The sequence below is a fragment of the Bacillus sp. NPDC060175 genome (assembly GCF_042728695.1).
In the GTDB taxonomy this organism is placed as follows: domain Bacteria; phylum Bacillota; class Bacilli; order Bacillales; family Bacillaceae_G; genus Bacillus_A.
In genome coordinates, this window is the sequence record NZ_JBHWYR010000027.1 from 1 (window position 1) to 57,671 (window position 57,671).

Consider the following 57,671-nt stretch of genomic DNA (forward strand, 5'->3'; position numbering starts at 1 on the left):
GATATAAAACGTGTAATATCCAATAAGTTCCTATATAATCAATAGAGAAAATCTTACAAATGGAGGTATGAAAATGGCTATTTTGAGTAATATTGGTGTAGCTTTATTTTTGATTGCTATCATTCTTTTAATCTTATGTATCATTTCATTCTTTAAGAAAAATGGAAAAGCAAAACAATATGGTCGTCCAACTGTTATTCTTTTTATGATTTCAATTGTCTTAATGGTGACCGGCACAACAGAATCTGAACACCCAGTCGTCGAATTTTTTTCTACTTTAAGTTTCATTCTATTTATATTTTTCCTTGTTCTTGCAATATTATCTGTTATTAAGAAAACAGGTGTAGCAAAAAAACAATTTATAATTACAGCTGTTTTATTTGTCATTTTTGTTGCGCTATCAGGTATTTCAAGTCCTTCTTCTGAAAAAACGACAGCAACGAATAAACAAGTCGCTTCTAATAGTGAAGAGAAAAAAGATGACGAAAAGAAAAAGGAATTAGAAAAGAAAGAAGATGACGAAAAAACTCGTAAACAAGAAGATGAGAAACGTCAAGCTGAGGAACTAGCTCGTAAGCAAGAAGATGAGAAACGCCAAGCTGAAGAACTAGCTCGTAAACAACAAGAAGAGCAACAGCGTCAAGCTGAAGAACAGGCCCGTAAACAACAAGAAGAGCAACAACGTCAAGCCGCTGAACAAGCTCGCAAACAACAAGAAGAGCAACAACGTCAAGCTGCTGAGCAAGCTCGCAAACAACAAGAAGAGCAACAACGTCAAGCTGCTGAACAAGCTCACAAACAACAAGAAGAACAACAACGTCAAGCTGCTGAGCAAGCTCGCGTACAACAGGAACAACAAAAAGCACAGCAAACTCAAACACAACCGGCTGCTGGAAGCAATAGTAATACATATTTCAAAAATTGTACTGAAGTTAAAAATGCTGGGAAAGCTCCATTATATAGAGACCAACCAGGATATAGCTCTAAACTTGATCGTGATGGCGATGGAGTTGCGTGTGAAAGATAGTAATAAAAAAAGAAGCTTCTACTAAGCTTCTTTTTTTATTATCGTAAAGTATTGCGACGAATTACGCTTCCTCTTACTTAAATAAAACTCCTTTTATTATTCTCAAAAATGACACATAATAAGTGATTTAAATCACCACATTGATTTTAATTTATCGCTATTCTTGATCTAGATATTAAATTTAAACTCTATGGAGGCATTCATATGGAACATACATTTACTGAAACTTCTATTGTTGGTGAAATTGTTACACAATTTCCGAAAGCTAGTGATCTTTTTAAATCATATAGAATAGATTTTTGTTGTGGTGGAAATAGACCACTTATTGATGCAATTAATGAAAGAAATTTATCAGCAACAGAGGTAATCACAAAATTAAACACGCTTTATCATAAAACGAAACTATTAAACGAATCGGAAATTGATTGGAAAAATGCTTCTTATCGCGAATTGATTGATTATGTTATAAATAAGCATCATCGCTATTTAAATGAAGAGTTGCCACAGTTAAGTCCATATGTGACGAAAGTATTACGCGTTCATGGGGTAGGTCAGCCTCATTTAGCCCAAATTCATAAGCTATTTCATGAACTTAAGATTGAATTAGAACAGCATCTAATTAAAGAAGAAACGGAAGATTTCCCATTAATTTTAGAATTCGAACAAAATCCAACTGATGAAAACTATGTAAAATTACGTAAAGTAGTAGATGAGCTGGAAAATGAGCATAACCATGCTGGCAATATTATTAAAGAACTTCGTAAAGTGACCAATGACTTTACTCCTCCAGAAGGAGCTTGCGGCACCTATCGCCTTGTTTACCAGCGCCTTGAAGCTCTTGAATCTGATTTATTTGAGCATATTCATTTGGAAAATAACATTTTATTTCCGCGTGCAATTACAAAAGCATAATTACGGCGCAGGACATGAGCATTTTTACTCATGTCCTGCTTTTCATTTTGTAAAAACTATTCACACGTTCCCCCACCGTTTCACTGGACAGCTTGATATAATTTAATTTATCGAAGGAATATATCAGGTAGCATTAAGGAGTTGTATTTATGAAAGAAAAAATGATTAAAAAACATTTACGAGAGGTCTTCCTCTTTAAAGAACTTTCAGAAGAATAACTACAGCCTATTATGGAGAATTCTTCATTCCAAACTGATTATTCCTCCTTCCTCTCTTCTTTAATTCCACTAAAAAACATATTCTCTCATTAAGTAAAACTTCTAATCAATGGGAGTTTATTCATTCCCCTACAGACTATTAAGCATCCGTCTATCCTTTCGCTTCCCCCTTCACATACATCCGAATTTTAACAATTTGTGAATCATTATAAAAATGTGATAAATATCACATCTCCCCTTTTTTTGATTTTCTATAATAGAAATATAATTCTTTGTTCAACATTTCACATAAAAGGGGAAATGAATATGAAAAAACGTTTAGTTATGATCGGAAATGGTATGGCTGGAATACGCTGTATGGAAGAAATATTAAAACATGATAGTGATTTATATAATATTACTATTTTTGGAGATGAACCGCATCCAAACTACAATCGCATTATGCTCTCTCATGTTCTACAAGGCAAAACAAATATGAAAGATATCATTATGAACGAATATAGTTGGTACGAAGAAAATGGGATAACTTTATATACAAACGAGAGAGTTCAAAGTATTGACCGAGAAGAAAAGGTTATTGTCACAGAAAAAAGTCGTACTCTTACATACGACAAACTCATTATCGCAACAGGTTCTAGTGCTTTTATATTGCCTATTGAAGGTTCCGCCCTTTCCGGTGTGACAGGGTTTCGAACAATTGAAGATACACAATTTATGATTAATACCGCTAAAGATAAGAAAAAGGCCGTTGTCATTGGTGGTGGATTACTTGGTTTAGAAGCAGCAAGGGGCCTCATTGACTTAGGAATGGACGTACATGTTGTTCATTTAATGCCGAACTTAATGGAGCAACAACTAGATTCCAAAGCTGCTTCCCTACTGCGTGAGGATTTAGAGGCGCAAGGCATGAAGTTTCTTATGGAAAAGAAAACTGTGAAGATTCTTGGTACAGACCATGTTGAGGCTATTCAATTTGAAGATGGTGAAATTGTAAATTGTGATTTAATCGTCATGGCTGTCGGAATACGTCCGAATACTCAAATAGCAAAAGATGCTGGCTTAATTGTAAATCGCGGCATTGTAGTCAATGACTACATGCAAACAAATGAAGAATCAATTTATGCGGTTGGAGAGTGTGCAGAACATGACGGTATTGCATATGGACTTGTTGCTCCCCTTTATGAACAAGGCGCAATATTAGCAAAGCATATAACGAATTTACAAACTGATGGATATGTGGGTAGTATCGTTGGTACACAATTGAAAGTTGCAGGTTGTGATTTATTCTCTGCTGGCCAAATTTATGAAGATGATCAAACGAAAGCAATATCAATCTTTGATGAATGTAAACGTTCCTATAAAAAAGTATTGATTCGTGACAATAAAGTCGTTGGTATTGTTTTATATGGTGATACTGCTGATGGTACACGCCTCTTTAGCATGTTAAAGAAAGAAGAAGATATACAAGAATATACATCCGCTTCCCTTCTTCACAAAGCTGGTGAAGAAAGTGAACTTAACGTTGCTACTATGAGTGCTGATGACACTGTTTGCGGTTGTAACGGTGTTACAAAAGGTGCAATTGTTCATGCAATTTTAGAACAGGACTTAACAACTTTTGAAGAAGTTAAAGGATGCACGAAAGCTGCAGGGTCTTGTGGGAAATGTCGCCCACTTGTTGAACAAATTTTATCTCATACACTTGGAGATGCTTTTGATGCCTCAACGCAATCTACCGGTATGTGTGGATGTACAACTTTATCACGTGATGAAGTCGTAGCGGCGATTCATGAGAAAGGTTTAAAATCACCAAAAGAAGTACGAAATGTACTTGGTTTTGTACATGAAGACGGATGTTCGAAATGTCGTCCTGCATTAAACTACTATTTACGTATGGCGATTCCGAAAGAATATGCAGATGATAAATCATCCCGTTTCGTTAATGAAAGAATGAACGGTAACATCCAGCATGATGGTACATTTTCTGTTATTCCACGTATGTACGGCGGAGTTACAACAGCAGATGATTTAATGAAAATTGCTGAAGTCGCAAAAAAATATAATGTTCCTCTTGTGAAAATTACAGGTGCGAGCCGAATCGGTTTATATGGTGTTAAGAAACAAGATTTACCTAACGTATGGGCTGACTTAAATATGACTTCTGGATATGCGTATTCAAAATCCCTTCGTAATGTAAAATCATGTGTTGGTTCTCGTTTCTGTCGTTTCGGTACGAAAGATTCATTAGGGCTTGGTATGCTACTTGAACAATCATTAGAAATGGTAGATACACCTCATAAAATGAAAATGGGTGTAACGGGTTGTCCACGTAACTGTGCGGAAGTACTTACGAAAGATTTTGGCGTTGTTTGTGTCGAAAATGGATATCAACTGTATATCGGCGGAAATGGTGGTACAGAAGTACGTGAAGCTGATTTTGTAATGATTGTTCCTACTGAAGATGATGTTCTTCGCATCGCTACAGCTTACATGCAATATTATCGTGAAACTGGTATTTACGGTGAACGTACTGCCTATTGGACAGAACGATTAAGCTTCGATCACATAAAAGAAATACTACAAGATACAAGTATGATCACTATGTTAAATGAGCGTTTCCAAACAGCTCGTAGCACATATACAGAAGCATGGGGACAAGCACTTGAAACGAAGTCACTAAAAGCGATGTATGAAGTAGAAACTGTAAAATAAGGAGCGTGCACTATATGTTACAAACGAAAGAAAAAATAAAAATTATGCGTGCGGAAGACCTTCCTATTCAAATTGGTAAAGAGGTGCAAATGAAAGGTATGTCTATCGCCCTATTTCGTCTCTCAAATGGCGATGTTCGAGCTGTAGAAAATCGTTGTCCTCATAAAAACGGTCCATTAGCCGAAGGAATTGTATCTGGGGAATTCGTCTTTTGCCCACTACATGATTGGAAAATTTCATTACTAACAGGTGAAGTTCAAAAACCTGATGACGGTTGTATTCAAACGTACGAAGTAGAAGTTATTGACGGGGATATTTATCTATACATGTAATCGACAAAAGGAGGCCTCCCCTGGCTTCCTTTTAAATAAAAATAGATGAGGTGCGAATATGAACGGATATGTATATTTAGTTGGTGCAGGACCAGGTGATGAAGGGCTTATTACAAAAAAAGCGATAGACTGCTTAAAGCGTGCAGATATTGTCTTATATGACCGCTTATTAAATCCTACCTTTCTTAATTATACGAAAGAAACATGCGAACTTATTTATTGCGGAAAAATGCCGAAAAATCATACTATGCGACAAGAAATGATTAACGCCCACCTCCTTCAATTTGCGGAAGAAGGAAAAACCGTTGTACGCTTAAAAGGCGGGGATCCATCTATTTTTGGCCGTGTTGGTGAAGAAGCAGAAACTTTAGCAGCAGCGGACATTCCGTATGAAATTGTACCAGGTATTACATCTAGCATCGCCGCTAGTAGCTATGCAGGTATCCCCCTCACCCACCGTAACTACAGTAATAGCGTCACTTTACTAACTGGACATGCAAAAGGTCCTTTAACCGATCATGGAAAATATAATTCATCCCACAACAGCGACACAATCGCCTACTATATGGGTATAAAAAACTTACCTACAATCTGTGAAAACTTACTACAAGCAGGAAAAAAAGAAGATACGCCAGTAGCAGTCATTGAATGGGGTACAACAGGAAAGCAGCGCGTTGTCATAGGGACACTAGCAACCATTGTTCATAACGTCAAAACCGAAAATATTTCTAACCCTTCCATGACGATTGTTGGTGATGTCGTTTCCTTACGTAACCAAATCGCTTGGAAAGAACGTAAACCATTACACAGCAAGAAAGTTTTGTTTGCATCCGCAGCAAATAAAGAAAGTGCAATAAAACAAATGTTACAAGAATACGGTGCAGAAATATATCAAATTCCAACTTTCAAAAAGGAAAAATACACATTAACCTCTGAACAAGTCAATGAAGTTTTTAGCGTTAATCGCCTTGTATTTTGTTCAGCTGAGAGTGTAGAAATCTTGATGCAATCATGTAGTAAACATCATAAAGATATTCGTTCCTTACAGGCAGAACCGCAATATATGAACGGTGCCACTCAAGAAAAGCTGATGCAATATGGACTATTAAGTAAACAAGCACAGTTTTCTTCCGATACAACTGTTTATTTAGGCCGGAATATTAATCGAATTGCTTTCATTCAAGAAAAAATTGGTGCTGGATCTTATATGATGACTCATGAGTATACAATTGATCATCGCTTCGATGAAATTCATTCCCGTATGCTTTCTGAATTCTCATGGGATAGCATTGTATTTGAAGGACGTGCTTCAATTGATACGTTTCTATCAGAAGTAAAACGCCTTGGCTTTATAGATATTCTTACTCTTCCCTTCTCATATACCGATGTTCCAACTTTACACTATGCGAATAAAGTCGGGTTTCATAACGTAGATCATCAATTACAAGAAATCGTTATGAAGAAAGACATGGTGGCACGATGAAAGGAATTGTATATGTTGGACACGGTAGCCGACTACAAGAAGGTAACGAACAATTCATTCACTTTATTCACTCTGTTATGAAAGAACGTAACGAAAGAATTCAAAAAATAGCTTTTCTTGAACTAACAACTCCTACCATTCATGATGCAGTTACAGAAGCGATACTAGAGGGAGCAACTGAAATAATGATTGTACCTGTTTTATTATTTGCGGCAGCTCATTATAAACGTGATATTCCTTTTGAAATAGAGCAAGTGCAAAAGAAATATCCACATATAACATTTTCAGTTGCGCCACCTTTTAGTACGCATCCGCATATGGTTGAACTTGTAGTGAAAAGAATACGTGAAACTATACCAATGCAAAGTAGTAGCGTTTTACTCGTAGGACGAGGTAGTAGTGATCCTCAGCCTATTTATGAATTACAACAAATTGGAGCAGCTGCCGGACGAAAACTCGGTATGCCAGTATGTTGTTCCTTTTTAACGAAAGGAACTCCCTCGTTTACTGCTGAGCTCAGGACTATAACATCGACTGCGTCCCATGTATATGTCATGCCGTACCTTCTCTTTACCGGTTTGCTGCTTCAAAAAATTAAGTTGCATACCAAAAAGTATGATCACGTTACGACTTGCAACTGTCTTCAATTTGATGCATATATGAAGGCAGCTTTATTAGAACGAATGGAGGAATGTGCGTATGTATAGCATGTACCCTCTTATGTTTAATCTACATAAGAAAGTGGTCGTTATAATTGGCGGAGGTAAAATTGCATATCGAAAAGCGTCTGGATTAAAGGATACAGGCGCTTTTGTCACCGTTGTCAGCCCAGAGATTTGCGAGAAAATGAAGGAACTTCCTTATATTACATGGAAGCAAAAAACTTTTACGAATGATGATATTAAAGATGCTCATCTTATTTATGCAGCTACAAATCATTATGCTGTCAATATGATGGTCAAACAAGCTGCTCATGATTTCCAGTGGGTTAACGTTGTAAGTGATGGTACAGAATCATCCTTTCACACACCTGGTGTCATCCGAAATGATGAATATGTTGTCACTATTTCAACTTCAGGTAAGGATCCATCGTTTACAAAACGTATGAAGCAAGAGTTAACTTCTGTCCTTCCTAATCTTATAAAAAGACTTTCTCGTACTCGCAAATTGTAATCTATTTCTTAGCTATAAAATATTAATTAACTTTGGACAAACGTTCTTTGAGAGACGTTTGTTGAATTAGCTTTGATTTTATACATTTATCCCTTAATTTCTTTATCTGTAGGCAAAACAATTGCAGCTATTATATAAATTAACACTGTTATTCCGCTAGTAAAAAAGGCTGACAATGCAGTTACTATTCGAAGGATACTAACATCAATTCCATACTTATCACTTAAGCCACCTAATACACCTGATACTTGTTTATCTTGAGTAGACTTATATAATTTTTTCATCTAAACACCCCGATCAAATTAAATATTTGTATTCTAAAAATTAGTTCTACCTTTGGAAGAGATTTAACATTTCTTCAACTAACCTGCCCTTTAATTGAATAACACCTGTTATCTATATTTTAACATAAAATTCCATAACTCTTCTGTTTTTCATTTTAAAACCACACTATTTTAGAAAACAAGCTTTTGTTAAGATAGTGATAGTAAATGTAATTATATCGACTTAACGATAAAACATGACGAAGCCTATTCCTAAAAGAACCGTCCCAGAATACTTTGGGACGGTTCTTTTTTCCCCTATTAATTATTCTTTAACATCACTAACAGCTTCTCTTGACTATACATCCACACTGTAATGATTAAACAAGCAAGTGCTACTTCTGACAACGCCATAAACCCAATTGCATAATGGCCTGTCAGTTGGAATAGTAATGTTAAAATTAATGGTGGGAAGAACCCTCCTAGTCCGCCTAAAGCTGATACAACTCCATTTACAATCCCTGCTTGCTCAGAGAAGTACATTGGAACAAGCTTAAAGATTGTACCATTTCCAATACCTGCACAGAATGCAACTAGTAGGCAACCAAATGTATACACGTTCATACTAGGCATTAATGATAAAATAATACCTGAAAGTGTTAAACCGATAAATACGAAGATTAATATTTTAAATGGATTAAATTTATCACCAAGCCAACCACCAATTGGGCGCATGATTGTTGCTAATACGATGAATCCAGCTGTCCGCATACCTGCATCTACTTTCTCTAATCCGAAGTGAGATACTAAAAAGTTTGGTAAATATACTGTAAATGCAACAAATGATCCAAATGTTAAAAAGTAAAAGATACATAGAAACCAAAGTTTTTCATTTTTATATACACCTTTTATTTGTTCCATTAATGGTGTATTCACCTTTTTTTCCTTACGATCGCCTAATAAAAAGTTCATAAGTGCAAATGCTGCAAGTAAAACTAAATAACACTGTACTGTCGTTCTCCAGCCAAATGAAGTTGCAATGACAGGTGCTAAAAATGAAGTAATTGCTGTTCCGGCGTTACCTACACCATAAATACCATTTACAAAACCGTGACTCTCTTTCGGGAAGTATTTCGGTAAAGAAGTTACCCCTACAGAGAATACAGCCCCACCAATCCCTACAAATAAGCCACCAATAATTAAATCCATCATAGAATTGGCAACACTAATATAAAAGACAGGGAATAATAATAGAATAAAACTAATAAAGAATAACTTTCTTGCTCCGAAACGATTTGTCCAATAACCAATTGGAATGCGAAGAATAGAACCTAAAATAACCGGTACTGCTGTGACCATAGAAATTTCTCCCGCAGTTAATGGAATATCCGCTTTAATATATGGCATTAATGATGATAAAATGACCCATACCATAAAACCGATAACTAGATTAGAAGTTTGTAAACTTAATTGAAAATTAGGACTTTTCATCCTGTTCCCTCCTATGTATGCATAGTTATATTAATTCCCTCCAGTCTAATCACGTACTCACATGATTAGACTGAAAAGAATCAACCACCACTTACTGGCGGAATCATTGCTACTACATCACCAGTTTGAATGATGTCGTCCTCATTTGCGTATTCTTCATTTATAGCGACCATAATCTCGTTTGAAATTGCTACGTTGTATTTCTTTATAAGAACATCCTTTAGCTCAGCAACCGTAATATTTTCACAATCTATTTGCAAGGCCGGCTTACTTACTTCTTCTTGCAAATGTGCAAATAATAGTACTTCAATCATGTTCTCATCTCCTGTTCAGGTTCACCATTTACATATGCTGTTTTCTCTAACTGATCACCTATCCATGACTCACCATCTTCCCAAAACTCTTTCTTCCAAATCGGAACAATTTGTTTTATACGCTCCATAATATACTCATTCGCTTCATAGGCCGCTTTCCGATGTGGTGTAGCAACAGCTACAACAACAGCAAGATCAGAAATTTGCAATGTACCAATGCGATGTGTAATTGCCACATATGTCCCCGGCCATTTCTCTTCTACTTCGGTACCAATTTTCGCAAGCTGTTTTTCCGCCATTGTCTTATAAGCTACATACTCTAAATATAGTGTACGACGTCCTTTCGTAAATTCTCTGACAGTACCAATAAAAGTAGTAACTGCACCACACTCACGTCGAATTACTTTACTTGTAACATCTTCAATTGAAATAGGCGTATCAATTACTTCATAATACGTATGTGTCATCTTGCACCTCTTATCTTTGTATAAATCATAATCCGCGAAGAAGCCATCAATCTATTTTTCTATTACTTGTACGATCGAGGTGGTTCTTCCCATGGCCACTCGCTTCCTACGTTTGATTCTAATAACAGTACCGAAACAGCTATTCCTGCTTCAAATCCTCGTGTTCCGCCCGGTAAAACGATAAATGCATTCGCTTCTGCAAGTGAAGAAATTGCACTTGATTTATCTAAGCCAACTGGTGTAACTTGCAATTGGCCATCTACAATTTCAACTCTCCCTCTTACAAAACGAGTAAATGGGTTTGCTTTCGGAAAATCTTTCTGTAAAATCGCTTCTGCACGATATACATGCGAATCTTTCCTATGCAAGTATGTTCGAATTACTGGTCGAACATATAGTTCACATCCGACATAACAAGCAGAAGGATTACCAGATAGACCAAATAATAGTTTTCCTTCTAGCTCAGCTACAGTTGTCACGCTTCCTGGTCGCATCGCTATTTTATTGAAAAGTACATTAGCTTGTAATCTCTCATAAATAGCAGGTAAATAATCATAGTCCCCTACTGAAACACCACCAGTTGTAATTAAAATATCGACTTCTTTCATTGCTCTTTTTACAGTGTTATAACACGTCTCTAAATCGTCAACGAATTGTCCATAATACCGTACGACTCCACCTGCTCGTTCAACTTGAGCAGCAATCATATAGGAGTTACTATTTCGAATCTTGCCTTGTTTCAGTTGTTCATGTACTTCGAGCAGTTCACTTCCTGTCGTTACAATTCCAATAATCGGCTGTCTTACAACATGTACTGAACTATAACCAAACGTAGCAAGAAGCGCCGCTACTCCAGGGTTAATAGGAGTTCCTTTTTTCACAAGGATGGCATTTTGTTTTACATCTTCCCCTTTAAAAGAAATGTTATCACCAGACGCAAAAGAGCGTTTTAATTTCATATAAGTCTTTTCGTTTTCTTCAAACGATTCCGTTAGTTCTAACATAACAACAGCATTACACCCCACTGGAATCGCGGCTCCTGTCATAATACGTACAGCTTGAAATGGTTTCACTTCTTCTGTAAAAACAAAACCTGCTCCAATTTCACCAATCACCTCGAACTGAATGGGGGTACTGCTACTTGCTTCTTTTGTATCTTCCGCTCGAATCGCAAATCCGTCGTATGGAGAGCGATCAAAATGCGGAACATCATGATCTGCAACAACATCTTCTCCAAGGATTCGTCCATAACTTTCTATAAGTGCAACCTTTTCAGTTTCACCTCGATGAGCGTACTCCATTACACGCGCGACTGCTTCTGCCACTGGAATTGGTATACGTTTTTCTAACATTCTTTTTTCACCTCGTTTTGATAGGGAAAAACTTTCTTTATGTTCACCCTATATACTTTGCGTATAACCGTTTTGCCATTTTCAGATCATTAGTCCCATGAATAAACGCCCTACCGTCTGTAAATAAAACAAAACTATAGTCATCAATTAGAAACGATAGTAAATATGGTGTTTTTTTGACATTCACACTTTTTTGTAAGCGCTTTTGAATTTCTTCTAAATTAAGAATCCCCTTTACTCCCGGACGGATTTGAACCGTATTCCTTCCGCATAGCACTTCTGTTTTCATCTGTGATTCAAACGTTAAACTTGGATACGTGCGTAAATTTCCACAAGATGGACATGTACTTTTTTTCTGCCTATTTACTTTTAATGAAAGATATTGATTGTTCCAAATATCAAATGATAACATTGTCCCTCGTAACGACTGAAAATCATCCACCAATATTTTCATAGCTTCTGTTACTTGGTGAGCAACGACCATTTGTACAGCTGGCTGAATGATTCCTGCTGTTTCGCATGTTGCACCGCCCATAGGATGATCCATTAGGCAGCGAAAGCATGGCGTTTCCCCTGGAAGAATCGTATACGTTACACCGTAACCTCCAATGCAACCACCGTATATCCAAGGTATATTTTCTTTTTGTGAAATGTCATTTATAAGTAGGCGCGTATCGAAATTGTCAGTCGCATCTAAAATAAGATCCACTTCTTTTGTTAACTCTTCCATTTCTTGCATTGTGACATCCGTTACAACTGGTACAATTTCCACTTCAGAATTAATCCTTCTTAAATGTTCTGCCGCTGCAATTGCTTTTGGTTTACACTGCTGTGCATCTTCTTCTGTATATAACTGTTGCCGTTGTAAATTACTCCATTCGACGTAATCACGGTCTGCGATTGTCAATTTCCCAATTCCCATCCTAACGAGCACTTCCGCATTTGCGGCTCCAAGTGCACCCGCACCGATTAGGAGCACATGTTTTTCTCTTATTTTTCTTTGTCCCATTTCACCAATTCCAGAAAACAATACTTGCCTTGAATAACGCTCCTGCATATGGAATCCTCCTTTCGTTATCCACCAATGTAAGACATTTCAACTTTTGGACGTTTATTTGTACTTTCAGCCGTTCTTTCATCTGAATACCGATCTTTCCTAAACTCCCATGTATGTTGTAAAATTTTTAATAGTGATGCATCAGAAATATTTTCTCGAAGAAGCGTTCGTAGATCCGTTCCTTTTGTTCCAAATAAGCATGTGAAAAATTTACCGTCTGCCGAAATACGAGCTCTCGTACAAGAAGAACAAAATGACTCAGAGACTGAAGTAATAAATCCAACTTCTGCGTTGCTCCCTACATATCGATATAATTTTGCAACTTCTCCAAAGTAACGAGGTGTAACAGGCTCAATCGGATATACACGATTAATTTTCTCTATTAATTGTTCCTTCGTAATAACTTGTTCAAAGTTCCATCCGTTCGTACTGCCCACATCCATAAACTCGATAAAACGGAGCTGAATTTCTTGTTCTTTAAAATAACGAGCCATAAGAAGAATTTGACTATCATTCATCCCTCTTTTTACAACCATATTTACCTTTACTTCTAATCCAGCTGCCTTTGCTGCTTCAATTCCTTTCAATACAGGTTTTGTACTTACATTTCGTCCATTAATTTTTTGGAAGACATGATCCTCTATCGCATCTAAACTAATATTTACACGTTTTAATCCCGCTTCTTTTAATAGCTTTGCTTGTTTTGCTAAATGAATACCGTTTGTTGTGAGACCAATATCCGTTAAACCTTCTAGCTTTGCAAGCCTTGCAATTAACTTTGGTAAGTCTTTACGTAATAAAGGTTCTCCACCAGTAAGTCTAATTTTATTGACTCCCATACTTATAAATAATCTAGCTAATCTTTCTATTTCATCGAATGTTAATAAAAACTCTTCCTGTAAAAAAGCATAATCAGGTCCGAACACTTCAGCTGGCATACAGTATGTGCACCTAAAATTACAACGGTCAATAACTGAAATACGTAAATCTTGAAGTGGCCGTTCTAAAGAATCTCTCATCTTCTCGTGCATCTATATCCCTTCTTTTCTACTCAAATCCTTAGTAAGTTTTCAATTTTTTTATTTGCCTTTATTATAAAAAAGAAGCTACATATTCAATGTGACTTTTCTCACATTACTTTCCCCATTCAACAAATCTTCACAAATCCGTTCGAATTTTGTTCACATCTCTAGCCTCATTCTCTTTACACATTGAAATTTCCCATTGTGTTTCTTGTTCTCTTTTTCCAACTAAAAAAACGTAGAGTTATATATAATTCCTTACTACAAGTAGCTTTTTAGAAATTTGAGATTGTTTCCCCTTACGGTCATTGAAATTTCACTTTTTTTAAAAATAGCTCTTGCATTTTCATCATACTTACACTCAAAATAGGAAATGTATTGCTTATAAGAAGAAAGGTGATCGCTGTGGCAAACAGTATGACATTATCTCAAGATTTAAAAGAATTACTTGCATCTGTTGAATATAAAATGCAGATAAAAAAAGGAAGTTTTATTTTTCAAGAAGGTATGGAAGCAACAGATCTCTATATCATCCACTCAGGAAAAGTACAAATTAGTAAACTAAGTGCTGACGGGCAAGAATTAACACTCCGTATTTGTTCGCAATATGACATTATTGGAGAACTAACATTGTTCACGGACAATGCGAAGTATTTATTAAATTCAAAATGCCTTGAAGATGTTGAAGTAGGCGTTATAAAGCGTGAAGCCTTAGAAAAAGCATTACTCCAAAAACCCGCACTTGTATTTGAATTTATGAAATGGATTAGTGAACATTTAAGAAGAATGCAAACGAAGTTCCGAGATTTAGTATTACACGGCAAAAAAGGTGCCCTATATTCTACTCTCATTCGTATGACAAATAGTTATGGTATGTTAAAAGAAAATGGGATTCTCATCGATTTACCATTAACGAATCAAGAACTTGCAAATTTCTGTGCAACTTCGCGTGAAAGTGTAAATCGAATGTTAAATGATTTGAAAAAAAAAGGTACGATTTCTATTAATAAAGGAAAGATTACGATCCATGATTTACAATTTTTAAAATGTGAAATTGCTTGTGAAGATTGCTCTGCCTCTGTTTGTAGCATCGAGTAGCATCTTATATAGATGCTACTCTGTTTTCATATTAAGCTACTTATTAATTTTCACGTACACGGCTGTTACCTTATATTAACAAAAACGAGGCCTTCCATATTAGACCTCGTTTCGTTTTACCCGCTAGCTCCTATCCGCTTACAGCAGTATTATTTTTTCAATTCATTAGGAATACGTCTTCTGTAAATTACATAGCTGCGGCTTACATATTTAATTGGGGCACTAAATACATGTACAAGTCTTGTAAATGGCCATACTGCGAAAAGCCCCATCGCTGCAATAATATGAATTTTAAACCATACAGGTACTTCCATCATATATTCAACTTTCGGTTGGAAAATAAAGAGACTTCGGAACCAAGGGCCAATCGTTGTACGATAATCAAATCCTTTTGAGTCGATATTTAAAAATGTTGAAGAAAGTCCTGCTAACATAACGATAAGTAATAAAATAAGCGCAATATAATCTCCCGTTGTACTCGTTGCAATGATGCGTTTTACTGTTACACGGCGGTACGTTAATATAATTAAGCCGATGATAGAAGCAACACCCGCCGGAAGCCCGAAACTAATTGCTACTACATGATACATATGCTCAGAAATACCTATTGAACGGTATACAGCCTCTGGAATTAAAATCCCCATCACATGACCGCCAATTACGAACATGATCCCAAAGTGGAATAATAGACTTCCGATTCGGAGCATTTTCTTCTCTAATAGTTCACTAGATTTTGATGTCCATCCAAATTGATCATAGTTGTATCTGAAAATATGTCCACCGATAAAGATTGCAAAAATGATATAGGGAAACAACACCCATAGAAATTGATCCATCATTTTGACAACTCTCCTTTCTAATTTGTCTGTACACCCCATGTATCGATAGCGAGGAGAATAGCTGCAAGAATTGGTTCATACATACTGTCTGCTTCTTTCAACTGAACGTGTAACGCTTGTATATTTTCCTTGTATTTACTCATAATTGGCTCACTATCTTGCTCATTTGCATTTGCAAAAAACTCAAGCAAAAGCGGTAAATAATCAGGTAGTTCTTTATCTGTTACTTCAAAACCAGATTTTTTATAATGCTGTTTTAACTCTAATAATTCAATACCTCTTTCTCTTTGTTCACCTGTGTTCATATAAGTTAAATACATATTTGTCTTTTTACCAAAATCAAATGTATATACGTAACAATCAATTAATTGATCGTTCGTTTTATCTAGTGCTTGTTTTATAAATGCTGTAAGTGCTGCTTTAACGTCTTCCTGTTCAATTGCTTCAATCTCTTCTTGTAATTCAGTTAAAGCTTCTCCCCACCCAAGTTCCGGATAGGAGAGAAGAAAAGAAGAACAAGAAAAAGCAGTTTGTAAACTTTGTTTCATCATTTTCTGCCCCCTTTATTTAAGAAATTGTCATGCAAGACCCTGGCCCACCTGTGAAGGATAAACCACAGCTTCCTTGTTCACTATATAGATCAGCAACTTGTTCACGGTGAGATGTCGGGATGACAAAGCGATCTTTATATTTCGCGATAGCAAGAAGACGATACATATCTTCTACATCCTGTTTCGTTAAACCAATTTCTTTTAATACTGCTTCATTTGGTTCTTTATTAATTTGCAATGCTCTCATATGCGTTCGCATGACAGCCATTTTTTTCAATGTAAGACGAATGTGGGATTCATCTCCTGCAGTGAGTAGATTCGCTAAATATTGAATTGGGATACGCATATTATCGATAGCAGGGAAAATCTCTTCTGCTTGCCAGTTACTACCTTTCCCTTCCACCATATTCATAATTGGGCTAAGCGGTGGGATATACCAAACCATTGGCATTGTACGGTACTCTGGATGAAGAGGCAGAGCAATTTTCCAATCGATAATCATTTTATAGATTGGTGACTCTTGTGCTGCTTTAATCCATTCTTCAGGAATGCCTTGTTTTTTCGCTTCAGCTGCTACTTCTGGATCATTGGGATCTAGGAAAACAGTAAGCTGAGATTCATATAAATCTTTTTCATCTTCAACAGAAGCTGCTTCTTTCACTTTGTCAGCGTCATATAGCATTACCCCAATATACCGAATACGTCCTACACATGTTTCCGAACAAATCGTTGGCATACCAGCTTCAATACGTGGGAAACACATTGTACATTTTTCTGCTTTATTCGTTTGCCAGTTAAAATACACTTTTTTATATGGACAAGAAGATACGCAGAACCTCCAAGCACGACATGCATTTTGATCCACAAGAACAATCCCATCTTCTTCACGTTTATACATCGCACCAGATGGACAAGAAGATACGCAAGATGGATTCATACAATGTTCGCATATGCGTGGTAAATACATCATAAAGACATTTTCAAAATCTGTTTTAATTTCTTCTTCCATTTGCTTTACGTTCGGATCTTGTAATCCTGTTATATGTCCGCCTGCTAAATCATCTTCCCAGTTTGGACCCCATTCAATTTTGTCGATAAATTCGCCCGTAATTGCTGATTTTGGACGAGCAACTGGTTGATGCTTACGCTGCGGGCTGTTTGTTAATGTTTCATAATCATAATTCCAAGGTTCAAAGTAATCATCGATTGTTGGTTGATCTGGATTATGAAAAATGTTCATAAGACGCTTCATTTTCGAACCCGATTTCAGCTGAATTTCACCATCTTTCAATTCCCATCCGCCTTTGTATTTCTCCTGATCTTCCCATTGTTTCGGATACCCAATGCCTGGTTTCGTTTCTACGTTATTGAAGTACATATATTCAGCACCTGGACGATTCGTCCAGGTGTTTTTGCATGTTACGCTACAAGTGTGGCAGCCGATGCATTTATCTAGGTTCATTACCATTCCGACTTGCGCTTTAATCTTCAAGCCAATCTACCTCCTTCAGTTTACGGATTACGACATTTAAGTCACGCTGGTTCCCAGTCGGACCATAGTAGTTAAATCCATAGCTTAATTGGCCATACCCACCAATCATATGTGTTGGTTTAACATGAATACGGGTTGGACTATTATGCGTTCCCCCGCGGGTGCTTGTTAATTTTGTACCAGGCACGTTAATGTGGCGATCTTGCGCATGGTGCATAAATGCCATTCCTCTCGGTATACGGTGCGTTACAACAGCACGCGCTACGACAACACCGTTACGGTTAAAGCATTCAATCCAATCATTATCTGCAACGCCAGCTTCTTCCGCATCATCTTTATTCATCCAAACAGTTGGACCACCTCTAAACAGCGTTAACATCGGCAACGAATCAAAGTACATACTATGAATCGACCATTTATTATGCGGTGTTAAATAGTTTAGTGTAATCTCTTTTCCTTCTACTTCCGGTCTAGATTTACGGAAAGGTTTATGTTGTAGAATTGGTTTAAATGTTGCCATCGTTTCACCAAACTCTTTCATCATGTCATGATCTAAATAGAAAGATTGTCGACCAGTTATCGTTCTCCAAGGGATAAGACGCTCAACATTTGTTGTAAATGGTGAGTAACGGCGTCCACCTTTTTCAGAACCTGTAAAGGCTGGAGAAGTAATTACTGTTTTAGGCTGTGCTGTAATTTGTTCAAACGTGAAGCATTCTTCTTCACGTTCTTCTGCTAAATCACGTAGTTTTAAATCGGTTTGTTTTTCAAGTGCTTCCCATGCTTTTACAGCCATATGACCGTTTGTTGTAGAAGAAAGTGTTAATACCGCCTCAGCAGCATTGATTGCTTCTTTTATGTCTGGGCAACCTTTCGCAATAGAATCCGTTCGAATAACTCCTAAGCGACTCTTTAATTGCTCATATTCTTTTTCTGCTGACCAAGAAATCCCTTTCGTACCAATCGGTTGTTTTCCAGCATTTGGTCCAAGCGCTGTCATTTTGTCATAAATCGTTTTATAATCTCGTTCGACAACATGAATTTGCGGCATTGTTTTACCTGGGATCGGTTCACACTCACCTTTACTCCAATCTTTAACCTTACCTAGTGGTTGCGCTAATTCTTGCGGTGTATCGTGAAGAAGTGGTGTTGCAACGACTTCTTTCATTGGTTCAAGATCGATTTTCTTCGCTAAATCTGACACAGCTTTAGAAAGAGAGGTGAAAATATCCCAGTCAGAGCGTGCTTCCCACGGTGAACCGATTGCTGGATTAAATGGATGTACAAATGGATGCATATCCGTACTGCTTAAATCATGCTTTTCATACCAAGTTGAAGCAGGTAAGACGATGTCAGAATAGAGCGCTGTTCCAGCCATACGGAAATCTAAATTAATGAGTAGATCAAGCTTCCCTTCTGGTGCGTCCTCATGCCACTTAATTTCTTCTGGTCGTATTGAATCACTATCGTCATTCATTAATCCATTTGTTGTACCTAATAAATGTTTTAAGAAATATTCGTGGCCTTTACCAGAACTTGAAATTAAGTTGGCACGCCATACGAATAAGTTGCGCGGGAAGTTGTTTTTGTTATCTGGATCTTCAATCGCAAATTTTAGTTCTTTTTCTTTTAGTTTTTGTGCAACGTATTTTCCGATTTCTTCTTGCGTTGTTGCACCAGCAGCAACAGCTTCTTTATATAATTCAATTCCATTTTTCTCGAACGTTGGATAGGAAGGTAACCAGCCAAGTCGTGCTGCTAATACATTGTAATCACCGTGATGTTGATAACGAGAGTTGCCCTCAATTGGTGATGCTAAATGTCCAACCGGTGTATCTTCATAACGCCATTGATCTGTTACGAAATAGAAGAAAGATGTACCGTTTTGTAATTTCGGTGGCCCCTGCCAATCTTTTGCCATCGCGATTGTTTGCCATCCTTCTGCTGGTCGTAACTTTTCTTGCCCAACATAATGTGCCCAACCACCGCCGTTTACACCTTGCGCTCCAACGAGAAGAACAAGATTTAAAACTGCGCGATAAATCGTATCAGAATTAAACCAATGGTTAATACCGGCCCCTACAATAATCATCGAGCGACCATCCGTATCAACTGCGTTTTGTGCAAACTCACGAGCGATTTGAATAATAAGCTCTCGTTTCACTCCTGTCATTTTCTCTTGCCATGCAGGTGTAAATGGTACATCATCATTGAAATCTTTCGGCTCTTGTCCGCCGAGCCCTCGGTTCACGCCGTAATTTGCTAACGTTAAGTCGTATACAGTTGTAACGAACACTTCGCCTTCTTCTGTCATAATTTTTTTCACTGGAATTGTACGTTCTAATACTTTGTTTCCATCATCTGAGAAGTACGGAATTTGTACCGTTCCAACAGCGTCTTCCATTCCAAGTAAAGAAAGACGTGGATCTATCTTTTCACCTGTTTGTTCATCTTCTAAACGCAAATTCCATTTCTTTTCGTTATCCCAGCGTGACCCCATTGTGCCATGAGGTGTTGCAAAATCGTTCGTATTTTCGTTCCAAAGAACAGGCTTCCATTCTCCTAACTTTGTTTCACGTCCAATATCAGTAGCATTTAAGAAACGATCAGCGACGAATTGATCTCCTTTTTGTTTCAATGTGACAAAGAAAGGAAAATCAGTATATTGCTTCGCATACTTTGTGAAGTATTCCACTTGATTATCTACGTAAAATTCTTGTAAGATCACATGCCCCATTGCCATCGCAAGTGCACCGTCTGTACCTTGCTTCACACTAATCCAATCATCGGCAAACTTTGTAGACTCAGCAAAGTCAGGACTCACAGAAACAACTTTCGTTCCTTTATATCGAACCTCTGCTAAAAAGTGAGCATCTGGTGTTCTCGTCATCGGTACATTTGAACCCCATGTCATAATGTATCCAGAGTTATACCAGTCACTACTTTCTGGTACATCTGTTTGATCACCCCAAATTTGCGGAGAAGCTGGTGGTAAATCAGCGTACCAATCATAGAAGCTAAGCATCGGCCCACCTATAAGTTGCATAAAGCGGCTACCAGCTGCATGACTTAACATCGACATAGCTGGAATTGGTGAAAAACCAACATTTCGGTCTGGACCGTATTTAATTACTGTGTAAAGTAATGAAGCAGAAATAAGTTGTAATACTTCATCCCAATTCGCACGAATAAATCCGCCTTTACCACGCGCCTCTTTATAAGCACGTGCTTTTTCAGGATTTTCCACAATGCTTTTCCAAGCATCTAGTGGTGACTTATGATTCTGTAATTCCTCTTGCCACATACTCCAAAGAACACCACGTACATATGGATATTTAACACGAAGCGGACTATAAATGTACCAAGAAAAACTCGCTCCACGTGGACAGCCTCGTGGTTCAAAATCAGGCATATCAGGACCTGTTGTTGGATAATTAAGCTCTTGCCCTTCCCAAGTTACAATTCCATCTTTCACATAAATATTCCAACTACAAGAACCAGTACAGTTCACACCATGTGTAGAACGGATTACTTTATCATGCTGCCAGCGTTTTCTGTACACATTTTCCCATTCACGATCTTCATATGTTTCTTGTGTATGATTATCGTTATAACGATCTATTGGTGAAAAATATTTTAAACGTCTCATTAGTGCTGAAGGTTTCTTCTTCATCATGTTCACTCCTTTAATACGTCTCTCTTACATACCCTTACTATAAGAGAGGTTGTAAAATACAGATGTGACATTTCGCACAGTTCAAGAGATTGTCATAAATTCATTTGGAAATCGGTTTAAGGGGAAACATTTGTAAGTAAAGATTACTTTGTTTTGTTGTGAGGATTTCGGTCAGCCGTGAGCTTATTAGGAGAATAGTATTTGGAGGATTCACCTTTTTTTGCATAAGAAAAAACGCAGGAGAAATTCCTACGTTTTTATATAAATATATTAAAAAGAGTTTTGATACTACTTCAATAATGCTATAAGGAATTTACTTTTCTTCAACGATACTATTATCAAGACGTATTTTATATAAAGTGAAACTTTAATCAGCCCGCAAATAGAGGGATAAAACTACAAATCATTATTTACTGTATTGCTCTTAATTACGGAAACAATTATACTAAATGTAATCTGCATATATAATCTGAATATTCATAAAATTATGAGTAGGATTACCTTTAAGGACATAGAAAGTATAAAGTATATCACCATGATTTTTTATCATTTAAGTTTTTCCCTATTTATATAAGTTCTCAATATGAACTTATATAAACCATTACTACTTACCTCTTAGATTACTATCATACTGCATTAAAATGAAGGAACTCATTTTCTTTAACATAAAAATGAATTAGAAAAAGATAATAAAATTAGGAGGATTACGATGCCCCAGCTTGATTCATTACATCCCATTGTAGAAAAAATAATCAACAATATTGAAAAATTAATGGTCGGAAAACGAAAAGAAACGATTTTAACCATGACAGCTCTTTTAGCTGAAGGTCATGTACTATTAGAAGATGTTCCCGGTGTCGGAAAAACAATGCTAGTACGCACTCTTTCTAAATCAATTGACGCCGATTACAAGCGGATTCAATTCACACCTGATTTATTGCCGTCAGATGTAACAGGTGTTTCTATTTATAATCCAAAAGAACTCCAATTTGAGTTCAAGCCTGGACCAATTATGGGGAATTTTGTACTTGCTGATGAAATTAATCGTACATCTCCAAAGACACAATCTGCCTTACTTGAAAGTATGGAAGAAGGCACTATCACAATAGATGGCATTACAAGATCGTTACCAAAACCTTTCTTTGTCATGGCTACACAAAATCCGGTCGAATATGAGGGAACATATCCTTTACCAGAAGCTCAACTCGATCGTTTCTTGTTGAAGCTAAAAATGGGATATCCTACACCCGAAGAAGAATTTGAAATTTTAAACCGGATGGAAAAAACAAACCCACTCTCCCATTTACAAGCTATTACAACAATAAAAGAATTACTTTATTTACAACAAAGCGTACGGGAAATAAGTATGGACAAAGCAATCAAGCATTACATTGTAAAGCTTGTTAATCAGACTCGTTCTTATAGTTCTATACAGCTAGGTGCAAGTCCACGTGGCTCAATTGCTTTAATGAAAGCTTCACAGGCTTATGCATTCATCCATGGCAGAAATTATGTTATTCCAGACGATGTTAAATTTTTAGCTCCTTACGTTTTAGCTCACAGACTCATTCTAAAAATGGAAGCAAGATTTGAAGGAATAACAGGAGAACAAGTTATCGCCAAAATCGTTGCACGAACTACCGTGCCGACTCAAAGGACGAAGAACCTTTGATGAAGCGACTACTACGAGCACTATATCACGTTACGAAGTTATTGCTAATCCCTTTATGCGTAGTCTTAACATTTGTGTACGCTATGCTTCAAGGAGGATTTGTAAGTTGGTTTTTGTTTTACAGTACGATTCCTATTGGCCTTTATTCACTACTACTCCCCTTCTATGCTTTACGGGACGTTGAAGTAAAACGAATAACAAACCAAAATAAATATGCAGCAGGAGAACAATTTGTAAGCACGATTACAATAAAAAGAAAATTCCCTTTCCCCTTACTTTATTTAGTTATAGAAGATGAACTGCCACCACCATTTACAAGTTGTAGACAAGCAAAGATGAATAAGGTCATACTCTTTCCAGGATTGAAACGAAATATTTCGTTTCAATATGTTATTGATACAATCCCTAGAGGAGAGCACACTTTTTTAAGCGTACGTGTCAAAACTGGCGATTTATTCGGTATGATAGAGAAAGAAGTAACTTTTTCAGTTCCAGATACATTTTTAGTCTATCCCCAGTATGTAGATATAACGTATCGACAATTGGAAAATCATTTCGAACAAGGAGCGCTTTCAGCAAATATAAATTCAGCAAAAGACTCTACAGTCTCTGTCGGTGTCAGAGAATATAAACCTGGTGACCGCTTTTCATGGATTGATTGGAAAGCAACTGCACGAACAAACAATATTATGACGAAAGAGTTTGAACAACAGCGCAGCAATAATATCATGATATTTATGGACAGAACCGAGTCCCCTCTATTCGAATCAGTCGTAACGTTTACTGCCTCTATTGTGAGGGCTGTCTTGAAGCAAAATTCACCAGCGTCATTCGTGTCTGTCGGAAAAGAACGAACTATTTTCCCATTAGACAATGGAGATACTCAGTTGCAACAAATCTTTTGTCATTTAGCGAAAGTACAAGCAGACAGTGTATTCCCGCTCTCCCAGAGTGTAGAAATGGAATTAAGAAAAATGTATCAGCCCGTAACGATTATACTCGTGACAAGCGATCTTTCTCCCGATATTCAAAAGGCGGCTGACTGTGCTGCTATAAAAAATAGAAAATTAATGGTGTTTGTCGTGAAAGAAAAAGCGAATCAACTCTCACATCGAGAACTAAGTATACTAGAAACTCTACAAAAACGAAAAATATTTGTAAACGCGGTTTATGAAAATCGGTATACAAACGTGTTTTTTGAGGTGAGCATATGATAACATTACAAACAAAATACCGATGGGATATGAGCAGATTCTTCATGCATGTATGTGCACTTCTTCTTTTACTAGAATGGCTAAGACCCCTTATAGGTATTACAAACGTAGGTAGATTAGATATTTTTGTAATATTTATAGGAATTTGCTTCACTCTCTCTTTTTTTCAAACGAGGTGGAAAATTCCAATAAAGATCGTCACAATCTTATTCATCGTTCATTCCTTGTATTATAAAAATTCTTTTATAAATCCATTTTGGCTAACAACATTTTTTTCTGATCTTTCTCGAAATTTCTCCCTGTTTTTCCAAGGGAATTTGCTAGATATTTCTCCAGTTTTTCCAACAATTTTATTTTTTCTATCATTTTGGTTTTTGAGTTCTTTCATCTCTTTTTGGATGATTCATAAAAAACGTGGGTTGTTATTTCTTGTATTGACTATTATTTATATCACAACTTTTCATAACTTACATTTATACAATGCAAACTACGCTATTATTCGTACTGTTGTCATCGGCTTTTTTATACTTAGTCTTCTTCGAATAGAACGAATAAAAGAGATGGAACACTTACAAAATTATGCTAGAGAAATCTCAAAATTACTTAGACCTCTTACAATATTTATTGTATTGTCAGCAACCATCGCATACTTTGCTCCAAAATTCGGCCCTCAATGGCCAAACCCAATGAATTTTTTAAAATTCAACACATCCGAAGCAAGTAAAAAACAAGAAGTTTCTACAATTGGGTATGGTTTAGATGACTCGCAATTAGGCGGTCCTTTTAAGGCGGATAATACAATTGTTCTTACAGCACAAACGCAAAACAAACAATATTGGAGAGTAGAAACAAAAGATTTTTATACAGGAAAAGGCTGGGAGGTTTCTGAAAAGCCGAAAAAGGTTTCTTTTAAAAATAAAAACGACGTCTTGAGTTGGTACGAACAAAATACAAAAACGGAAACAACCGAAGCAACCATCACCATGCAAAAAAGTGATCCTCACCTTACCTATCCAGCAGGATTAGTATCAGTTGAGACTTCTTCTGATGTATCATACAGTGTTGACCCATTTTCAGAAAAAATCTATACGATGCACGGAGACTCTTCTACTACTTTAAATTCGTATAAAGTAACATACGAGATCCCGGAGTTTCCCATAGAAAGCTTGAAAACTGTAAAAACGAATGAAGGCCATGAAGCGAGTTCTTATTTCATGACAAAGTACACACAACTTCCCGAATCATTACCGCAGCGAGTAAAAGACTTGGCTGTCAATCTTACAAATAATAAAGACAACCGGTATGATAAAGTATTAGCTATTGAAAATTACTTCTCAGACCATTCTTTTGTATATGAAACAACGAATGTCTTATTTCCTGCAAAAAACCAAGATTATGTAGATCAATTCCTTTTCGATACAAAAAGCGGATACTGTAATAATTTTTCGACGTCTATGATTGTGTTACTTCGTTCTGCTGGGATTCCAGCACGCTGGGTAAAAGGCTATACAGAAGGAACTCTTGAGAATACAATTGCTGAAGGTGAAGGTGAGAATGTTTATACAATCGCGAACAATAACGCACACTCTTGGGTCGAAGTATATTTTCCAGGATACGGATGGATTCCATTCGAACCAACAAAAGGATTTACCAATCCCTATAATTTTATAAATAATACGCCTGCTCCTATTTCACAAAATAGCGAAGCAAATAATTCTAATAACGAGCAAATACACAAACGGAATAATGAAGCAAAGCTCAAAAGTTTAATAGAAAATACAGAAGAAGCTCCTACTAAAAAGATCACAAATTCTAAAAATGGATTTTCTTGGTGGTACGTATTCCTCTCTACGATACCGATTAGTATTATAGGATACATTCTCTTCACCACTAGAATGAAATGGATTACATTTTTTATTATTCTTTTCTATAAATATCGAAAAGATGATGCTGTTTATCCAAAAGCTTATGGTGCTCTTTTAAAACAGTTTGCGAGAATTGGCATACCACGGGGTGAAAGTCAAACATTCCGAGAATACGCTCTCCGCATCGATACACTTTACAACTCGGCCGATATGCAACAACTTACTTTCAGTTATGAGAACGCTATGTATCAAAACGGACAGACCGCAGCCGAATGGAAGAAATCCGTACACTTATGGGAAGTGCTTATGAAAAAAGCAGCTTCTCTACCTAAATCAAATGAATTCGATACAGTGATTTAATCTTGATAATATGAGTTTAAAGAAAACACCTCAAAGACTAAGAGCTACTTTGTTCTTTGAGGTGTTTTCTTAATAAACATAATAAAAGATAGCTAACTCCTAATTATTCCCCAAGCACCTTCTCAATCTCCACCTCTAAATCCACCGGCTTCGTCTGCGGTGCAAAACGCCCTACTACTTTCCCGTCTTTTCCGATTAGAAACTTAGTAAAGTTCCATTTTACTGCTTTCATACCGAGTAAACCTGGTGCTTGTTCTGTCATGTATGTATACAGAGGATGAGCCTTGTCACCTTTCACATCAACTTTTGCAAACATCGGGAAGTTTACACCGTAGTTCAATTCACAAAAACTAGTAATATCAGCTTCCGTTCCCGGTTCTTGTCCTCCAAATTGATTACAAGGGAAACCGAGTATTTCTAGTCCTTGGTCTTTATATTTATCATATACTTCTTGTAACCCTTTATACTGCGGTGTAAATCCACATTTACTAGCTACATTTACAATAAGAAGTGCTTTTCCTTCGTAATCTTTTAACGATTTATCTTCTCCTGTTATTGTTTTAGCTGAAAAATCATGAACTGTCATTGTTCCTACCCCTCTCTACACTATCATTCTATGTTTATACTATACTACATTCGTGAATATACAGCTTCTATTACATACTTACACGCCAAAATGATAGCGCTTTATTTACGTTCGAGAATTCGACACAAACTACTAGACTTTTATAATGGAAAGTTTTACAATTGAATTGTGAACAAAATGTGACAGTTTATATTCTATTATAATAGAAAAGGATGGTGTTCATTATGAAAACTGCACAACGTGAAACGATTTCAAATCGCGAGTTTTATTTCGTACTATATATGATGTTATTGTATGTTACTGGATGGGTAATCGATGTAAATGGTTTATTCTTAAGCTCCTACTTTAATTTAGCAGGAGAGATTATGCTTCCGATCGTTGGCGGCATTGTTGGACTTTTCATTATGTCTATTAGTAAAGGACAAACTAAATAACAACATTACAAAAAGGCAAAAGACGAGCTTTCGTTTTCTGTCTTTTTCTATTTTTAGCGTATAATAGATACATACCGTATATAAGGAGTGGTAAGTATGAAAAAAGTAGAACAATTGTCTTCTCACCTATATCTTATTGATGATTACGACTTACAACACAATGAACGAACAGGTACGTATGTTTTATTAGGTGACGATATTACTTTAATTGAAACTTGTGCGGCCCCTTCTCTTCCCTATATTTTAGACGGCTTACAGCAATTACATATTGATTTAAACGATGTAAAAAACATTATCGTTACACATGTCCATTTAGATCACGCTGGGGCAGCTGGTTTAATGATGGAAAAGTGCCCAAATGCTACTTTATATGTGCATTCTCGCGGTGCTCGTCATATGATTGATCCAACAAAACTCATTTTAGGCGCAAAAGCTGTGTACAAAGAAGATTTCGATAAACTTTTTGATCCAATTCTTCCAATTGAAGAAAAACGTGTTCATATTGTCCAAAATGATGATACATTAAAGATTTCAGAAAACCGCATCCTTACATTTTATGATACACCAGGGCATGCGAAGCACCATATTAGCATTCATGATTCATTAACAAACGGCATTTTTACTGGTGATACAATCGGAATTTATTATAGAGAGCTTGCAGACCTTGGTGTAGAGTTATATTTACCATCAACGTCCCCTTCGCAATTTCAGCCCGATGCGATGATTGCTTCTAAAAATCATATTCAAAGCATGAATGTAGATACTATTTATTTCGGTCATTACGGTGCATCATCTCATGTTACAGAAGTATATAACCAACTGGAACATTGGTTACCTATTTTCGTTAATACTGGAAATGAAGTTTTTCAAAAACATACTAATTTTGATGAGGCTACTAAGGCATTACAATCTTTACTAATGGAGAAAGTCTCCACTCATCTTACAGAACTAAACGTTCCATCAAATCATTCTGTTTATAACATTTTACATCTTGATTTAGAGATTAGCGCGATGGGAATTATTGATTACTTAACGAAGCAAACAAAATCCATAATTAACTAATAGAAAACGAAGATATATACAACGCCATTATCGTATATATCTTCGCTCCTTGAATATATTTTTTAATAAAGGATGGTGGAATAAAATGCAAAAAGTGATTCAATATCTCTGCTTTACATTATTTATCGTCTTATTATTATTTGTTGGAGTAAAAATTCAATTTTATTTAGATACAGACGCGCAGGTGAACTTTAACGTTTATCCAAGATTATTCTACTTTACACTCTTCCCTCTTTTGGTCGGCATTTTATTACGATTCCTTCAATCTATTAATCACGCAACGAGTAAACAAAACTGGAGCTTTCAGCCGGATAAATTTATTGCTATTACAGTGCCTACAATATTAATTTCCTTTTCCCCAGCTCTACTCTTTTCACCACTTGGCGAATACTTACCTTATTTAGCTAATATTATTCTTGTGAATACAACTTTCGTTACCATTATTAGTTTAATAGCTGGTTACTCGCTTTTAGATTGTTTTATACAAAAAGACAAGGAGAATAGTAAGGAATATAACTAAGTGATTTCCCACTTTCACTTTATTAAGCAAGTCAAGGTAATTCTGTCCCTGACTTGTATACAAAAGAACCTAATAATCAATTTTTAAGTGTCGTTGGTTATGGTGGTTTATTTATAAGTGCAATACTCCTTGTGAGAGTTGCTATACATGCGGTAAGGAAATTTAAGTAATAACAAAACGAGTATGAAATCGCATAGATTTTATACTCGTTTTTTATTGTTCATATATTTAATTGGTAATAGGAAATTTATGTTAAACTAAAGAAAATCGTGCGCTAAGTCAAAATACATTTCAACCAAGGGAGATTTATTATTTATAAATTAGGGGCTTTCTCGTTTCTAACATTTATCGCAAGTGTATTTTCTTTCTTTATTTTAAGAGGGCCTAATGCGAATTTATCGTTACTTATTATGATTCTCAGTATACTTTCATTCCTCGGAATTATATTTGCGATAGCATCAAAAAATTGGTTATTCGGAATACTTGGTACTGCATTAAATGGAGTAATACTGGTAGTTGTATATTTCCTATTGATAGCAAAAGGAATAGGTGGTTAATATCTTTACGCTTCAATTAAGAAAGCTCAAAGCTAAAGCTATGAGCTTTTCTACTTATCGCACCTTTTCATCTACATACTCCATAAACTGCTCCGCTTTAATAAATCTGTCTTTGTACGCCTCAGGTACTTCGTCTACTGTTATCCCACCACTTGATTTCGTTTTTACTAATACGGTTTGATATGACATTAATGCTTCCATATATTGTTCATACTCTTCTGGAGTTAACACTTCTTTACTAGATTTATGGCCATTCAATTTATCAAAATACGGTTGAAGCTCCATTTCTACCTTTTTCATTTCCTCTTTTTTAGCTGATGATAACTGATCATAATCAATATTACCGTTCGAATCTCCATACTCAAGCTTTGCATTTGTTAATTTCTTTAGTTCTGTTGTAAACTCTTCATATTCCTTCGCACCCATTTCATCTTTCGCTTGTGATAATTTTGCATTAAAACGCATATACGCTTCTAATGTCATCGCTCCGGCATGTTTTTTTAAATTCTCAAAAGATCCGTATATACCATCCGCCATAATAGATTGATAAGCAAAACCAGTCGTCGGGATTAAAAGTGCTGCTGCAAGCACTCCGGCGATAAGACGTTTCTTCCTTTTACTCCCTCCGCGCTTCATTTTTATTTGCACGATTACTTTTTCTTTTAACTCCGGCGGGGCAATAACCCCCTTCGCTTCTTCTTGTATAGATTCTCTAACTCTACAATTTAAACTCATTTCACATTCCCTACCTCTCCTAAAAAGATTTCTTCTACTTGCTCTTTTTGACGTAGTTTCTTTAATGCCGAATGAATTCTAGATTTCACAGTCCCAATTGGAATATGTAATATTTGCGCTACTTCTTCTTGGGAGTAATCGTGTAAGTATCTTAAAATAATAACTTGCTTCAGTTTATATGGTAATTTATGAATGAGTTCGATTAGTTTTTGATTTGATATTTTACTTACAACATCGTTAGAAAAATCAACTTGTACTGGTTTTCTTTGCTCTTCTGCTTTTTTTACAATACGCAGTCGCATCCACCTCTTTCTTCTATAAGAATGAATTTGTTTAATCGCAAGTCCGATTAGCCAAGGACGAAATGGCTTCTCGCTATCGTATTTACGAAGCGCTTCATATAGCTGTATGTATATTTCTTGAACGACATCATCTACATCTGTTTTATCCTCTATTAAAAAATGTGCTGTCTTATATACTTCTTGAATCGTTTTATCATACAATTCGCTATACGCTTCTTTATTGCCCGATAAAGTTAATTGGATTAAATCTATATACACTGTTTCATCCTTCATGTATCATCCCTCCTTTGTTCTACACTATATATTGGCAAGTAAATGATATTTCGTTCGATTTTTTCAAAAATTTTTTTATATACGTTAATATAATGATCTAATAACTTCATAAGATTCACTTATAACCTTGCATAACAATTATATAATTTTCCATTTCCTAATAAAGCTTTAAAATGATTTATATAGTAAAATTTAGGGGGATATATGATGAAAGCTATCGTTGTAACTTCTTTCGGTGGTCCTGAAGTGATGCAATATACAGATGTGGATATTCCAGCCATTTCAGATAATCAAGTTTTAATTCGCATTGTTGCTACTAGTGTTAATTTTGCCGATATTAAATCACGTTATGGAAAAAAAGGAAACAAGGCCTTACCTTTTATTCCAGGGATAGATGCAGCTGGTATTGTAGAACAAGTCGGTTCTCATGTAAAAAACATTTATCCTGGCCAGCGTGTCATTGCTTTTCCTCAAAACGGCTCTTACGCTGAATATGTAGTCGCAAACGAAAATCTTACTTTCATTTTACCTGATGAAGTCGGCTTTCAAACCGCCGCCGCTTGTCCTATCGTATCTTTTACAAGCTATAATTTACTTGTAAATGTTGCAAGACTTCAACAAGGTGAATCTGTTCTAATTCATGCCGCTGCTGGAGGAATTGGTACTACCGCGATTCAACTCGCAAAATTATTAGGGGCTAAAAAAGCAATCGGGACTGTCGGAAGTGAAGCAAAAAGAAAAATTGCTTTAGATGCTGGCGCTGATTATGTTATTTGTCATCAAGATGAAGATTTTGTAGAGAGGGTAACTCAGCTTACACACGGAGAAGGCGTTAATATTGTTTTAGATTCTATTTCTGGTACTGTGTCCGAAAGAAGTTTAGAATGCCTTGCTTATTACGGTCGTCTCGTCCATTTCGGCAATGCTAGCGGAGAAGTTGGTAATTTTCAAACGAAAGATTTACACGCAAGTTGCCGTTCTATACTCGGTTTCAGCTTTGGCACTACACGGAAAAAACGTCCTGAATTGCTTCAAGAAACTGCGAATCAAGTTTTCCGTTATTTACGCGATGGAAGTTTACAAATTAAAGCTACGAAATCTTTTCCTCTTCAAGATGCAGGGAAAGCACATGAATGGGTCGAAAGTAGACAAAGTACAGGGAAAGTAATACTACACGTTCAAACAGCTTCCTAAAATGAATACATGAAATAGAGGTGTTATTCATGGGATCACGAATTATGCATATCATTATCGCTAACGGTATTGCTAAGAAACTTTCTATTCAAGATAAAACTTCTTTCTTACTTGGTGGTGTAGCTCCTGATGCTGTTCATTCAAAAGAAGAAAAAGGAACTTCACATTTTTACGCTGGTACAACGAAAAACTATACAAGAAGAATAGATTACGAATCATTTATTCATAAATATGAAGAGCATATAGACTCCCCTTTTCTTTTAGGCTATTATACGCATCTCATTGCCGATGATAATTGGCTAAGTGGATTTTTTCTACCCTGGCTAAAAAACAGAATTGAGAACGACGAAACCATCGCACCTATGTACTATAACGATTTTAAATTATTGAACGCACAATTGTTGCATCATTACGATAAAGAACAACAGCTCTTTTCTCTTCTTAATCAAGAAGCTCACATTGTGGACATCGAAGAGGTTTCTAAAGAGAACGTTTTGGCTTTTCGAAAATATCTTTTTGAAGATATGCTGTACCCCGAGCAACATTTGTATGAAGACCTACAGGTTTTTACGTTTGATCAAATCGTTGGTTATATTGAGACAGCTATTGAAAAAGGGACATTTTTTATCAAACAACTCTCTAATGAAAAATCCACTTCAAACATTTAATCCCCCTCATTATATATAAGGGGGATTTTGACATAACAATATCATTATTTGTTCTTTTCCATAACCGCAAAATAATTCCCTTCACTATCAGCAAAGTTAAACACTTTACCTGAAGGCATTGTTACCATTTCGCCAACTGTAACATTTTTATTTGTTAAATCTGTATATAGTTGTTCCAGATTTTCTGAGAAGAACATTAAAGACGGTGTACCAAGATTCAATTCTGGACTCATTTTAGAAATAACTTCTTTATTATGTAGTATAATGCTCGTTTCTGCATCGTTAGTTGGAGCGATTTCAATCCATCTCATTCCTTGTTTGTTATCTTCCTCTGCAATTACATGAAACCCTACTTTTTCTGTCCAAAAATCTACTGCCTCATCTTGATTATTTACATATAACATAATTTTTCCGACTTTATGAATCATTGGTTTTCCTCCTAATGGTTTTTATATTCTATGTAGCTTTCTACAATTACTATTGTTATTCCTTTTTAATTTATATGTACTTCTTTACGAAATTGATCGACTGGCTCATTCCGTCAAGTTGGTCAAAATAATCATTTCTTTCAATCATGTTATACCCGTCGAATCCAATTTCGTCTAATGCCTTGAAGAATGTATCAAAATCCACTTCACCATTTCCTGCTGCGACTTCTATATACTTACTTGAACCATTGCTTTTTACTTCTTTACAATCTTTAATGTGTGTTTGTACTACATACTCTTTTAAGAGAAATAGACTCTCTATCAGATTTTCATTTACATCACTTATTATATTTGCTGGGTCAAAGTTAACAGCTAATCCTTTTGCGTTTATATTTTCTAAAAATCTTTTTAACACTATCGCTTTTTCAGATCCCGTCTCAATTGCGAAGACTCCCCCAAATTTAAATACTAAATCTCCTATCTCATCACAAACCCGTTCCATTTTATTATAGTACTCACTTTTTTCATCATCTGGAATTTTCCCAATATGAGCTGTTATTATCCTTGCTCCGAGTTCTAACCCCTTGTCAGTAGTATATTTAAACTGATCTATTGCACTGTCAATTTCCGTTCCTACAATTCCATTTTCTCCAAAATTAATTGCTAATGATGGAACTTTCATTCCATTAAGAGATAAACTTTCCTTTAAAGTAATCCATTCTACCTTTGAAATATTAGCTAAGTTGAAGTTCCTATTCATAGCATATAATTGAATATATTTTAAATCCCATTCCCTCGCCTTTTGTATCCCTTCGTTTACTTCAATATGTTTCGTATTTAAAAACATTCCTAATTTCCTATCCATACATGTACCTTCTTTTTATTATTTCATATCAGTTTTATATTCGGCTTTTTTATATTATTTCCTTGTACAGACTAAATGAGAAATACTTCACCTTTATCGATATTTCTTATAGTAGCGTTAATAAAACTCCCTTTATTATTCAATTACAAACAAAAAAGACGTAACTACGTATAGTTACGTCTTTCCATTTATTTATCTAGGCTTTTTCTTCCCAGTAAATGCTGGTTTCTTTTTCTTTGGTGCTGGTGGTTTCGATTCTACAAATGTTCCTTTGAACATTTCTTGTTTCGTAAACACAATACCTAATTTTTTCGCGAATTGTAGTAATTTGCGCTCTTCTTGTTCTGTTACAAGAGAAACGACTGTTCCTTCTTTGCCCATACGTCCCGTACGTCCTGAGCGGTGAATATATTGGTCTACTGTGTCTGGTAACTCTAAGTGGATTACGTGTGTTAAATCATCGATATCTAATCCACGTGCTGCAATATCAGTAGCAAGTAAAATTTCTAATTTCCCGCTGCGGAATGCACGCATCGTTGCTTCACGTTCTTGTTTGTTCGCTTCTGCGTGAAGAGCTGCTGCTTTCATTTTGCGGAATTGCAATTTCCGAGTAATTTCATCTAAGCGGAAAGGATCATTTAAAAAGGCAACTGCTCTTACATTTCCCATATGCATAACTCTTCTAATATAATCATTTTTTTCACGACGTTCACAAACGATATACGTATGTTCAACTAGGCTCTTTGCCTCTGCACGTGTTACACGAACTAATTGTGGCTCAGTTGCCAAATCACGTGCCGCCTCTTCTGCAGCTTTTGTTATTGTCGCCGAGAAGAATACTAATTGACGATCGCGCATCGTTGATTTAATTACATCAAGTACAGCACCCATCATCTTTTGTTTTACAATTTGATCGAACTCATCAAATACAATTGTTTTCACTTCATGCATCTTTAATTTTTTCATGCGAATCAATTCTAAAATACGTCCTGGTGAACCAACAATTACTCTCGGATGTTTCTTTAATTTTTCTACTTGGCGCTTAATGTCTGCACCACCAATTAAAGATGCACCTGAAATATCAGTTCCCGCTGTAAATTTTTGAACTTCTTCATGAATTTGCATAACAAGTTCACGAGTTGGCGCTACAATTACAACTTGAGCTTGTTTTACTTCAGGATTAATTTTATGTAAAAGGGGTAATAAGTACGCTAGTGTTTTTCCTGTTCCAGTTGGAGATTCAGCTATAACGTCTTGTCCTTCTAAAATAGTTGGAATCGCCTGTTTTTGAATTTCAGTAAACTCTTTAAAACCAGCCTTTTCCCAAGCTTGTTGTAAAAATGGTTGCATATCTTTTATCATTTGTTTTTCTCCTTTATCTCTATTTTTGAAGAAAATGTTGTATTGTTCGCACCGTTTCTATCATGTGTGAAATAACAGCTATTAAATCATCAACATGGTCTTCTGTAATCGCTTTTTGAAATAGAACCTCTACCTTATTATGATATGAAATCGCTTGCTTATTATATTCGTATGAAATTTTCTGCGAAATCATTCGCTCTTTTCCCCATATAGATTGCAATACAGCTTCAATTTCGCGGCATCCTACCTCTGGTTGTTCCATCGGGAACGAAAATTCCAACTTCATTTCACAACCTGGTATAAACTGAGGTACCTCTAATATTTCACCTGATAAATTCTTTGCATCAACAGATAGCGAAAATGTTGCTTCTACCAACGTTTTAAATGTTTCTGTTAGTTGAAATGAAATACTATACATACGACTTAATGAAGCAAGGTCCATCACATCTTTTCGATCTGTTACAAGAATATCACCATGTAGATCGAAATCATAGACAGCTCCTTCCACGATTACCTTTAAATTTTCAAAAGCAGTTGGATCAAACATAATTTCCTCCAAAAAACAGGCGCCTTTCGATGGAAAGGCGCCACTTGATGTATATACAGTTTACAGATAAACGGGATAAATTACAACCTTTTAGAATAAACCTACTGCTTTTCCATCTTCATTTACGTCCATTTGTAGTGCAGCTGGTTGTTTTGGAAGACCTGGCATTGTTAACATTGTTCCTGTTAACGCAACGATAAATCCTGCACCAATTGATGGTTTCAATTCGCGAATTGTAACAATAAAGTCAGATGGACGACCTAGTTTTGTTGCATCATCAGAAAGAGAATATTGTGTCTTCGCCATACATATTGGTAGGTTACTCCAGCCTTCTCCTTCAAATTGAGCTAATTGCTTACGTGCTTTCGGAGCAAATTCAATATCTTTAGCGCCGTACACTTTTTGAGCAATTGTACGAATTTTTTCTTCTAATGGTAATTCTAATTCATAAAGTGGCGCGTAGTTATTTTCACCTTTGTCAATTTCTTTTAACACTTTCTCAGCAAGGTCAACTCCGCCTTGGCCACCTTTCTCCCAAACTTCTGTTAAGGATACTGCATAGCCACGCTCATTGCACCATTCTTGTAGGTAAGCAACTTCTACATCTGTATCTGTAATAAACTTGTTAATTGCAATTACGAATGGAACACCGAAGCTTTGAATTGTTTCAACATGCTTCTGTAAGTTCTCCATACCTTTTGCTAACGCATCTACATTTTCTACTTTTAATTGATCTTTCGCCACACCACCGTGCATTTTAAGCGCACGAATAGTTGCAACAATAACTACCGCTTCTGGCTTAATACCAGCTGCACGTGCTTTAATGTCTAAAAACTTCTCAGCACCTAAATCAGCACCAAATCCAGCTTCTGTAATAACATAATCGCCTAATTTTGCTGCCATTGTTGTAGCGATAACACTATTACAACCGTGAGCGATATTCGCAAATGGTCCGCCATGAATGATAGCTGGTGTATTTTCTAACGTTTGTACTAAGTTCGGTTTTAATGCGTCTTTTAATAGTAATGTTAACGCACCTTCTACGCCTAAATCTTTAACCGTTACAGGTTGATTTGCAAAGTTATAAGCGACAACAATGCGAGATAAACGTGCTTTTAAATCTTGAATATCTGTTGCAAGGCAGAATACGGCCATAATTTCAGATGCTACTGTAATATCAAAACCGTCTTCACGTGGTACACCTTGAACTGGTCCACCAAGACCAATTACTACGTTACGAAGGGCACGATCATTTAAGTCAACACAGCGTTTCCAAACGATTTTACGCGTATCAATTCCAAGTGTGTTTCCCTGTTGGATATGATTATCAATAAACGCCGCTAATGCGTTATTGGCAGTTGTAATCGCATGAATATCTCCAGTAAAGTGAAGGTTAATGTCTTCCATTGGTACTACTTGAGAATAACCGCCACCTGCTGCTCCGCCTTTTAATCCCATTGTTGGTCCAAGAGATGGTTCGCGAAGTGCAATTACTGTTTTCTTACCAATTTTATTAAAAGCTTGACCTAAACCAACTGTTACTGTTGATTTACCTTCTCCTGCTGGAGTTGGGTTAATCGCTGTTACTAAAACAACTTTACCGTCTTTCTCATCTTGTAAACGCTTAAAAATATCAAGAGATAACTTGCCTTTATAATGTCCGTATGGCTCTAGTTCTTCTTCTAAAATATTTAAATTAGCTGCAATTTCTTGAATCTTCTTCATACTTGCTTCTTGTGCGATTTCAATATCAGATTTAACTGTTGTAGTAGTTGTCATATACCCTAGTCCCCCTTTAATTGGTTCTGATGATATTGTATCAGTTTTTTGTATTTTCTGCACTTATTTACCTCCTAAAAGTTCTTTGATTTCGTTATACGTTTTTTAACATAAATACCCATAAGAACGTTAACGATTGTTGTAACTCTGTAGGTAGTTGACCTAACATCTTCTCATTTACTCCACGCTTATATACGCCGGTACCATCTACAACTTCAAATCCTTGTTCTTTTGCTAACTGTTCAAATTCCCAAGGCATCATCGTATTGCAAACAACGTCTTTTCCGTATAGGCGAGGATAACTGTTCTCTCTCGGTTTTGCTGTCGGTCCTAAAATTGCAATACATGCGTATCCATCTTTCTTTAAAACACGCTTTATTTCATTTAATGCTTGCAATGGCTCCTCGGTCCATTCTAAAGAATTAATTGCCATAATTGCTTCAAATTTCTCATTTTCAAATGGTAATGAAGAAAGATCACCTTTTATAAAAGATAAGTTTGGACCTTCTCCGCGTTCCTTACCCTTTTGAATCATAACTTCCGATAAGTCCACCCCAACCGCTTTGTACCCAGTAAGACTTAATTTATATGTACCATACCCATCACCACAGCCAACATCTAACACTTGTACTTCTTTTTCCACGTACTGCTCAAAAAATGGAATGATTGTACTCCTGCTCCCACTATCCCACATTTCTTGACTATTTTGATTCCAAAACTCTGCATTGTTATCCCATTTTTTCTCTGCCGATTCATGCCAATTAAACTTCGTCATACATTCCCCTACCTTCACGTATTATCCTTCATTTCATTCTACATCATGTTCCAAAATTCCTGTTTATCTTCATAAGGAGATAAAGTGAAACCTTTAATCAGTGGGGGGTTTTTGTTCGTCCCCCATTGATTATTAGCCGGCACCAATCGTGCTTTTACGGGCAGCCTGACTCCCACCTAACTTCTTTGCTCCAGCCGAATTTTGAGGTGGGAGTCTTACTACCCGCAAATAGCGGGATGAACAAGATAACAACGGAATCTATTTTCTCCAATTTTTGCTTTACTTGGGTTTAACTCATACTCATGTTCTGTTCCTTATGAAAGATACTATAGATACACCCAATTGAAAGAGAGGGATGTACATGCGAAGAAAGAGAAATCATCATTTTAAAAGTGGTGAAAAAAAAGAAGAGTATGCAGCTGAAATATCTCCAGCTGGTATTCCGATTAGACATGAGCGCAAAGAAATTGCAAATGAAATAGAAGGTACAAATACCGGTGCAATGATAGGCTATGTCGCATTATTTCTTTCGTTATTCTCCATTGCTTTTTATCCTGTTACACTCGGCTCCCTTGCTATTTTAGTTGGCTTATTAGCTGTCAATTTTGGAGCGAGAACACTTGGATATACCGCAATTGGTTTTGGCAGTTTTTCTGTTTTATTCACTTTACTCTATCCGCTTGCTTTATCAGCGTTTTAAAAAAAACACACCAAGTTATACTTGGTGTGTTCATTCATGATACAACATGATATGACCGCATCCACAACAATGCTTCGCTGTAATTTCTTGAAAAACTGGATAATTTTCTTCATCTCTATGCTCAATAAACACCTTTTCAAATCGGTACATGTTTGGCGCATATGCCCAATCTTGTTTCGTACGCGCATATAATGTTGAAGAAAAAAACTCCTCACCACCACAAACGATACATCCCTTTTTCATCAATACCCCTCCTATGCTTGTCTTACTTCATCTATATGAACATAAGCATAAAAAAAAGACCTTCTATTACTAGAAAGTCTTCTCTGAAACAAAAAGAAATGTACCGAATATACCTACTCCGCTATATTCTTTCGTAACACCAGCTTCTGTTTTATACGTTTGCTTTACAGTCATAAAGAAAACACCATTTCGTGCATCAATACTTTCAAACTGTAATTTCTCTTTTTTTCCATCTACATTTTGCGTGCATTCAAAGCTACTCTCGTCACATTTCAATGCATACTTATCCTCTAAATACAATTTAAAATCTGATTCTTTCGGACAAGTTATAAGTAATATCGCCACGAGAATAATACTTACAATACCCACAATTGTATAATATTTCTTCATTTGTTCTCCTTTCAAAAGACAAGAAAACTTGACTTCATGCGCCAAGTTTTCTTAGTCTACAACCCATTGCCACTCTTGTTCTTTCTTATCAAAAATGAGCCAACCCGTTTCTGTTGCTTCCGCTTTCAATTCATCAATATTATCTAGTACCTCATCCGTACTTTCGAATGATCCTACTACATATACCGGAATTTCAAGACCTCTTCTCGACTCAATTTTCCCCGCTAAATCAATGTATAACCCATCTTCCATTAACGGCATAAGCCCAAGGATAACTTCCTTTGAAATTGCTGGGAAAATTTTTGATTTTTGGAAGAAAGTAAAACGTTTCTTACCGAAAGCACCGAGTTTATAAGGAATGACTTTACTTAGCATTCCTATAAAATCACCGATTCTACGGTAATACACTTTGTTGTACCAACCGTCATCATGTGAAAAATAAACAAATCTATTTTTCAACAACGGAAAGAATGTTCTTGCAAGTGGTTCTTTTTTATGAGCCAAATATAAAAGCTCTGCAATTTCTTTTGGCTCTAGTTCATCTAAATCGCTTGCATCATCAAAATCTACCCAACAAAATTCATCAAATTCATCAATCTCTGCTTGAATGAGTTTATGTATGTTTTCTTCCTCGACATATTCAAATAAAGTATGATAATGAAAATCTGTCCACTCAAAATTATGCTTTAAAAGCAATACTTGGTGAAGTGGTGAAGGGATGTTACTTGCAAACTCTTTAAACGTAATTCCTGATGTAATAAAACAATGACCCCGACGATTACCATTAATATATATCATATTTTTTACTTGGTCAGATCCTCCAGACAAAGCACCTAGCCACCTTCGTTTTATATGTTTCAATTCTATAGCATATTTTAACATGAAAAATTTTAGAAACATAGAAAAAACTTCAAAAACTATTTACAATTTCATGTGTTTTATTACATACTGATTACAAGAAAAAACGCCTGCTCATAAGCAGGCGTTTTTAAAGGATATCATCTGGATTTTGAGGGTGATGATTCCCCTCTTTTTTTTCATCTTTTTGGAACATCGATTGAATTTTATCGATTGTTTGTGGAGCTAATTCAATTATTTTTTCCGCTAAATGTGTCGCATTTTGTAAATGAAGAATATTTACCCCATCTTTATTCACGACTAGAAATGCTACTGGTGTAATTGAAACACCACCCGCACTACCGCCACCAAATGCAGGTGTACCGTTCGCTCTTTGTCCATCATTTGTCTGGAAGTCAGATCCTCCAGCTCCAAAACCGAACGCCACTTTAGAAACCGTTAACACTACACCACCGTCAGCCGTTTGAACAGGCTCTCCAACAATCGTATTTACATCGACCATTTCCTTCAAATTTTCCATTGCTGCTTTCATTAATCCTTGAATTGGATGATCCACCGTTCATAACCTCCTTTGTCATATCTTTCCTAGTTTTTCCGAAACTTTGTGAACTAAACATAAAATTTTATATTGATTTCAAAAATAAAAAGTTATAATATTTAGAAAAATAAAAAGAGGTCGGTTTACTATGCTCAAAAAATTAACTCAAAATGATCATGAACAAGTACTTTCTTTTCTAAAAGAAGAAGCAGCAATGAATTTATTTATTATTGGAGATATTGAAGCTTTCGGTTATGATACAGCTTTTCAAGAATTATGGGGAACATTCAAAGAGAACGGGACATTAAAATCAATTTTACTCCGCTTCCACGATACATTTATACCGTATAGTAAAGGAGAGTTTATGGTCGCTGACTATGAGGCACTTCTTTCCGTATATAAGCCGCTTAAACTCTCTGGCAAGTCAAACATTGTAGAAAGATTCGAAACTGCTCCAAGTATACAACTAGGTGCCAAAAATGAAATGTATTTTTGCGAATGTCCAGATAACAACAACTTACCTAGCACGCCTGTTCAAGAAACAATTAAACTTGCCTCACTAGATGATGTAGAGCTAATTATGCAATTACGAAATAACATCGCTGAATTCCCAGCTGCTAATAAATCAGAGAAAATGTTAAGGCAAGCTATTGAAACAAATACAGGACGTACATACTATATTGAAAAAGACGGCGCAATCATCGCATCCGCCTCAACTTCCGCTGAAAATTCATTATCCGCAATGGTAGTTGGTGTATGTACACACCCGAATTATCGCGGGAATGGATATGCTTCGCTCATATTACAAAAAATGATTCAAGACTTTACGAAAGAAGGCCGAACACTTTGCTTATTTTATAACAATCCAGCTGCTGGACGAATTTATAAACGATTAGGGTTTAAAGATATCGGGATGTGGACGATGTATCGATAAGCTTTTTCTGTAAACTTGAAATTAATCGCTGATCGTTTAGGCCATTCCGATATCGAAACGACACTTAATACGTACAGTCACGGTCTTCCTGACATGCAAAAATCTGTCTCGGAAAAACTCGATAATATCATGAATATTTAAGCGGAATGTTGCCACGTCTAGTGTATCGTGCTATAAACGATGATAATACATGAATTAACGTATATCACATAAATACATGCCAGAAGAAGGAATCGTGGAAGTAGGTGAACTAAAAATCCACCAAGCATCACACGTTCGCTACTTTGAGGATTTCTTAAAATCCGTCGAATACGGGCGTTCCATGCCTGAAATTATGAAAACACAAGTAATGGATATGGTATACGACCAAATTGAAGACGTGTTTGAAGAAGGTACAGAAGAACGGGAACAATTCGACCAAGCGATGGAAGTATGGGCTGCGAGCCCAAAGCGTGAAATTATGGAGCATTTCACAACAGAAGAAGTTATGGAAGCTACAGCACAAATTGTGGAGCATACCCCTGAGATAGAATTAAAACTAAAGGCAGACCATATTTCTGTGAAGGCTTTGCTTGCAGATTTTGGAGACCAGATTCATATTGCGAAAGTTAATGATAAATATGTATTGATGATTGAGGCGGATACGCTTACGTTTGAAAAAGGTTTCTCTCCTATTGAGTTTTTGAAGCCTGATGAACTTCAGGATGTGATTGAGCGGATTGAGAAGAAGCAGCAATACGGATATAGTATAGAAGAAGGTAATTAAGGGTATGGAAATCAATTTTGAACGCTTTCCTTGTAAAAAAATCCCCTTTACCAATAAAAGAGAGTGCTTGTCATACATTCACACACTCTCTTTTTATAATGTTTCTAGTTCAAAATTGACTTCCTTTCTATACATTACATGTTTAAAACTACATCCGATATTTTACCAACTTCAAAGCCTTTTCAATCCTATAAACGTATATTTACATTTTATTTTCCCGATATACAAGTAACCGCTATACAGAATACAACACGATCTGTACTTGCTTTCTCTCTTTATTTTAACCCTTGCACTTAGCAGGAAAAAGCCCTGACCATTTCGTACCCGCTTCGTTATAGCTAACTCCTAAAATATAATCTACTGCTTTCTGTGCTTGACTGGCTGCTTTAACGATTACTGTTTTATCATCTCTTAAATCTCGTAACCAAGACTGTATATAAGCCGCTGAGTTATCAAATGTTATATCTACGAACCCTGCTAACCAGTTAACATACTCGCTCCAATTTCAGCAACCAATTCCTCTTCTGAATATTCTTCTGAGCCAAAATTGACTGTCGCTGAAGTGATTCCGTCTCTCTTTAATCTGCTGGAATGGCCTGTTGAATGAATAAATTCATGAAATAAAGTGCTATAAATCCTTCAACTTTCGGGAAGTCCTTCATGGGAGGTACATTTATATGGTCCATAGCAGGCTGATAAAATGCCCCTTAATCAACCATATTACAATTACCTCCCAAACTTATACTTCTGTATGACTAAGTCTCTATCTTCATATCTAGGGTCTAACTTAACTTCACCTTTGTACTCAATGATTCGTACCTTGTCAGTCGGATATACCTTATCGTAAAGTTCCTGTTTCACCCATATCTTTTTCATTTTGTTATTGTCAAACAACTCTAAAGTAGGGTGTTTCAATATGATATACTCTTCTTCAATGTGCTTCCCAAGAACCATAACCTCTTTTGCTTTGCCGTTTTTAACTAATTCATCGTTTTGATACCCCTCTATAACTGACAAGACCAAACAGAATAAGACGAAAATACCTACATACATCCAAGCCTTCTTCCTTCTCTTTTTCTTGTATGCTTCAAGTTTCATGATATACTCTTCAAGTTCATACTCTGTAAACTCTTTCACAGATGAATCTAAGTAGTAGGTTTTTCCAAACTTTGTACTCTTAAATACAACATAGTCGTCTACATACTCTGGGTCTTTCTCTAAGTTTATGAATTTCTTTTCACTCATAACATACCCCTTTATTTGTTTCCTATTATCACTACCCCAACTAAGATGAAAACAATAACACTTATAACCACAAGAGTTGCCTTTTTACTTAACTTTCTCCTAGAACCTTCTAATACTGCCCATATAATAAGTGGGAAAAGAAGAATACCAAGGAGAATGTCAACAAACTTGTTACTCTGCTCCTCTTTCGGTTTCTCTTCTTTTCCAATGCGTTCTACCCTATTTGGTACTTTTTCTACGTGTATTGAATTCTTCTTTTTCTTACGTCTATGTTTTACTATTCATACCCCTTACTTTGAATCGTAGTTGTCCTTTATTAATACTTCTTTTATATTCCACATTCAGGCTTTTCACCCTCTATACAGTTTAAATAATACTCATACACTTAAATTCTATTTAACTCTTATTTACTTTTCGTTTTGGATTTTTTATTTCGCTTTCGAAATCTCCCACGCATTCTCTCATTCTCTTCCCACGTCATATTAAATGACTTGGATTTGAATCTACAGTACACCAATATTTGGAATTCTACCGCTCCAATGGCTACTGTATACAGTAAAACAATACCTACCGCATAAAGAACTAAAACATCGATTCCATAATCATTATGAAAACATATCAAAATAAGCAGGATTAGCTCATATATTGTAGCCCACTTCATCACATCTCCTTTTCTTTTACTAAAAAATGTGATGGCTCTTTCATCCATACTAAACGCACCTTCACTCGCTTGTTTAAATGTATCAATTGTTGCTACAATATGGACAATGACTGCTCCTAAAAATAATAGCCCTACACAAATTAAAGTCATTCGATCAATTGAATAGTCAGTCATTCCAGGAAGAACTACCGCTGTAAATGTTATTGTACCTAATTGAAATGCATATAATAATACAACGAGCGTTTGTAACTTTTGAAATTTAAAACGAGCTTTTGGAAATAAATATAGTATTAAAAAAATTAGTTGAAGGCTGTACAATACAAGCTCCATACTAACAATTACTTTCTCAAACGGTTTTGAATAGTAATCCCACCCTGTTTTAATTAATGCTAAAAAAATAAAAAACATCACTAATGAATCAAAAATTATCGTTCCTAGCATAAACCCTGTTGCACCCTCAGGACTTAAACGCCTCCTACATGTCATTCGAAATCCATCTAAATCTCCCTCTTGTATATTCCACATCCAATTGTCCCACCTTTAACTACAGTCACTTAACTCATGTCGATTAAAAATAAAAACCTCCTCATTTTAACGAAAAGAGAAGATTTTCTTGCTGTTATACATTCATGCCATATTCAAAACTTTCCCTCTTGAAATAACGTATTATAGTTAATCTTTAAAATTTTATTTTCACTATTAATTTAGCCATTTGTACTTTTCTTAAAAAATACCAAATATGCAAATAATGACGAGATTAAGAGGAATACACCCGCTCCTATACCCTCATATATTTTAAAATAAACAGCAGCGATTATCACAAATATTGACATTATTATTATTAGAATCATTGTATATTTCATTATAAATTCTAACGCTTTATAGATAGATACTATTGTCCTTTCAAAAAAACTTTTCTCTGTTTTCAAACCATTTCGATCCTTATTCAAATTAACAGCCTCCTCTCTTTACAAATTAACTTTTGAATAAATTTCACCCTTCAAAATAGCAACTAAGCGAACTATAGAACGTAACTACTACCAATACAGAATGATCCAACTGAAAATCACATGTCGAAATATTAAGTTAATTATATATAGATTTGAGGACGAAAAACCTCCTCATTCTAAAGAGAAGAGAAGGTTTTATTTATGTCACATCCCCATATACTATTCAAAACTATCTCTTTTGCAATGCTTCATTATGTTCCTTTATCTTATCGCTCAATGTTTTAAACTCTAACATCCACTCTGATATTTTTTCAATTTCCTTATCAGTGGACTTTTTCCTATATATAAAACCAATCACTTTAATATCGGAAAACGTTGAATCTCTTACCTCTTCATCTACTGATTCAAATTGAATAATTGCTTTCGTCGTGTTTGATACTTCGACAAGAATCTCATATACGTCAAAGTAAAAAATCATGCGAAATAAACTTACATTACTTACGGATAAAACTTTTGAAATTTCTCTCATAAGTTTAGGATATCTGGAATCTTCCATTCCTTCTTTCACAAATCCAGAACGTAAAGTATCATTAATCATTTCAACAGTACTTTCAGCAGATATTATTTCATCAAGCATTCCACCAGTTATTATACATTCGGATGCTGAAGCTTTACTCAATATTTTTTGTTTAACTATCTCGTCATTTCTCTCTTTACAATCTTGCTGAAAGTACACTTTTCTTTCTCTAGAAAATAAACCCATACATCCCCCTCACTTTTCAAAACAAAAATAACACTCGGATTTTATAGAATAAAACCATCCACATATTATTATTTCTATGAAACTTTCTTTTCCCTATAGATCACAAGCTTAAAATATTATTCTTCATTAAATACAGCAATCTTCACTTCAACATACTGTAAAGACTCATCACCGCTAAACACATGATAAATTGGCGAGGCTAAATTCAGATTATTATCCTCCATATACTGAAGCATTTCACCATATACCTGCTCTGTTAATTTTTCATAATCTCCCGTATATCGTTTCATGAGCATCTCATCAACATAATAATAGCTCCTAAATTGAAGTGTTTCTGATGCTGGAATTTTATCTTCATTTACTGGCATGAATAATTCAACGTACATATTTTCATCAGATGGTATATTTTTCAAAGCATAAAACATCGGACCTTTTACTGTTAAATTCGCTGTTGCAATTTCTGACATAAAATGTTCAATTGCTTCTTCCATATCTTCGTAATGAAAATAGTATTCTTTCGAAACAACATTTGTATATGCAATACTTTGTCCTTCAATTATCATTTTATTGTTTCACCTACTTCTATAATAGGAGCATAAATATCTAGCCACATGTCACCGTATACGTCTAAACATACGTGATAAAAACCGTTATCTAATTTAATATGATGCTGTTCTGCAAACTCATGTATTAAATTATAAGCCTCCTCAATATCACCATCTTCATCAGTAAATCGAACACTTAATGCCTCTTCAATAATTAATCCATCAACGTATTCATATGCAGAATTCTCTCCTAATTTTACACGTTCATTTACTGGAACAGAATACGTATATTCACCGTACTCTGGTTCATTTTCCAATGGCTGATATTTAAAAAGAACGGGGCCTACTGCATATATTCCATTATGAACAACTTGATTTCTCAGTGCGATAGCAGGTAATAACCAATCTTCTTTTTTTACAATTTGAGTAATACTAATTAAATTTAAAAGTGATAATGCTTTATATTGAATTTTCATAATACCTACTCCTTTTACTATACTTTCTCTTGGCTATATTTTTTATGCTTCTTCAAATGTCACTTACGCTCTCCTTCATATCACTTCCACATTATGGTAAATGGCGAACATTTAAACCTACTATACTCATTTCCTTTACGCCTTACGTTTTGATTTACCTTTTTTATTTTTCTTTTGATATCTTGGAGACTCTCTTTTATGTTGCTCCCACGATATGTTAAATGAAGGGAATTTAAATCTGCAATACGCTAATAGCTGAAATTCAGCTGCACCGATGGCTATCGTATACATTAAAACAGTACCTATTACATATCCAATAAAAGTATCAAACGCATAATCATTATGAAAATAAATCAAAATAAGAAGGATTAATGCGTATATTGAAGCAACTTTCATCATAGTTCCTTTTGTTTTACTAAAAAAGGACGCGGATCTTTCATCCATACTAAACGCACCTTCACTTGCCTGTTTAAACGTATCAATCGTTGTCACAATATGAACAACAACTGCTCCTAAAAATAACAATCCTGCATACAGTAATGTAATCTGGTCAATTGAATTATTAGCCATTTTAGTGCCAATCAAAACTACGAGTAATATTATTGCCATTTGAAATGCATTTAATAATACGACAAGTGTTTGTAGCTTTTGAAATTTAAATTGAGCTTTTGGAAATAAATATAGAATGAAAAAAATTACTTGCAGAGCATATAACAACACTTCCAGCTTAACAATTCCTATATTAAGGAGAACCATACAGTAATCCCAATCACCTGATACAATAATAGAAAAAACGGCTATTGAACTATAAAGTATTCCTCCAAACATAAAACCCGCAGCACCTTCAGGGCTTAAACGATATTTACATGTCATTCTAAATTTGTCTAAATCTTCTTCTTTTATATTCCACATCACCTATATGCACCTCTCGTGTAGTCTAATTACCAAAATACAGATTTAAGTTTCTCTCCTATTTTAAATTTTTCTTCTATCTTTTTAGTTACATTTTTAACTCCTTTTTTAGCATAATCAATGGCATTGTCTTTCCCATTCAATTTGTAATTCAGTAGCCATGTAGCACCAACTGCAACACCAGCCCCAACAACAGTACCAAGCGGCGGAAGGAAAAACGATCCTGCTACAGCACCAGCGGCCATCGCTCCAGCATTTGCTCCAATATCTACAGCTGAATCTGTTGCTATATCCACTACATCTTTTAACTGCCAACCACCTTTTCTATCATCTACACCTTCCTTAGCATCTACAATATTACTTCCAACTGACACAACCGCCCCAAAAATACCTGCTCCTTTCAATAATTTCCCTGTCTTACCAAGACCTCGAAACGCTTCCTTCCATTTCATAGGATTTAGATCCTTTAAGCCGTCTGCCCAAGCAGCTTTAAATGAACTCAGTCCTTTTTTCCCAATCACGGTAGGCAATCCTTTGTTCTCCCAGTCCATCTGAAAATCCGCGTAATTTTGAAACTCTGGTAATTTATAAATATTTCTGCGTGCCTTTTTTATTTGTTCCTTTGTTGTTTTCAAATCTTCGAATTTAAATTCAAATTTATCCTTAATATACTTGGCTAAAACATCATCTTTATTATCCATTATAAGTATTCTTTCTGCTAAAACCATATCTTCTTTCTTAGGAGTTGATAATTTAAATGCCCCTCTACCTTTGCGGCCTTTAGGATCAAAAAGGACTTCAAAACCCAATTTCTTTGTAACATGATGCCAGCGTATGTAGGCATTTAAAGCAGCCTTAGCTCCCTTATTCCCAATATCAAATTTAGTCATAGCATCAGTCGTTCCCTTAATGATATTTCCAATTGATGTGTCAGCTAAAAGCTTCTCTATTGAAGAACTAGAGAAATTCCCTTTATTCACTTTTATTTGTTTCATTCCCTCATCTATTTTACGCATTAATTCATCAAACTCTTGCAGGTCACTTTGCTTACTATTATAAGTCTCTAATTTTTCTAATGTATCACTGATTTCTTTTTGGCTTTTTACAGCGCCTTCAGTGATGCTTGATGATGATGGATATTGAATTGCGACGATGTCACTAATCGTACCTACTGTTTTTTTTGCCTCTTCATTAGAGTGGCTGAATCCCTCACTATATCCATTAACTTTTTTCTTTACATCATCCAAATAACTTCCATGAATTTTTGCATCTGCATCACTGTCAACCTCACTGTTAAACTCCTCTATTGCTTTTTGAAATTGACTTTTTAACATTTCCGTTGTAACTGTAAATCCAGTGATAACAGCTCCATGAACTGTAGATAAATGATTCTTAATAGTATCAGCAGCTTTCCCTTGAAAAGAGTTAATTTGTTTAAAATCCTCTATTTTTTGCTGCAATGTTTCCAAATGTTGATTTAACTCTTCAGCATTTGAATTAAAGCGATCTTGAAGTTCTTTTACTTCTTGTAACTCTATGATTTTGCTCATATTTTCTCCCTCCTATCCCTTTACATAGCACGGTGAGCTGAACTGTCTTTCAAATCTTTTCCAAGCTTTTCATCTTGCTGAACCATTTCTTGTCCTGTTTGCTGAATTCTACTAATATCTTTTTGTAGTATTTGTTCATATTGCTGCACTTTTTTCGATAACTTTTCAATCGCTTCACAATATTTTTTCAGTTTACTTAAATTCGTACGATGTAACTGCATACCATTAAATTTAGTCTTACCTAAATCACTAGCACCACTTTTCAAATCACTTACTTTCGCATCAAATACCCCTTTATTTAATTTAATTTCCCCCATTTATCATTTCCCCGCCTTCTGTACTTCTACTTGAATACTAACGTCAACCATTGAAACACTTCTACTTAAAGAAAGAATACTAGACTCACATGTAGCGATTTCTCTTTCAAGCCGCCGTATGGCTTGATCGATGTCTTCTTGAACTCTCCCTAGTTCTCCGATAAACTTCCCTAAATTCGAAATGACTTGTTGTTCATATGTTTCTTTAAAAGTAGTTGCTCTTTGCCCTTTCCAACTACTCTCGTTTATTTCTAAAGACTTAAACTGCTCTTGATTTTGTTTAATTGATTCAAGATTATTTACAAATTTCCCTTTAGCAGTTGTTAGCCTTCGTAGTTTCATTTGTAATTCAGCCAATTGCCCTTGTTGATGACTTATACTACTTAACAAACCAGATTTTTGACTATTTAATTCCTCTATCCCCATGCAAATCCCCCCTTAAATAGTTGGCACTTTAATTCTAGTAGCAAAACGATTTTCAACAAAATACCCTTCAAATGGATTTAATTTTGTACTACTTAAATCTTTATTAGATACATCAAAGACCATTTGGCCCGATGATTTTCTAAGTAAAATAACATGAGATTGCGCTTTTATTGTTTTTGAAACTAAATCGTATCGACTGTCGATTGAATCCACATCACAGCCAATTACAAAGTGTATGCCCATAAATGCACCATTTGTTATTAATTCCGCCAGACTATATATATCGCTATCTTCTAAATTACTTAAAATATCATTTACATCTGCAATTACGATTACAATCGGCTTAAATTTCTTAATAAATTCAGCTGGATTAACTGTTTCACTTGAAGCTTCCTGCTCCTCTTTAAACGCTGCTTCTCTCGACTTATAAGCATTTGTAACTTGTTTAATTGTTTGCTCAATCCCTTTTTTTTCAGCTACATATAAAGCAGCATTCTCTCTGAAGTTTGAGAAATTACGTGTTCTTGTATCAATTAAGCCTAGGTCAAAATGACCACTTTCAGCCAATTGTTGAAGGAATTGGTGAACTACATTTTCAACTTCATCTTTCTTAATGCCACCTACAACAATATTAGCCGCTTCAGTTAAATCTAATTCAAGAGGCGTAACACTTTCCGTTTCTACACCAATTGTTAGTTTGCCTGCTTCAATAATTTTTCTCGTTTCTGGCCATGCAATAAATTCTTTGTATTCCAGAACTTCAGGTACCATAGGAATTCCTTTTGGTCTTTCTCCATCCCAGAAGGAATCCATCTCTTTTCCTTCAGCCTGTATATTTTCAATTCGAGTAAGTACATCTTCTCCTTCTGCCGGTAAACCAGTTTGGAAGATTGTTGGTTCTTCTAGCTTCACTAAGCCACGACCAGCTAATTCCTCAATTTTCAAGTCAGTTCTTCCTACTACAGCTCTAGATTCCGCCTCATCTATCATATAAAGAGCAATTTGTAGTTTAATATTTGTATTTACTTGTACTCTCAATGCATTTTGACGTGTAGCCGTAAGCATTAAATGAATTCCTACCGCTGCCCCTTCACGTACAATTTGTGCAACAATGCGTTCAAAGTCTTCGACAAATCCAGCTTCTCTAACAGAATCATAGTTATCTAAAGTAATTAATACTGTTGGTAATACTTCTTTACTAGCTCTCTCATACATTTCAAGACTCGCAACACCATATTTACTTAGCAATTGCTTTCTATCTTTTAATAGGTCTTCTATGCGGCGAAGAAATTTCTCGCATTTTTCAACTTGGTCTAGTGTAATGATGTCTGCCACATGCGGTAAAGATTTTAATGGCATTAAACCGTTCGTTCCGAAGTCTAATAAATACACATGCAAATGCTCCGGACTATGCTGACGAGCTACATCCATAATGACTGATTGTAAGAATGTTGATTTTCCGTAACCTGGACTTGAGAAGACTGCTACGTGTCCGTCTTTACTAATATCTAATGTTAATGGTGTTTGTGATTGTAATTCTGGCTGATCTAGTAGGCCAACTGTTGCTTTTAATGGTTTCTTTTCTTTCGTCCATGCTTCTTTGAACTGAATAGCGTGTAAGTCTTGTAAATATACGCTTTCTGGAAGTGGTGGTAACCACGGTCTTGCTAACGCCTCAATTTCATTTACTTCTGCGTAATCGTGAATGTAGTCAATAACAGCATCAAGTTCAGATGGTACGCTTATTACTTCTTTACTGCTACCAAGTCCACTTAAGTCTTCACTTAATATTTCATATTGTCCTAGATCGTTTATTGCATATATCGTTGCGTCTAAATGTTCTTTATCCTCTTTGTTTTCTACATAATCCGCCCCGCTCCATGCCGATTGGAATAGTTCGTAAATTTCATTATTCCCAACTTGTAAATAGGCACGTCCTGGCAATGTAATTTCAGCAGCATCTGGTGTTTTTAAAATTTCATTACTATCTGACGTATTTTGAACTTTTAGTGCTAGTTTGAATTTCGAGTTACTCCAAATTTGATCATCTACAACACCACTCGGTTTTTGTGTAGCTAATATTAAATGGATTCCGAGTGAACGACCGATACGTGCTGTTGAAACTAACTCTTTCATAAATTCTGGTTGTTCTGACTTCAGTTCCGCGAATTCATCACTAATTAAAAATAGATGCGGCATCGGTTCGCTTACTAATCCTTCTTTATACAGTTTTTGATACTGATTAATATGGTTTACATCATTTTCCCCAAATAATCGTTGTCTTTTTTGTAATTCAGCTTTAATTGATGCGAGCGCTCTCATACTTTGCGCTCCATCTAAGTTTGTAATTGTTCCTAATAAATGCGGTAAGTTTTTAAATAAATTCGCCATACCGCCGCCTTTATAGTCAATAAGTAGAAATGCAACTTCGTAAGGGTGGAAATTGACTGCTAGAGATAAAATATACGATTGTATAATTTCCGATTTACCTGAACCTGTTGTACCTGCTATTAATCCGTGTGGCCCGTGAGCTTTTTCGTGTAAGTTTAAGTTTACGATATCTTCTTTCCCACGTAATCCGAGCGGTACAGCTAAAGATTTATGCGCTGCATTTTTCTGCCAGCGACTTGTAATGTTTAACTCTTTTATTTTTTCAACACCGTACATTTCTAGGAATGTTACGCTTTCTGGAATACTATTTTTTAAGTTTTGCAAATGATTCAACGGTGCTAATGCTCGTGAAACATCTTCTAAATTAAACCCTTTCGGTACATGATTCAATTTAAATTGACGGTTAACAAGCTCTCCTTGTTCTAAGATGATGTTCCCTTGTTTTGCATCTCTTATATCTATTACCGTTTTCACATGCTCTGGTAAACTTTGCATAACATCTTGTACAAATACAAGTGATACACCTAATTGAATCGGATCATCATTGAAAAATTCCATAACAACATGATCTAAAATTAGTTTTTCATCTGTAATGAGTACGATATAGTGTGGTGCGAAATACAGTTTTTCATTTGTAGAACTTTTTTCATCTACTTTTTGTTTTCTCTCTTTTAAAATTTGATATAAACTATTTAACACCTGATCTCGGCTACGATCATGGTATACAAATCCACGTACATTTATATCGCGAACACTTCCATGAGGTAACCAGCGCATCCAATCCCATTTCTCTTTTTCTTCTTCAGGAAAAATAGTAATAAACTGCAAGTCATAATAACTATGGAATAAAGCCGCTTGTACAACCAATAATTGTAATTGTTCTAACACTAAAGAGCGTTGTCCAATATAGCCAACTGGTCCATTCATTAAATCTGTAACAACTGGTACATCTTCCAATGAAAGATAACGCTGTCTTAGTTCACGCGCTATATCAATTAATTCATCTTTCGTTTGACTAAATTCTTCTTCATTAAATTGAATTTCAAAACTCGTATTAGCTTGTCCTGTCCCAACACTAAATGTTAAGAAATCATGATGTTGCATTGTTTTTTCATAAATACGAGGATTTACTTGAACAGCCATATTACGTATTACTTCAACATTTGGATTGTGATAATGTAATGCATGACGCTGCTTTTCACTTTCTGCATGTAAATCTTTCGTTTTTTGTTTTATATACTCTCTATAACTTTTATCACGTTCAACAATGTCGATTTTATATTGCTTTAAATTTTTTATATATGATGTGACGGAAACAATGATCGTTACTAATGTCATCGCAATCGATGCAATAATAAACATTCCATATTTCATAAAAATAGCAAGTAATACTGTTACGACAATCATGACAAGAGAAGGTGCAATGATTCTCGCCAAATGCTCAGTCGGTTTTGACGGCATACTTGAAGGTTTTGCAATTGTCATTTTCTCTTCTGGTTCACGGTAAATAATACGTGGTGAACGATGATAGTCTGGATAACCACTTTGATAAAATGTTTCTGATTCTACTAAAATAGGTAATGTAGATTTCACGTTTCCTTCTGAAGACAATACTTGAATATCTTCACTGCCAATCTCCATCAAAACACCATCAAAATATAATTGATCCCCAGCTTCTAACATAACGCTACCATTTAGTTTCGTATAATTATGAAATACATCCCCGTCATATACGTTCACTTTAAAAGAATCGTACAACGTTTCACGAGATAGCATTACATCTACACTACTCCCGTTAATAGAAATATCATCATAACTATTTTGACTGATTGTAAAAGAATGTTTCGTTCCTATATCAAACACTTTAGTTGTGCCAATAATAGATATAAAGACTTTTAAGCTCACGCCTTGATTTTTTCCAATTTCAAATTCTTTGTTGAATTCTATTAATTGATTTTCTATCATCCAAGCGTTTACTTCATTATTCCAGTTTAACTCTATTTCTTTTTCTAAACTTGGATTCGTAATATCATTTGTCCACTCTTTTCCAATCGACACTATTGATTGCTCATTTGGATGTAATGTGCACTTATATATTTTGTCTCCATAAGTCAATACTAATAGTTGCTCCATCCGTGTTCACTGCTCCTTTTCAACTGTCTCATCAAGTGCTTGCTTACCCTTTTTTCTCTGTGTCCGACAAGTCTTTATCGCTTGATGAATTGCCATATTTCTTTTTATACTCATCTAATTGTTGCTCATATGTTTTTAACTTTTGATCACGCTCTTCTCCTGACAAGTCCGGATTATTTTTCAGCGATTCAATTTGTTTAACAAGGCCGTACATAATAAGCTGCGGATCATCAAGTGTCTTAGCTAAATCTAATGATTTATCAAAATCACCTTTTCCGTTATACATCCAATACAGCAAATACTTTTCATCACTTTTCAAACTAATATTTTTCATAATCGATTTTTTTTGATCTTCACCTAGTTTTTCAGCTGTAATGTATGCAAATGCTAACTCATATTTAGATGCAATCGGTAATGATTCAAATTCCTCTTCACTTAATTGAGTAATTACTTTGTCATAATCAGTTGCTATGAAACTCGCATTTGCTTCTAATAATTTATTTTGATAAGGAAATTTTATAAAAGTGAAATATATTAAAGGAGCAACTAAAACAACTGTCGCCGCTATGAAGGAAAAAGCTAAATATTTAAATGATTTGTAGCTCTTTTTATGTACTAACTGCATATTTTTTTCTGTTTTTGTTTGTTCCTTCTCAAAGCTGTCATCCAAAAACTGCAGTAATGCATCTAAACTTTCCATTTGAGCAACGGTTTGTTCAAATGTTGTTTCTTTTGCATCTTTTAGTAACCCAGCATACAAATCATCAAAATTGTGCTTTTGGGAGAATAAAGCAATAATTAGACACTTATATTGTGTTAAAAATTGCTCTTCTAACAACGGGGTTGGTGGAACAATATCTCTAATTCCTCTATGTATAATACTTGGTATTAAATTAGCATTAAAAACTATGTTTTCAGGATGTAAAAAAAACGTTATTCGTTTATTTAAGTATTTACTAAATTGCGCAACATTCCTAAGCAGTCTTAATTTTTCATTCCTTCTAAGACTTACAAGATCGTCCCACTTATATAATTTTTTATCCACTTGAAATATAAAAGTAAACATATCATCCGTTTCTTCTATCGTTAATGGTACAAACTCAGATGATGCGCCCGTAATTATATCGAATTGACGGAAGTCTTTTATACGTGTTTGAGATTTGGTCATCTCCAATTTCCAATTTTCTTTTTCTATTTGAAATTGATAGTTCATTGCATCAATTTGAATTGTTTTTTCCGTCATTTTTATCCTCTTCTCCTTTTCTTTATAACCCGTAATAACTTATTTTCAAATAACTAAAAGTAAAAAATATTCTTTATAAAACTTGTAAAATATCTCCATCTGTTATTTGGTGATCAATTAAACGATCATTATCCGTTAAAACAATTGACTTATTTTTCACTTTAATTACAAAATGTGAACCTTCATGATTATCAATCTTTAGCGTATCTAATAAATTTCTCAATAAATATTTAATAGATTGATGATTCGGAATACGCAAATCATATGTATTTTCATTCCATTTACTAAAATCTACCGTTACATTAATATGTGTTTGTATTGCCATTACTTTACCTCCAACTTTTGCGAAGAACTGTATAAATACCGATGCAAATAAGTACAATGCCACCGCCAAATAATATTATTATTGTTGTACTAATTGGCTTTTCATTCATTGTTTCATTACTCGCTACTTCATCTGCACTTTTTCTCACAACGTATTCACTGCTAAACAAACTATTTTTCGTATCTTTAACACTATTTATTTCTTTTTGTTTTATAAAAAGAGAATCTCGTAAAGCTTCCATATCTTTTTGTTCTTTCTTTTTCTTTTTCTGAATTTCTTCTTCTACTTCTTTATTAAATAACTCAATCGATGCTTTATCTAATTCCGTTTCCTTATGTTCCTTTTTATTTTTTTCTTGGTCGCTTTCTTCAAGTCGATCCACTTTAAACTTAATCTTCCCATCATCACCAAGATAACTGTCAGCCGCGCTCCTTATCGGTAGCGCGACAAACAGTAAAAGGATAGAGAGAAATGATAACTTAGCCACTATGCTCCATTGTTTGATCATTTACTTCTTTTTCCTCCCATTTCTTATGCCATACAAATAGATTACTAACTAATCCGATAATGGCAATTACAAACAACACGATGAAAATAACTTTTCCAGTATCTTTACCGCTAATAAAAT

At 35.4% G+C, this 57,671-nt stretch carries 60 protein-coding genes and 3 pseudogenes (1 of these 63 running past the window's edge); 21 read left to right on the top strand and 42 right to left on the bottom strand.

Going from position 1 to position 57,671, the window contains the following annotated elements; all coding sequences use genetic code 11:
- Window positions 1–73: 73 nt before the first annotated feature.
- The 7 genes from ACFWDE_RS15005 (at window position 74) to ACFWDE_RS15035 (ending at window position 7,857) form a co-directional block, all read left to right on the top strand.
- Window positions 74–1,027, top strand: coding sequence for an excalibur calcium-binding domain-containing protein (locus ACFWDE_RS15005; RefSeq protein ID WP_377893124.1), 954 nt, complete (start codon window positions 74–76; stop codon window positions 1,025–1,027).
- 204 nt (window positions 1,028–1,231) lie between these two features.
- A complete protein-coding gene (gene ric / locus ACFWDE_RS15010; protein WP_377893127.1) occupies window positions 1,232–1,939 on the top strand; it encodes an iron-sulfur cluster repair di-iron protein in 708 nt (235 codons plus the stop codon).
- Window positions 1,940–2,463: 524 nt separating this feature from the next.
- On the top strand, window positions 2,464–4,869 hold the full coding sequence (gene nirB, locus ACFWDE_RS15015) for an NADPH-nitrite reductase large subunit (RefSeq protein WP_377893128.1): 2,406 nt from the start codon (window positions 2,464–2,466) through the stop codon (window positions 4,867–4,869).
- 14 nt (window positions 4,870–4,883) lie between these two features.
- Complete coding sequence (nirD, locus tag ACFWDE_RS15020; protein ID WP_377893131.1) at window positions 4,884–5,201, top strand: nitrite reductase small subunit NirD; 318 nt, start codon at window positions 4,884–4,886, stop codon at window positions 5,199–5,201.
- A 58-nt stretch (window positions 5,202–5,259) separates the two neighbouring features.
- Window positions 5,260–6,684, top strand: coding sequence for a uroporphyrin-III C-methyltransferase (locus ACFWDE_RS15025; RefSeq protein WP_377893133.1), 1,425 nt, complete (start codon window positions 5,260–5,262; stop codon window positions 6,682–6,684).
- A complete protein-coding gene (locus ACFWDE_RS15030) occupies window positions 6,681–7,391 on the top strand; it encodes a sirohydrochlorin chelatase (RefSeq protein WP_377893134.1) in 711 nt (236 codons plus the stop codon). The genes ACFWDE_RS15025 and ACFWDE_RS15030 overlap by 4 nt, the downstream gene beginning before the upstream one ends.
- Window positions 7,384–7,857: a precorrin-2 dehydrogenase gene (locus ACFWDE_RS15035; RefSeq protein ID WP_377893135.1), complete on the top strand. Its 474-nt coding sequence runs from the start codon at window positions 7,384–7,386 to the stop codon at window positions 7,855–7,857. The genes ACFWDE_RS15030 and ACFWDE_RS15035 overlap by 8 nt, the downstream gene beginning before the upstream one ends.
- 86 nt (window positions 7,858–7,943) lie before the next feature.
- Here ACFWDE_RS15035 and ACFWDE_RS15040 read toward each other — a convergent pair whose 3' ends face one another.
- The 7 genes from ACFWDE_RS15040 to moaA all read right to left on the bottom strand — a co-directional run bounded on the left by ACFWDE_RS15040 (window position 7,944) and on the right by moaA (window position 13,832).
- Window positions 7,944–8,141, bottom strand: a complete 198-nt coding sequence (locus ACFWDE_RS15040) for a PspC domain-containing protein (RefSeq protein ID WP_033710387.1) — start codon at window positions 8,139–8,141, stop codon at window positions 7,944–7,946.
- Window positions 8,142–8,441: 300 nt separating this feature from the next.
- Complete coding sequence (narK, locus tag ACFWDE_RS15045; protein WP_377893137.1) at window positions 8,442–9,611, bottom strand: nitrate transporter NarK; 1,170 nt, start codon at window positions 9,609–9,611, stop codon at window positions 8,442–8,444.
- Between the two features lie 80 nt (window positions 9,612–9,691).
- The gene (gene moaD / locus ACFWDE_RS15050) at window positions 9,692–9,925 is read right to left on the bottom strand and encodes a molybdopterin converting factor subunit 1 (RefSeq protein WP_377893139.1); all 234 of its coding nucleotides are present in this window, start codon (window positions 9,923–9,925) and stop codon (window positions 9,692–9,694) included.
- Window positions 9,922–10,392, bottom strand: a complete 471-nt coding sequence (locus ACFWDE_RS15055; RefSeq protein ID WP_377893141.1) for a molybdenum cofactor biosynthesis protein MoaE — start codon at window positions 10,390–10,392, stop codon at window positions 9,922–9,924. The genes moaD and ACFWDE_RS15055 overlap by 4 nt, the downstream gene beginning before the upstream one ends.
- A 62-nt stretch (window positions 10,393–10,454) precedes the next feature.
- Complete coding sequence (locus ACFWDE_RS15060) at window positions 10,455–11,744, bottom strand: molybdopterin molybdotransferase MoeA (RefSeq protein WP_377893143.1); 1,290 nt, start codon at window positions 11,742–11,744, stop codon at window positions 10,455–10,457.
- A 43-nt stretch (window positions 11,745–11,787) separates the two neighbouring features.
- Window positions 11,788–12,801 (bottom strand): molybdopterin-synthase adenylyltransferase MoeB, encoded by a 1,014-nt coding sequence (locus ACFWDE_RS15065; RefSeq protein ID WP_377893145.1) that lies wholly within the window; start codon window positions 12,799–12,801, stop codon window positions 11,788–11,790.
- A 17-nt stretch (window positions 12,802–12,818) separates the two neighbouring features.
- Entirely contained in the window at window positions 12,819–13,832 is a 1,014-nt protein-coding gene (moaA, locus tag ACFWDE_RS15070) for a GTP 3',8-cyclase MoaA (protein WP_377893147.1), read from the bottom strand.
- 396 nt (window positions 13,833–14,228) lie between these two features.
- Here moaA and ACFWDE_RS15075 point away from each other — a divergent pair, with 396 nt between their 5' ends.
- Entirely contained in the window at window positions 14,229–14,921 is a 693-nt protein-coding gene (locus ACFWDE_RS15075; protein WP_377893149.1) for a Crp/Fnr family transcriptional regulator, read from the top strand.
- 149 nt (window positions 14,922–15,070) lie between these two features.
- On the opposite strand, the gene narI is transcribed toward ACFWDE_RS15075, so the two are convergent.
- The 4 genes from narI to ACFWDE_RS15095 are packed head-to-tail and all read right to left on the bottom strand — an operon-like array spanning window position 15,071 to window position 21,479.
- On the bottom strand, window positions 15,071–15,760 hold the full coding sequence (gene narI / locus ACFWDE_RS15080; RefSeq protein ID WP_377893150.1) for a respiratory nitrate reductase subunit gamma: 690 nt from the start codon (window positions 15,758–15,760) through the stop codon (window positions 15,071–15,073).
- Between the two features lie 17 nt (window positions 15,761–15,777).
- Entirely contained in the window at window positions 15,778–16,308 is a 531-nt protein-coding gene (gene narJ / locus ACFWDE_RS15085; RefSeq protein ID WP_377893189.1) for a nitrate reductase molybdenum cofactor assembly chaperone, read from the bottom strand.
- A gap of 19 nt (window positions 16,309–16,327) precedes the next feature.
- Window positions 16,328–17,803, bottom strand: a complete 1,476-nt coding sequence (narH, locus tag ACFWDE_RS15090; protein WP_377893152.1) for a nitrate reductase subunit beta — start codon at window positions 17,801–17,803, stop codon at window positions 16,328–16,330.
- Entirely contained in the window at window positions 17,793–21,479 is a 3,687-nt protein-coding gene (locus ACFWDE_RS15095) for a nitrate reductase subunit alpha (protein WP_377893154.1), read from the bottom strand. The genes narH and ACFWDE_RS15095 overlap by 11 nt, the downstream gene beginning before the upstream one ends.
- Before the next feature lie 709 nt (window positions 21,480–22,188).
- Here ACFWDE_RS15095 and ACFWDE_RS15100 point away from each other — a divergent pair.
- Genes ACFWDE_RS15100 through ACFWDE_RS15110 form a run of 3 tightly spaced genes read left to right on the top strand, consistent with a single transcriptional unit; the run spans window position 22,189 to window position 26,590 of the window.
- Window positions 22,189–23,151: an AAA family ATPase gene (locus ACFWDE_RS15100; RefSeq protein WP_377893155.1), complete on the top strand. Its 963-nt coding sequence runs from the start codon at window positions 22,189–22,191 to the stop codon at window positions 23,149–23,151.
- Window positions 23,151–24,365: a DUF58 domain-containing protein gene (locus tag ACFWDE_RS15105; RefSeq protein WP_377893190.1), complete on the top strand. Its 1,215-nt coding sequence runs from the start codon at window positions 23,151–23,153 to the stop codon at window positions 24,363–24,365. The genes ACFWDE_RS15100 and ACFWDE_RS15105 overlap by 1 nt, the downstream gene beginning before the upstream one ends.
- Window positions 24,362–26,590, top strand: coding sequence for a transglutaminase TgpA family protein (locus tag ACFWDE_RS15110; protein ID WP_377893157.1), 2,229 nt, complete (start codon window positions 24,362–24,364; stop codon window positions 26,588–26,590). The genes ACFWDE_RS15105 and ACFWDE_RS15110 overlap by 4 nt, the downstream gene beginning before the upstream one ends.
- A 103-nt stretch (window positions 26,591–26,693) precedes the next feature.
- On the opposite strand, the gene bsaA is transcribed toward ACFWDE_RS15110, so the two are convergent.
- A complete protein-coding gene (gene bsaA, locus ACFWDE_RS15115; RefSeq protein ID WP_377893158.1) occupies window positions 26,694–27,176 on the bottom strand; it encodes a glutathione peroxidase in 483 nt (160 codons plus the stop codon).
- Between the two features lie 224 nt (window positions 27,177–27,400).
- On the opposite strand from bsaA, the gene ACFWDE_RS15120 reads away from it, so the two are divergent.
- From ACFWDE_RS15120 to ACFWDE_RS15135, 4 genes are all read left to right on the top strand, one after another.
- A complete protein-coding gene (locus ACFWDE_RS15120) occupies window positions 27,401–27,610 on the top strand; it encodes a DUF3925 family protein (protein WP_002148418.1) in 210 nt (69 codons plus the stop codon).
- Between the two features lie 96 nt (window positions 27,611–27,706).
- The gene (locus ACFWDE_RS15125; protein ID WP_377893159.1) at window positions 27,707–28,672 is read left to right on the top strand and encodes an MBL fold metallo-hydrolase; all 966 of its coding nucleotides are present in this window, start codon (window positions 27,707–27,709) and stop codon (window positions 28,670–28,672) included.
- A gap of 85 nt (window positions 28,673–28,757) precedes the next feature.
- Complete coding sequence (locus ACFWDE_RS15130; protein ID WP_377893160.1) at window positions 28,758–29,192, top strand: hypothetical protein; 435 nt, start codon at window positions 28,758–28,760, stop codon at window positions 29,190–29,192.
- Between the two features lie 311 nt (window positions 29,193–29,503).
- A complete protein-coding gene (locus tag ACFWDE_RS15135; protein ID WP_375370725.1) occupies window positions 29,504–29,749 on the top strand; it encodes a hypothetical protein in 246 nt (81 codons plus the stop codon).
- 54 nt (window positions 29,750–29,803) lie between these two features.
- Here ACFWDE_RS15135 and ACFWDE_RS15140 read toward each other — a convergent pair whose 3' ends face one another.
- Entirely contained in the window at window positions 29,804–30,484 is a 681-nt protein-coding gene (locus tag ACFWDE_RS15140) for a DUF3600 domain-containing protein (RefSeq protein ID WP_377893162.1), read from the bottom strand.
- A complete protein-coding gene (locus tag ACFWDE_RS15145; RefSeq protein ID WP_377893164.1) occupies window positions 30,481–31,059 on the bottom strand; it encodes a sigma-70 family RNA polymerase sigma factor in 579 nt (192 codons plus the stop codon). Before ACFWDE_RS15145 ends, ACFWDE_RS15140 begins: the two co-directional genes overlap by 4 nt.
- A 207-nt stretch (window positions 31,060–31,266) precedes the next feature.
- On the opposite strand from ACFWDE_RS15145, the gene ACFWDE_RS15150 reads away from it, so the two are divergent.
- A complete protein-coding gene (locus ACFWDE_RS15150) occupies window positions 31,267–32,253 on the top strand; it encodes a quinone oxidoreductase family protein (protein ID WP_377893165.1) in 987 nt (328 codons plus the stop codon).
- A gap of 29 nt (window positions 32,254–32,282) precedes the next feature.
- On the top strand, window positions 32,283–32,921 hold the full coding sequence (locus tag ACFWDE_RS15155; RefSeq protein WP_002148431.1) for a zinc dependent phospholipase C family protein: 639 nt from the start codon (window positions 32,283–32,285) through the stop codon (window positions 32,919–32,921).
- A 44-nt stretch (window positions 32,922–32,965) separates the two neighbouring features.
- Here ACFWDE_RS15155 and ACFWDE_RS15160 read toward each other — a convergent pair whose 3' ends face one another.
- The 6 genes from ACFWDE_RS15160 to ACFWDE_RS15185 form a co-directional block, all read right to left on the bottom strand.
- Entirely contained in the window at window positions 32,966–33,349 is a 384-nt protein-coding gene (locus ACFWDE_RS15160) for a VOC family protein (RefSeq protein WP_377893169.1), read from the bottom strand.
- Between the two features lie 70 nt (window positions 33,350–33,419).
- Window positions 33,420–34,214, bottom strand: a complete 795-nt coding sequence (locus tag ACFWDE_RS15165) for a sugar phosphate isomerase/epimerase family protein (protein WP_377893170.1) — start codon at window positions 34,212–34,214, stop codon at window positions 33,420–33,422.
- Between the two features lie 192 nt (window positions 34,215–34,406).
- On the bottom strand, window positions 34,407–35,576 hold the full coding sequence (locus tag ACFWDE_RS15170; RefSeq protein ID WP_341306961.1) for a DEAD/DEAH box helicase: 1,170 nt from the start codon (window positions 35,574–35,576) through the stop codon (window positions 34,407–34,409).
- 19 nt (window positions 35,577–35,595) lie between these two features.
- Complete coding sequence (locus ACFWDE_RS15175; RefSeq protein ID WP_142395873.1) at window positions 35,596–36,123, bottom strand: hypothetical protein; 528 nt, start codon at window positions 36,121–36,123, stop codon at window positions 35,596–35,598.
- Window positions 36,124–36,213: 90 nt separating this feature from the next.
- Window positions 36,214–37,902, bottom strand: a complete 1,689-nt coding sequence (locus tag ACFWDE_RS15180) for a formate--tetrahydrofolate ligase (protein ID WP_377893192.1) — start codon at window positions 37,900–37,902, stop codon at window positions 36,214–36,216.
- Between the two features lie 94 nt (window positions 37,903–37,996).
- A complete protein-coding gene (locus tag ACFWDE_RS15185) occupies window positions 37,997–38,677 on the bottom strand; it encodes a class I SAM-dependent methyltransferase (protein WP_033717918.1) in 681 nt (226 codons plus the stop codon).
- Window positions 38,678–39,038: 361 nt separating this feature from the next.
- On the opposite strand from ACFWDE_RS15185, the gene ACFWDE_RS15190 reads away from it, so the two are divergent.
- A complete protein-coding gene (locus ACFWDE_RS15190; protein ID WP_098775925.1) occupies window positions 39,039–39,377 on the top strand; it encodes a permease in 339 nt (112 codons plus the stop codon).
- 30 nt (window positions 39,378–39,407) lie between these two features.
- Here ACFWDE_RS15190 and ACFWDE_RS15195 read toward each other — a convergent pair whose 3' ends face one another.
- The 4 genes from ACFWDE_RS15195 to ytfJ all read right to left on the bottom strand — a co-directional run bounded on the left by ACFWDE_RS15195 (window position 39,408) and on the right by ytfJ (window position 41,424).
- Window positions 39,408–39,620 carry a hypothetical protein gene (locus ACFWDE_RS15195; protein ID WP_002012518.1) on the bottom strand — a complete coding sequence of 71 codons (213 nt, stop codon included), beginning with the start codon at window positions 39,618–39,620 and terminating at the stop codon, window positions 39,408–39,410.
- Window positions 39,621–39,689: 69 nt separating this feature from the next.
- On the bottom strand, window positions 39,690–40,010 hold the full coding sequence (locus tag ACFWDE_RS15200) for a hypothetical protein (protein WP_105586633.1): 321 nt from the start codon (window positions 40,008–40,010) through the stop codon (window positions 39,690–39,692).
- 51 nt (window positions 40,011–40,061) lie between these two features.
- A complete protein-coding gene (locus ACFWDE_RS15205; RefSeq protein ID WP_002148453.1) occupies window positions 40,062–40,838 on the bottom strand; it encodes a hypothetical protein in 777 nt (258 codons plus the stop codon).
- A 160-nt stretch (window positions 40,839–40,998) separates the two neighbouring features.
- Window positions 40,999–41,424 carry a GerW family sporulation protein gene (gene ytfJ / locus ACFWDE_RS15210; protein ID WP_070142179.1) on the bottom strand — a complete coding sequence of 142 codons (426 nt, stop codon included), beginning with the start codon at window positions 41,422–41,424 and terminating at the stop codon, window positions 40,999–41,001.
- 130 nt (window positions 41,425–41,554) lie between these two features.
- Between ytfJ and ACFWDE_RS15215 the strand changes: the two genes are divergently transcribed.
- From ACFWDE_RS15215 to ACFWDE_RS15225, 3 genes and pseudogenes are all read left to right on the top strand, one after another.
- Window positions 41,555–42,340 (top strand): GNAT family N-acetyltransferase, encoded by a 786-nt coding sequence (locus ACFWDE_RS15215; protein WP_377893174.1) that lies wholly within the window; start codon window positions 41,555–41,557, stop codon window positions 42,338–42,340.
- A gap of 6 nt (window positions 42,341–42,346) precedes the next feature.
- Window positions 42,347–42,481 (top strand): annotated as a pseudogene (locus tag ACFWDE_RS15220) (site-specific integrase); the annotation flags it as partial.
- Window positions 42,482–42,542: 61 nt separating this feature from the next.
- A pseudogene (locus tag ACFWDE_RS15225) lies at window positions 42,543–43,106 on the top strand (DUF3898 domain-containing protein); the annotation flags it as partial.
- Between the two features lie 280 nt (window positions 43,107–43,386).
- Here the strand turns inward: ACFWDE_RS15225 and ACFWDE_RS15230 are convergent.
- The 18 genes and pseudogenes from ACFWDE_RS15230 to ACFWDE_RS15315 form a co-directional block, all read right to left on the bottom strand.
- Window positions 43,387–43,569: a hypothetical protein gene (locus tag ACFWDE_RS15230; protein ID WP_377893194.1), complete on the bottom strand. Its 183-nt coding sequence runs from the start codon at window positions 43,567–43,569 to the stop codon at window positions 43,387–43,389.
- 14 nt (window positions 43,570–43,583) lie between these two features.
- Window positions 43,584–43,742 carry a zincin-like metallopeptidase domain-containing protein gene (locus tag ACFWDE_RS15235; RefSeq protein WP_377893196.1) on the bottom strand — a complete coding sequence of 53 codons (159 nt, stop codon included), beginning with the start codon at window positions 43,740–43,742 and terminating at the stop codon, window positions 43,584–43,586.
- A gap of 90 nt (window positions 43,743–43,832) precedes the next feature.
- Complete coding sequence (locus ACFWDE_RS15240; protein ID WP_377893175.1) at window positions 43,833–44,351, bottom strand: hypothetical protein; 519 nt, start codon at window positions 44,349–44,351, stop codon at window positions 43,833–43,835.
- 11 nt (window positions 44,352–44,362) lie between these two features.
- Window positions 44,363–44,632 (bottom strand): hypothetical protein, encoded by a 270-nt coding sequence (locus ACFWDE_RS15245; protein ID WP_377893198.1) that lies wholly within the window; start codon window positions 44,630–44,632, stop codon window positions 44,363–44,365.
- Between the two features lie 122 nt (window positions 44,633–44,754).
- Window positions 44,755–45,537 carry a hypothetical protein gene (locus ACFWDE_RS15250; protein WP_377893177.1) on the bottom strand — a complete coding sequence of 261 codons (783 nt, stop codon included), beginning with the start codon at window positions 45,535–45,537 and terminating at the stop codon, window positions 44,755–44,757.
- A 179-nt stretch (window positions 45,538–45,716) separates the two neighbouring features.
- Complete coding sequence (locus ACFWDE_RS15255) at window positions 45,717–45,962, bottom strand: hypothetical protein (protein WP_377893179.1); 246 nt, start codon at window positions 45,960–45,962, stop codon at window positions 45,717–45,719.
- Window positions 45,963–46,191: 229 nt separating this feature from the next.
- Complete coding sequence (locus ACFWDE_RS15260) at window positions 46,192–46,725, bottom strand: hypothetical protein (RefSeq protein ID WP_377893180.1); 534 nt, start codon at window positions 46,723–46,725, stop codon at window positions 46,192–46,194.
- A gap of 116 nt (window positions 46,726–46,841) precedes the next feature.
- Window positions 46,842–47,288, bottom strand: coding sequence for a DUF5085 family protein (locus ACFWDE_RS15265; protein WP_132131928.1), 447 nt, complete (start codon window positions 47,286–47,288; stop codon window positions 46,842–46,844).
- Window positions 47,285–47,746, bottom strand: coding sequence for a DUF5085 family protein (locus ACFWDE_RS15270; protein WP_000701784.1), 462 nt, complete (start codon window positions 47,744–47,746; stop codon window positions 47,285–47,287). Before ACFWDE_RS15270 ends, ACFWDE_RS15265 begins: the two co-directional genes overlap by 4 nt.
- A 135-nt stretch (window positions 47,747–47,881) precedes the next feature.
- The gene (locus ACFWDE_RS15275; RefSeq protein ID WP_377893200.1) at window positions 47,882–48,658 is read right to left on the bottom strand and encodes a hypothetical protein; all 777 of its coding nucleotides are present in this window, start codon (window positions 48,656–48,658) and stop codon (window positions 47,882–47,884) included.
- A gap of 29 nt (window positions 48,659–48,687) precedes the next feature.
- A complete protein-coding gene (locus ACFWDE_RS15280) occupies window positions 48,688–50,208 on the bottom strand; it encodes a T7SS effector LXG polymorphic toxin (protein ID WP_377893181.1) in 1,521 nt (506 codons plus the stop codon).
- 20 nt (window positions 50,209–50,228) lie between these two features.
- Entirely contained in the window at window positions 50,229–50,525 is a 297-nt protein-coding gene (locus ACFWDE_RS15285) for a TIGR04197 family type VII secretion effector (protein WP_000503886.1), read from the bottom strand.
- 3 nt (window positions 50,526–50,528) lie between these two features.
- Complete coding sequence (locus ACFWDE_RS15290; RefSeq protein WP_377893183.1) at window positions 50,529–50,951, bottom strand: YwqH-like family protein; 423 nt, start codon at window positions 50,949–50,951, stop codon at window positions 50,529–50,531.
- A 12-nt stretch (window positions 50,952–50,963) separates the two neighbouring features.
- On the bottom strand, window positions 50,964–55,475 hold the full coding sequence (essC, locus tag ACFWDE_RS15295; protein ID WP_377893184.1) for a type VII secretion protein EssC: 4,512 nt from the start codon (window positions 55,473–55,475) through the stop codon (window positions 50,964–50,966).
- Between the two features lie 43 nt (window positions 55,476–55,518).
- Window positions 55,519–56,718, bottom strand: coding sequence for a type VII secretion protein EssB (essB, locus tag ACFWDE_RS15300; RefSeq protein WP_377893186.1), 1,200 nt, complete (start codon window positions 56,716–56,718; stop codon window positions 55,519–55,521).
- A gap of 73 nt (window positions 56,719–56,791) precedes the next feature.
- Window positions 56,792–57,043: an EsaB/YukD family protein gene (locus ACFWDE_RS15305; protein WP_377893188.1), complete on the bottom strand. Its 252-nt coding sequence runs from the start codon at window positions 57,041–57,043 to the stop codon at window positions 56,792–56,794.
- Window positions 57,044–57,047: 4 nt separating this feature from the next.
- Entirely contained in the window at window positions 57,048–57,551 is a 504-nt protein-coding gene (essA, locus tag ACFWDE_RS15310) for a type VII secretion protein EssA (RefSeq protein ID WP_215558367.1), read from the bottom strand.
- Window positions 57,523–57,671: pseudogene (locus ACFWDE_RS15315) on the bottom strand (type VII secretion protein EsaA); its annotated part runs 2,242 nt beyond the window's last position; the annotation flags it as partial. The gene essA and the pseudogene ACFWDE_RS15315, both read right to left, overlap by 29 nt.

What these genes read in the sequence shown, in the direction of transcription:
- ACFWDE_RS15005 (WP_377893124.1), top strand. Translation starts at nt 74, where the DNA reads ATGGCTATTTTGAGTAATATTGGTGTAGCTTTATTTTTGATTGCTATC.
- ric (WP_377893127.1), top strand. Translation starts at nt 1,232, where the DNA reads ATGGAACATACATTTACTGAAACTTCTATTGTTGGTGAAATTGTTACA.
- nirB (WP_377893128.1), top strand. Translation starts at nt 2,464, where the DNA reads ATGAAAAAACGTTTAGTTATGATCGGAAATGGTATGGCTGGAATACGC.
- nirD (WP_377893131.1), top strand. Translation starts at nt 4,884, where the DNA reads ATGTTACAAACGAAAGAAAAAATAAAAATTATGCGTGCGGAAGACCTT.
- ACFWDE_RS15025 (WP_377893133.1), top strand. Translation starts at nt 5,260, where the DNA reads ATGAACGGATATGTATATTTAGTTGGTGCAGGACCAGGTGATGAAGGG.
- ACFWDE_RS15030 (WP_377893134.1), top strand. Translation starts at nt 6,681, where the DNA reads ATGAAAGGAATTGTATATGTTGGACACGGTAGCCGACTACAAGAAGGT.
- ACFWDE_RS15035 (WP_377893135.1), top strand. Translation starts at nt 7,384, where the DNA reads ATGTATAGCATGTACCCTCTTATGTTTAATCTACATAAGAAAGTGGTC.
- ACFWDE_RS15040 (WP_033710387.1), bottom strand. Translation starts at nt 8,141, where the DNA reads ATGAAAAAATTATATAAGTCTACTCAAGATAAACAAGTATCAGGTGTA.
- narK (WP_377893137.1), bottom strand. Translation starts at nt 9,611, where the DNA reads ATGAAAAGTCCTAATTTTCAATTAAGTTTACAAACTTCTAATCTAGTT.
- moaD (WP_377893139.1), bottom strand. Translation starts at nt 9,925, where the DNA reads ATGATTGAAGTACTATTATTTGCACATTTGCAAGAAGAAGTAAGTAAG.
- ACFWDE_RS15055 (WP_377893141.1), bottom strand. Translation starts at nt 10,392, where the DNA reads ATGACACATACGTATTATGAAGTAATTGATACGCCTATTTCAATTGAA.
- ACFWDE_RS15060 (WP_377893143.1), bottom strand. Translation starts at nt 11,744, where the DNA reads ATGTTAGAAAAACGTATACCAATTCCAGTGGCAGAAGCAGTCGCGCGT.
- ACFWDE_RS15065 (WP_377893145.1), bottom strand. Translation starts at nt 12,801, where the DNA reads ATGCAGGAGCGTTATTCAAGGCAAGTATTGTTTTCTGGAATTGGTGAA.
- moaA (WP_377893147.1), bottom strand. Translation starts at nt 13,832, where the DNA reads ATGCACGAGAAGATGAGAGATTCTTTAGAACGGCCACTTCAAGATTTA.
- narI (WP_377893150.1), bottom strand. Translation starts at nt 15,760, where the DNA reads ATGATGGATCAATTTCTATGGGTGTTGTTTCCCTATATCATTTTTGCA.
- narJ (WP_377893189.1), bottom strand. Translation starts at nt 16,308, where the DNA reads ATGAAACAAAGTTTACAAACTGCTTTTTCTTGTTCTTCTTTTCTTCTC.
- ACFWDE_RS15095 (WP_377893154.1), bottom strand. Translation starts at nt 21,479, where the DNA reads ATGATGAAGAAGAAACCTTCAGCACTAATGAGACGTTTAAAATATTTT.
- ACFWDE_RS15100 (WP_377893155.1), top strand. Translation starts at nt 22,189, where the DNA reads ATGCCCCAGCTTGATTCATTACATCCCATTGTAGAAAAAATAATCAAC.
- ACFWDE_RS15105 (WP_377893190.1), top strand. Translation starts at nt 23,151, where the DNA reads ATGAAGCGACTACTACGAGCACTATATCACGTTACGAAGTTATTGCTA.
- ACFWDE_RS15110 (WP_377893157.1), top strand. Translation starts at nt 24,362, where the DNA reads ATGATAACATTACAAACAAAATACCGATGGGATATGAGCAGATTCTTC.
- bsaA (WP_377893158.1), bottom strand. Translation starts at nt 27,176, where the DNA reads ATGACAGTTCATGATTTTTCAGCTAAAACAATAACAGGAGAAGATAAA.
- ACFWDE_RS15120 (WP_002148418.1), top strand. Translation starts at nt 27,401, where the DNA reads ATGAAAACTGCACAACGTGAAACGATTTCAAATCGCGAGTTTTATTTC.
- ACFWDE_RS15125 (WP_377893159.1), top strand. Translation starts at nt 27,707, where the DNA reads ATGAAAAAAGTAGAACAATTGTCTTCTCACCTATATCTTATTGATGAT.
- ACFWDE_RS15130 (WP_377893160.1), top strand. Translation starts at nt 28,758, where the DNA reads ATGCAAAAAGTGATTCAATATCTCTGCTTTACATTATTTATCGTCTTA.
- ACFWDE_RS15140 (WP_377893162.1), bottom strand. Translation starts at nt 30,484, where the DNA reads ATGAGTTTAAATTGTAGAGTTAGAGAATCTATACAAGAAGAAGCGAAG.
- ACFWDE_RS15145 (WP_377893164.1), bottom strand. Translation starts at nt 31,059, where the DNA reads ATGAAGGATGAAACAGTGTATATAGATTTAATCCAATTAACTTTATCG.
- ACFWDE_RS15150 (WP_377893165.1), top strand. Translation starts at nt 31,267, where the DNA reads ATGAAAGCTATCGTTGTAACTTCTTTCGGTGGTCCTGAAGTGATGCAA.
- ACFWDE_RS15155 (WP_002148431.1), top strand. Translation starts at nt 32,283, where the DNA reads ATGGGATCACGAATTATGCATATCATTATCGCTAACGGTATTGCTAAG.
- ACFWDE_RS15160 (WP_377893169.1), bottom strand. Translation starts at nt 33,349, where the DNA reads ATGATTCATAAAGTCGGAAAAATTATGTTATATGTAAATAATCAAGAT.
- ACFWDE_RS15165 (WP_377893170.1), bottom strand. Translation starts at nt 34,214, where the DNA reads ATGGATAGGAAATTAGGAATGTTTTTAAATACGAAACATATTGAAGTA.
- ACFWDE_RS15170 (WP_341306961.1), bottom strand. Translation starts at nt 35,576, where the DNA reads ATGATAAAAGATATGCAACCATTTTTACAACAAGCTTGGGAAAAGGCT.
- ACFWDE_RS15175 (WP_142395873.1), bottom strand. Translation starts at nt 36,123, where the DNA reads ATGTTTGATCCAACTGCTTTTGAAAATTTAAAGGTAATCGTGGAAGGA.
- ACFWDE_RS15180 (WP_377893192.1), bottom strand. Translation starts at nt 37,902, where the DNA reads ATGACAACTACTACAACAGTTAAATCTGATATTGAAATCGCACAAGAA.
- ACFWDE_RS15185 (WP_033717918.1), bottom strand. Translation starts at nt 38,677, where the DNA reads ATGACGAAGTTTAATTGGCATGAATCGGCAGAGAAAAAATGGGATAAC.
- ACFWDE_RS15190 (WP_098775925.1), top strand. Translation starts at nt 39,039, where the DNA reads ATGCGAAGAAAGAGAAATCATCATTTTAAAAGTGGTGAAAAAAAAGAA.
- ACFWDE_RS15195 (WP_002012518.1), bottom strand. Translation starts at nt 39,620, where the DNA reads ATGAAAAAGGGATGTATCGTTTGTGGTGGTGAGGAGTTTTTTTCTTCA.
- ACFWDE_RS15200 (WP_105586633.1), bottom strand. Translation starts at nt 40,010, where the DNA reads ATGAAGAAATATTATACAATTGTGGGTATTGTAAGTATTATTCTCGTG.
- ACFWDE_RS15215 (WP_377893174.1), top strand. Translation starts at nt 41,555, where the DNA reads ATGCTCAAAAAATTAACTCAAAATGATCATGAACAAGTACTTTCTTTT.
- ACFWDE_RS15240 (WP_377893175.1), bottom strand. Translation starts at nt 44,351, where the DNA reads ATGAGTGAAAAGAAATTCATAAACTTAGAGAAAGACCCAGAGTATGTA.
- ACFWDE_RS15250 (WP_377893177.1), bottom strand. Translation starts at nt 45,537, where the DNA reads ATGTGGAATATACAAGAGGGAGATTTAGATGGATTTCGAATGACATGT.
- ACFWDE_RS15260 (WP_377893180.1), bottom strand. Translation starts at nt 46,725, where the DNA reads ATGGGTTTATTTTCTAGAGAAAGAAAAGTGTACTTTCAGCAAGATTGT.
- ACFWDE_RS15265 (WP_132131928.1), bottom strand. Translation starts at nt 47,288, where the DNA reads ATGATAATTGAAGGACAAAGTATTGCATATACAAATGTTGTTTCGAAA.
- ACFWDE_RS15270 (WP_000701784.1), bottom strand. Translation starts at nt 47,746, where the DNA reads ATGAAAATTCAATATAAAGCATTATCACTTTTAAATTTAATTAGTATT.
- ACFWDE_RS15275 (WP_377893200.1), bottom strand. Translation starts at nt 48,658, where the DNA reads ATGTGGAATATAAAAGAAGAAGATTTAGACAAATTTAGAATGACATGT.
- ACFWDE_RS15280 (WP_377893181.1), bottom strand. Translation starts at nt 50,208, where the DNA reads ATGAGCAAAATCATAGAGTTACAAGAAGTAAAAGAACTTCAAGATCGC.
- ACFWDE_RS15285 (WP_000503886.1), bottom strand. Translation starts at nt 50,525, where the DNA reads ATGGGGGAAATTAAATTAAATAAAGGGGTATTTGATGCGAAAGTAAGT.
- ACFWDE_RS15290 (WP_377893183.1), bottom strand. Translation starts at nt 50,951, where the DNA reads ATGGGGATAGAGGAATTAAATAGTCAAAAATCTGGTTTGTTAAGTAGT.
- essC (WP_377893184.1), bottom strand. Translation starts at nt 55,475, where the DNA reads ATGGAGCAACTATTAGTATTGACTTATGGAGACAAAATATATAAGTGC.
- essB (WP_377893186.1), bottom strand. Translation starts at nt 56,718, where the DNA reads ATGACGGAAAAAACAATTCAAATTGATGCAATGAACTATCAATTTCAA.
- ACFWDE_RS15305 (WP_377893188.1), bottom strand. Translation starts at nt 57,043, where the DNA reads ATGGCAATACAAACACATATTAATGTAACGGTAGATTTTAGTAAATGG.
- essA (WP_215558367.1), bottom strand. Translation starts at nt 57,551, where the DNA reads ATGATCAAACAATGGAGCATAGTGGCTAAGTTATCATTTCTCTCTATC.